Consider the following 55,318-nt stretch of genomic DNA (forward strand, 5'->3'; position numbering starts at 1 on the left):
TTCACTACGCTGCACGAAACCGTCTCGTCCCGACCGGGTAGAGACACCGAACGAAGTGTCCGGAAACCCCGGGGCGGTTCACCGCGGCTGCGCCGCAGAGGCATGCGACCACACCACCGGCCTCCACGCCCACCACACCACCCCATGGGCCCACGGCGGGAACACCGACCTCCGCGACGGCAAGCCCTACTGCGCCCACCACCACGGCCTCGCCCACCACCCCGACTACGCCACCACCCACCTACCCAACGGCAAGGTCAGGTTCCACCGACGAACGTGACAGGGAGCTTTCGCCGCCCGAACCCGCGCTGCGAGGAAGTGAACGCCGCATCGATGTCGTCGACGCTCTCGCCGTCGTCGCCAGACGGTCGTAGGGTCACGGCATGGCTGACGCGCCTGACCACCCGATCGCCTATACGGCGCTCCAGCCCGGCACGCCCGTGCGGACGAGCGACGGCCAGCAGTTCGCCGCGGTCAGGGCGGTCCTGGTCGACGAGAAGGTCTCCGTCTTCGACGGCATCGTCGTCGAGACGGCCGACGGCGCGCGCTTCGTCGACGCCGACCAGATCACCACGATCTACACCAGCCACGTCGACACGACCCTGTCCCCGGACCAGGCAGCCGACCTCCCGCTGCCCGATGGATCGACCCTGATCGACATCAAGCCGAGTCGGTCGATGGCGCACCGCCTGGGCCGCATGTTCGGTCGTCGTGGGCGTTAGACCCGCGGACCCACGTCCGGCGCCACCGGGTCCCGGAACATCAAGGGACGAGCGAGCAGATGGAGCGCACCAGTAGGAAGGACGCCGACCTGTGGTCGGGTCCCCGGCCAAACTGGGCAGGTCCGGCATTCGCGGGGGACGGTCGCACCCTGGAGGCGCGCGACCAGCGGCAGTGCGGACTTTCAGGAGTCGCGGTAGGCGTTTGTTGTCTGGGTGACACTGGCTGGGTGCGACTGCACCACCGGTGGGACGACGACGAGGATCGTCCCGAACCTGATCTGACCGATCCCGCGACAGCCGCGGCGTTCGACCGAGCCGCTCGCGACGTGCGCATCGTCAAGCTGATTCACCTGACGTTGCTCGCCCTCGGGATAGGTCTCCTCGCGATCGCGCTGCTGCTACGTGCGGGCTGACGCCCAATCGCAATGAGCAGCGGCGGCAGGCGGCGAGACCGGGCACATTGCCAGCCCGCACCACGTGCACCGAATCCCAAGCGAGGTCAAGGATGGCAGTGCGAACCACTCGCTCGACCTGGCCGGTGACGAGCGCCTGAGTGAGTGGATGGAAGAGCGGTTGGTGTTGGCGACCTGGGTCAAGCCAGAGCCACGCGACCGATTGCGGCGCGCCGGAAGTGTCATGGCGACCGCGTCGAGGGCGTGGTCGACCAATGCTGCATCGAGCTCCCTCGAGACGGACGGCCAGGGCACGCCAACAGGCGGCTGCTGGACGGTTCCGGTAGGACCGGTGTCCGGCCGGCATGACGCGGCTTGGCCGGTGATGGCGAGGTGTCCGCCTCGCGTCGATGCTCCGCCTGTCGGTGCGGGTTCGACACCTGGAGGCGCGCACGCGGACACCGAATCATGAGAGTCCTGGACCGCGGTGCGGAAACTCCCTGGCATGCCGTTAAGGTAAGGCTGACCTAAGTCACAGTCGATGCACAGGAAGTCCCCCGTGAAGCGCTTCTCCGCCGTACTCGCCCTCGTCCTGGTCGTCGCCGTCGGTGGCGCCGGCTGCTCCGAAGACGACGGGCCGAAGCTCGTGGTCTACAACGCTCAGCACGAGCAGCTCCTGGAGGAGATCGCGCCGAAGTTCGAGGAGAAGACGGGCATCGAGGTCGAGCTCCGCAACGGGTCGGACTCCGAGATGGCGGCACAGCTGATCCAGGAGGGCGATGCCTCGCCCGCGGACGTGTTCCTGACGGAGAACACCCCGGCGATGTCGGCGGTCGAGCGCGAGGGGCTGTTCGCCCCGCTCGAGGAGGCGGCGACCGAGCCGATCCCGGCCGAGTACCGCCCGAGCAGCGGGCTGTGGACCGGCTTCGTGGCCCGCTCGACCGTCCTCGTCTACAACCCGAGCATGATCGGCGAGGACGAGCTGCCGGCCTCGATCATGGACCTCGCCGAGCCGGAGTGGGCCGGCAAGGTGTCGTTCTCCCCGACGGGCGCGGACTTCCAGGCCATCGTCGCCGCGGTCCTGGACCTGAAGGGCGAGGACGCCACCCGCGAGTGGCTCGAGGGCCTGAAGGCCAACGGCAACGTGTACGACGGGAACGACGTCGTGCTCGAGTCCGTCAACTCGGGCGAGGTCGCGACCGGCATCGAGTACCACTACTACTGGTACCGCGACCAGGCCGAGGCGGGCGACAACAGCAACGACAGCGAGCTGTACTACTTCGGCAAGCAGGACCCGGGCGCGTTCGTCAGCATCTCCGGCGCCGGGGTGCTCGAGAACGCCGAACACCCCGACGAGGCGCAGGAGTTCGTCGCCTACCTGACCAGCGAGGAGGGTCAGCAGGCGCTGGCCGACAGCTACGCGCTGGAGTACCCGCTCAACCCGGAGGTCAGCCTGGACCCGCCGGTGAAGCCGTTCGACGAGCTGCAGCCGCCCACCGTCGCCGTCAGTGAGCTCGACGGCGACAAGGTGGTGGAGCTGCTCTCCGACGCGGGGTTCGTGCTCTGAGCGTCCAGGCGGCCGTCCGTCCGGCACCCGAGGCCCGACACCAGCGTCGGGAGGCGGCCCGACCGCCGGTCGTGCTGGTGCTCCTCGGGCTGCTGGTGGCGACCACCAGCCTGCTCCCGCTCGGGTACGTCGTGGTCTCCTCGGCCGAGCTCGGCCCCGCGGAGGCGTGGGACCTGCTGACCCGGCCCCGGTTCGACGACCTGCTGTGGAACACCACCCGGCTGCTGATCGGCGGCGTGGCCCTCAGCGTCGTGCTCGGCGTCGGCTGCGCCTGGCTCGTCGTACGCACCGACCTGCCGCTGGCGGGACTGTGGCACGGCGTGCTCTGCGCGCCGCTCGCGGTGCCGGCGTTCGTCAACGGCTACGGCTGGATCTCCACCACGCATGCGATCCAGTCCTTCTGGGGCGCGGTGCTGGTCGTGAGCCTGTCGTACTACCCCCTGGTCTACCTGCCGACCGTGGCCGCCCTGAGCCGACTGGACTCCGCCGTCGAGGACGTCGCCGCCAGCCTCGGCACGGGCGCGTGGTCGTCCTTCTTCCGCGTCGTGCTGCCGTCGATCAGCCCGGCCGTGGTCGGTGGGGCCCTGCTGGTCGGACTGCACCTCCTCGGCGAGTACGGCGCGCTGCAGCTGCTCAACTACCCGACCCTGACCACCGGGATCCTCGACCAGTACCGGGTCTCCTTCAACGGCCCGGCCGCCACGATGCTGGCGCTGGTGCTCGTCGCCTTCTGCCTCGTCCTGCTCGGCCTCGACGGGCTCGCGCGCGGTCGCCGGCGGCGCGCCCGGATCGGCTCCGGCGTCGCCCGGGCGGCGACCCGCCACCGGCTCGGTCGGGCAACACCGGCCTGGCTCGCGGCGCTGCTGGGCCTCGCGGTGCTGTCCCTCGGCGTACCGCTGCTCAGCCTCGTGCGCTGGCTGGTGCGCGGGAACTCCTCCTCGCTGCCCGACGGCGACCTCGGCGCAGCGCTCACCACGACGCTCGGTCTCGCTGCCGCCGGCGGCGTGCTCGCCACGGTCGCGGCCCTGCCGATCGCCTGGCTCGCGGTGCGGTACCGCGGGCCGCTCGCCACCCTGATCGAGCGGGCGGTCTACCCGGCCAACGCGCTGCCCGGCATCGTCGTCGCGCTCGCGCTGGTGACGATCTCGATCCGCGCCGTGCCCTCGCTCTACCAGACCCTGCCGGTCCTGGTGATCGGCTACGTGATCCTGTTCCTGCCGCGCGCCGCCGTGGGCGTCCGGTCCACGCTCGAGCTGGCCCCGCCGGCCCTCGACGACGTCGCGACCTCACTCGGCTGCTCCCGCCTCGGGGCCGCGCGCCGGGTGACGCTGCCGCTCGTCCTGCCGGGTCTCGCGGCCAGCGTCGCACTCGTCTCGCTGGCCGTCGGCACCGAGCTCACCGCGACCCTGCTGCTCTCCCCGACCGGCACGTCGACGCTGGCCACGGAGTTCTGGTCACGGGCGTCGGCGGTCGAGTACGGCGCGGCCGCTCCCTTCGCCCTCGCCCTGATCGTGCTGTCGGTGCCGGCCACCTGGCTGCTGGGCCGCGCTGCGGTGTCCACGAGCCCCCGGAGGCTGGCATGACCGCGCTGCGCATCACCGGGCTGACCAAGAGCTTCGGCGCGGTCCGCGTGCTCGACGGCGTCGACCTCGAGGTCCCCGGCGGCATCACGGCCGTCCTGGGCGCCTCCGGGTGCGGCAAGACCACGATGCTGCGCCTGGTGGCCGGCTTCCTCGAGCCCGACGCCGGCACCATCCACCTCGGCGACCGGGTCGTCGCCGGCGAGGGCCGACCGGTGCCGCCGCGGCGGCGGAGGATCGGCTACGTGCCGCAGGAGGGCGCGCTGTTCCCGCACCTCGACGTCGCGGCGAACGTCACGTTCGGACTCGCGTCCGGCCGGCGCACCCCGGCCGCCCGGCGGCGCGTGGAGGAGATGCTCGACCTGGTCGAGCTGCCGCGTGCCGCAGCCACCCGACAGCCGCACGAGCTCTCCGGCGGCCAGCAGCAGCGGGTCGCCCTGGCCCGCGCACTCGCGCCGGACCCGGAGGTCGTGCTGCTCGACGAGCCGTTCTCCTCCCTGGACGCCGGCCTGCGCGAGGAGACCGGCCGTGCCGTCGCCCGGGCGCTCCGCGCGAGCGAGGCGACGGCCGTGCTGGTCACCCACGACCAGGGTGAGGCGCTCTCGCTCGCCGACCAGGTCGCCGTCATGGCCGCGGGTCGGTTCCTCCAGGTCGCGACACCCGCCGAGGTCTACCTCGACCCAGTCAGCCCCGCGGTGGCGTCGTTCGTCGGGCACGCCGCGCTGGTGCGCGGCGCCGCCGTCGGGGGTACGGCGACGAGCGCGCTCGGGCCCGTCCCGGTCCGCGGCACCCGCGACGGCCGCGTGCTGCTCGCCGTACGCCCGGAGCAGGTCGTGGTCACCGCCAAGGACGAGCCGGGCTGCCTGACCGCCGAGGTCGTCGAGGTGTCGTTCTTCGGCCACGACGCAACCGTCCGGGCCCGGGTCGTCGGCAGCGACGACCTGGTCGACCTCACCGCACGCGTGCCCGCGAGCGACGTGCCCGAGCCCGGCTCCCAGGTCGGCGTCCGCGTCGTCGGTGAGGTGCTGGCGTTCCCCGCCGATGACGGGCCGGAGGACCGATGAGCACGACCCCGGTCGCCCGGCCCACTCGCCAGCCGACGCCCCGGTCCACGCACTGGCTCCTCGGGGGCGCCCCGGGCGACCCCGCCCTCGTGGACGGCGACCTCGTCGTGACGTACGCCGAGCTCCTCGACCGGGTCGCACGGGAGCGTGAGCGGCTCGGAGCCAGGCACCTCGTGGCGCTCGAGGCGCGGCCGACCGTCGACTTCGTCGTGTCGTACCTCGCCGCCCTGGCCGACGGCCACCCCGTGCTGCTGCTCGCCGACGGCGACCTGGCCCGGCAGGAGCACCTGGTCGCGGAGTACCGGCCCGGCACCGCCGAGGACCTCCACCCCGACCTCGCACTGCTGCTGTCGACGTCCGGCTCCACCGGCTCGCCCAAGCTGGTTCGGCTCTCACGCGCCAACGTCCTCGCCAACGCGCGCAGCATCGCCGACTACCTCGACCTCCGCCCGACCGACGTCGCGATCACCGCGCTGCCGCTGCACTACTGCTACGGCCTCTCGGTGCTGCACAGCCACCTGCTGGTCGGCGCGACGGTCGTCCTCACGGACCTGTCGGTCGCCGACGACTGCTTCTGGGACCTCGCCGTCCGCAGCGGCCTGACCGGCGTCGCCGGAGTGCCGCACACCTTCGCACTGCTCGACGCCATCGACTTCGGCGGACGCGTCCTCCCCCGGCTGCCGTCGCTGCGCTACCTGACCCAGGCCGGCGGCCGGATGGCACCAGACCGGGTGCTCGAGTACGCCGGCCTGCTCCGCCAGCACGGCGTCGACCTGTTCGTGATGTACGGCCAGACCGAGGCGACCGCCCGGATCGCCTACCTCCCGCCCGACCGCGCGCTCGACCACCCGGACGCGATCGGCGTCGCCGTCCCGGGCGGCGCCCTGCGGGTGCAACCGGTGCCGGACGCACCACCCGGGACGGGCGAGCTCGTCTACACCGGGCCGAACGTGATGATGGGCTACGCCCACTCCCGCGCCGACCTGGCCCGCGGCCCCGAGCTGTCCGAGCTCCGCACCGGCGACCTGGCCCGCGTCACCGACGGCGGGCTGTTCCAGGTCGTGGGCCGGCTCGACCGCCAGGCCAAGGTGCTCGGCCACCGCGTCGACCTCGACCGCGTCGAGGCGCTGGCCGCCGACGCCGGCGACGCCGTCCGCCTCATCGCGCGACCCGACTGCCTGTGGGCCTTCGTGGGCGGAGCCCGCGCCCGCGGGCGGGTCCGCGACCGCCTCGCCGCCGCCACCGGGCTGCGCGGTGCAGCGCTGCGCGTGGTCGTGCTGGAGGCCCTCCCCGTGACCGCGTCCGGCAAGCCCGACGACGCCTCCCTGCGGGCGCATGTCGCCTGCGCGGAGTCCCTGCACGTGCCGCCCCCCGACGGTCCGCTCACGGCCGTCGAGGTCCGTGACCTCTACGCCGTCGTCCTCGGCCGTCCGGACGCCTCCCCGAGCGACTCGTTCGTCGGCCTCGGCGGCGACTCGCTGTCGTACGTCGAGGTCTCGACCCGTCTCGGCGAGCGGCTGGGGGCGCTGCCCCCGTCGTGGCCGACGCTGTCCGCGGTCGAGCTCGCCGAGGTCGGCTCACGCGCACGCCCGGCAGCCGAGGTCCGGCGGCGGCGCGGCGTCCCCGTCGACATCGCCGTCGTGCTGCGCACCGTCGCCATCGTGCTGGTCGTCGTCACGCACGCGGACCTGTTCCAGCTCCAGGGCGGCGCCCACGTGCTGCTCGCGGTCGCCGGCTACAACCTCGCGCGCTTCCAGCTCGCGGTGCCCGAGGACCAACAACGCGTGCGCGGGCTGCTCCGGAGCGCGCTAGCGATCGCCGTCCCGGCCGTGCTGTTCGTCGGCGCGCTGGCCGCGGTCGGACACCAGTACGACTGGCCGACCGCGCTCCTCCTCAACGGGCCGCTCGGCAGCGAGCACTGGGACGAGCAGTGGCAGTACTGGTTCATCGAGACCCTGGTGTGGTGCCACCTCGGCCTGGCCGCGCTGCTCGCCGTACCCCTCCTGGCACGCGCCCAGCGCGCAGCGCCCTTCGGCTGGGCGCTCGCGCTCCTCGGGCTCACCCTGGCCGTGCGGTACTGGTGGACGGGTGTCGAGGCCGAGTCGACGGAGCGCTACACGCTCGGCGTCGTCGTCTGGTGCCTGGCGCTCGGTGCCTGCGCGGCGCTCGCCCGGGACCGGAAGCAGCGGCTGCTCGTCGCCGCGCTGGCGATCGTGGCCACGGCCGGGTTCTTCGGTGACGCGCGACGTGAGGCGATCGTCGTCGCCGGAGTCCTGCTGCTGGTCGTCGGCCGCCCGCTCCGGATGCCTGCGTGGACGGCGTCGATCCTCGGAGTCCTGGCCTCGGCATCGTTGTGGATCTACCTCACCCACTGGCAGGTGTACCCACCCCTGGAGGACAGCGGCCACCAGGTCTGGGCGATCCTCGCCTCGCTCGCAGTCGGCGTCCTCGCCTGGCTACTCGTGTCGAGGGCGACTCCTCTCGTCGCTGCGATGTGGCGACCCGGCTTGCGAAAAGACGCGACCGGACGACGTCTCGCGACCACACCCTGACGACACATCGAATGCTCGACGGCCCCATGGACGGCGTGTGACGCGCCCGCGAAACGCACCCGCAGCGGCAGATGCGTACGGCCGCCTCGCGGCGGAGGCACGCACGTCCCCGGGGTGACTCGCGCGGCACTGAACCTGGGATCGGCTGAGACAGCGTGCGTCGAGGCCTAAAGCACCTCGTAGACGCAGTGTGCGTTCACCAAGGCCCGGTAGGGAGTGCCCTGCGGGCCGACGAGGAACAGGATGTTGAGCTCCAGCGAGTCCACATCCAGGACCTCGACCGGCGTGTGCAGTGGCGCGGACAGGTAACGAGAGGCACCCGACTGGTAGTTGATCTTGAGGTAGACCTCGGCATCGCCGTAGTCGGCCAACCCACGACCCTCCATCGTGACGGCGCCACTCCGGTCTGACTCGAGGATCCGGATCGACTGCCCGGAGAGCTGGACGACGTCGTCCTCTTTCAACCATTGCGTCGCGGGCGCCTGCCCTGCCTGATCGACGAACACGTTGAGCCATTGACGTCCCACGGTGCACTCCTTGGTGTCACGACCGGACTGCGACGCAACCGGCCGTTGGGTTTCCACGCTCGCGGCCAGGGCCATGGCCTGATCGTTGCCTCGTCCGCTCCGTCTGTACTCACTCAGAGGACGGCGGACTGGTCGCTGATACCAGGACCGCAGAGTTGGTGCCCTGGCTGCCGCGTGAATCGGCCACGGCGTTGGCGCAACCGACTGCTCCGCGCGGAAGACGTGACCCAGCACGCGCGTCCGCCTGTGACAGGGAACGCGAAGGATTGGCGCGGGGTTCGGAGTTCTCGGTCGGCGCCGTCGTGCGCGGCGCCGGGTAGCCTGCTTCGGGTGGGGGATGCAGACGTTCGGGTCAGCGATCCACGCCATGGCGCGAGCTTTCTGGGATTGCTGTGAACTGGCCCAGGGTGGGTGGACTGCGTGCCTTGGAGCTGGGGACACCGGGCGCACTTCGCGACGAGCTCAACCGTCTCGTGCTCGCCGGCCGCAAGCGGGCGACCGCGGGATTGGTGAGTGAGTATGCCGAGGACGGCGAGCCGCTCGAGCGTGTCGGCGAATGCCTCGCCTTGCTGGACAACGACGGTCGGCAGATCGCGACTGTCGAGGTGACCGAGGTCGAAGTGATGCCCTTCATCGACGTTCCCTGGTCTTTCGCCGAGGCTGAAGGAGAGGGAGACGCGGACCTGGAGGAGTGGAGAGCTGGTCACCGGCGCTACTGGGAGCGCATCGGAAGCCCTGTCACGAGCGAGACATCCGTGGTGTGCCTGAGATTCGTCCTGATGTGACAAGCCGAGTCGACTCCGCTTCCGCCGCCCAACGAGCTGACCGCTCAGCGGCTGATCCGGGTGTCCGTCAGGCGGCGATGTGGCGCGAGCCGCCGACAACAGTCGACTCCTCTCGACAGGCGCCATCCCACCCGCGGGCGGACGGCACCACGGCGCCGCCGGCAGGGCGGGGCCACCCGGTCGCGTGGCCTCAGTGGCGCGACAGGTCGGCGGCGCCGATCAGGCCGGCGCGGTTGCCGAGCCGCGCCTTGCGGATCTCGGGGATCGGGCGGAAGCCGCGGCCGACCAGCTGGGCGCCGAAGGCCTCGCGGGTCGGGCCGAGCAGGAGCTCGTCGGCCTCGCTCACGCCGCCGCCGATGACCACGACCTCGGGGTCGAGGATCTCGGTGAGGGAGGCGATGCCCTCGCCCAGCCACCGGCCGAGCCGGGCGAGCTGCTGGATCGCGCCCTGGTCGCCGTCCCGGGCGGCCTCGGTGATGAGCGGGCCGGTGATCTCGTCCAGGTCGCCGCCGGCGCGGTCGAGCATGCCCTGCGCGATGGCGGCGCCGCTCGCCGCGAGCGCGCGGGCCTCGCTGACGAGGGCCGAGCCGCTGGCGTACTTCTCGAAGCAGCCGTGCTTGCCGCAGCCGCACAGGATCCCGTTGGGTACGACGCGCATGTGGCCGATCTCGGCGCCGACGCCGTTCGCGCCGCGGTAGACCTCGCCGTCGAGCACCAGGCCACCGCCGACGCCGGTGCCGACCGTGACGAGCAGCAGGTCGTCGGCGTCGTGGCCGGCGCCGTACACGAACTCGCCCCACGCGGCGGCGTTGGCGTCGTTCTCGATGACGACGGGCAGCTCGACCCGCTTCTCGAGCTCGCCCTTGAGGTCCTCGTTGCGCCAGGCGAGGTTGGGTGCGAAGAGCACGACGGCCCGGGCCTTGTCGACGTAGCCCGCCGCGCCCACGCCGACGGTCTGGATGTCGTGGCGCGACCGCAGGTCGGTGACGAGGCCGGCGATGGCCTCCTCGATCGCCTCCGCGTCGGTCGCCGGCGACTCGACGCGCACCTCCTCGACGATGACGCCGTCGTCGTCGACCACGCCACCGGCGATCTTGGTGCCGCCGACGTCGATCCCGCAGGCCAGGCTCATCGGTCTTCCCCCTCGGGATCGGTGTGGTCGTCGGGCCAGTCCCCGGCATCCTCGTCGAGGTCGATGTGCTCCACACCGCCCGCCCCACCACTGGTGTGGGCGCTGCGCCCGGCGGCACCGACCAGCCCGGCGATCGCCTGGAGGGCCGAGGTCGCGGCCGTCGCCAGCTGGTCCTTCACCTCCGGGCTCAGCTCGCGTACGGCGTGCACCGTGCGGCAGATCGGGCAGTAGGTGCACTCGGGCGCACCCGGCGCCAGGTGCTCGTCCAGGTCGTGCGTCGCATCCTTCGCCCAGCCCGACAGCGCGCCGAGGAGCTTCGCAGCCTCCTCCGCAACCGTGCCGACGTCCGGCCCATCCGGCTCGTTCCGGTCCCCGCTCACGTCACCTCCCAGCCTCGTTCACGGGGTCCTCGACGAACCGCACCTGCAGTTCCCCCTGCTCCACCCGGGCACCCGCGACGCGGTGGCGCGCCAGCCCGGATGGGAGCGTGAGCAGCCGACGATACGATCCCACGGTCAGCACGAGGTCGTCGCCATTGCGCGCCAGATGGACATCGGTGCGCGAGACCAGCGGCAGCGACAGGCGCAGCACGGCGCCGCCCTCGCGGCGCGTCACCCGGAGCGGGCCCTCGCCCTTCGCCGGCGCCAGCGGGTCGGCGTCGCCGTACACCTCGGCCGCGAGCGCCGCCAGCGCCTCCACCCCGACCGGCTCTCGGTGCCGGTACGCCGAGCGCCACACCGGCAGCCCCGCGAACGACTCCGCGACGCGCTCCAGCACCTCGTCCTGCGCGAGCACCCAGCCGGCCCGCCAGTCGTCGGCGCCGTCGGCCGGGAACACCCGGTTGGCGACCACCCCGTCGACGCGGTAGCCGAAGAGCGAGAGCGTCGTGAAGGATCGGCGCGCCTCGGCGAGCACGACGTTCTCGGGCGTGAGCACGATCCGCACGCTCGCGTCGGGGCCGCTGAGCAGGGCACGGACCTCCTCCAGCTCCGCGTGCAGCCGCTCGAGCGCGTCGAACACGGTGTCGCCGGGCATCGGTACGCCAGCTGCGCGCGTCAGCAGCGGACGCAGCGCCTTGACGACCCGCCGCTCGACGGGCAGCACGCGGTGCATGTACCACCCCAGCGCCTCCGGGAGCGCGAGCAGCCGCAGCGTCTCCGCGGTCGGCGCGCAGTCGACGACGATCACGTCCCAGCCGCCGGAGAGCGCCTGGAGCCGGAGCTCGAGGAGCGCGAGCACCTCCTCGGCGCCGGGGATGACCGTCAGCTCCTCCGCGGCGACCGGGTCGACCTCGGCGGCGTCGAGCACGGACAGCAGGTAGCGCTGGATGTCGGCCCACGACTGCTCGAAGCGCAGCTGGGCGTCGACCTGCTGGACGTAGAGCCCGGTCGCGACCTCGGTGGGCTCGGCGCCGATCGTGCCCGGTGCGCAGCCGTAGGCGTCGGCGAGCGAGTGCGCCGCGTCGGTCGACAGCACGAGCGTCCGCTTGCCCTCGGCAGCGGCCAGCGCCGCCGTACCGGCAGCGATCGTCGACTTGCCGACGCCTCCCTTGCCGGTGAACAGGAGGACTCTCAGAGCGACTCCACGCGCTTCTTGAGGCCCTTCAGCGCCGTGTCGATGAGGATCTTCTCGCCCTTGCGCTTCAGCATGCCGATGAGCGGGATCGAGACGTCGAGCGCCAGGCGGTAGGTCACCTCGGTGCTGCCGTCGCCCCGGTCGGTCAGCGTGTAGGCGCCGTCGAGCGCGCGCAGCATCTTGCCCTCGACGAGCGTCCACGTGACCTCGTCGTAGCCGTCCCACTCGTAGGCGAGCGTGTACTCGTCCTTGATCGGGCTGACGTCCAGCGCGAAGAAGACCTGCTCGGCCCAGCCCTCCGGCCCCTCCTTGACGACGTCGGCGGTGGTGACGCCCTTGGCCCACTCGGGGTACGCCGCGAAGTCGCCGATCACGTTCATGATGTCCGCGGGCGCGGCGTCGATGACGATCGACGAGGTGGTCTGCTCGGCCATCGGGCCCCCTTGCTCCACGGCTTGCTCCACGGCTGGTCTCGACCGAGTGTCTCGACCGGGGCTGCGAGCGTACCGGATCGGCGACCCCCGCGACCCGGCGCGGTAACCTCAGCCGGTGCGCGAGTTCTCCACCCCGATGAGCATCGAGGTCCCGGCCACCGGCAACCTCACCGACGACGTCGTGACCAACGCGCGCGAGGCCGCGTCGATGGTCATGTTCAGCCGCCGATCCGGCGGCCCCGAGAGCCCCTGGGTCGACGTGACCGCCGCCGAGTTCCTCGCCGAGGTCTCCGCGGTGGCCAAGGGACTCATCGCCGCCGGCGTCGAGGTCGGCGACCGCGTCGCGCTGATCTCGAAGACGCGCTACGAGTGGACGCTCGTCGACTACGCGATCTGGTTCGCGGGGGCCGTGACGGTGCCGATCTACGAGACGTCCTCGGCGGAGCAGGTCCGCTGGATCCTCTCCGACTCCGGCGCCCGCGCCGTCGTCGCGGAGACGCCCGACCACCTCGCCCGGGTCGCCGAGTCCCGCGCCGAGCTCGACCAGCTCAACCACGTCTGGTCCCTGACCGACAACGCCGTCGACACCCTGAGCCGGCTCGGCGGCGACATCTCGGACGAGGAGCTCGAGAAGCGGCGCACGGCGGCCACGCCCCTCGACCTGGCGACGCTGATCTACACCTCGGGCACCACCGGCCGCCCCAAGGGCTGCATGCTCACCCACGGCAACTTCATGTTCGAGCTCGGCGTCGCCGTCGACGAGCTCGAGAAGCTCTTCCACGAGGACGACGGGTCCACGCTGCTCTTCCTGCCGCTGGCGCACGTGTTCGCGCGGATCATCCAGATCGGCTGCGTGAAGTCGCGCACCCGGATGGGCCACACCGCCGACATCAAGCAGCTGCTGCCCGACCTGGCGGAGTTCCGCCCGACGTTCATCCTGGCCGTCCCGCGCGTCTTCGAGAAGGTCTTCAACACCGCCTCCCAGCGCGCCACCGCCGACGGCCGCGGCCGGATCTTCGACGCCGCCGCCGAGACCGCGATCGCCTACTCCCGCGGCATCGAGCGCGGCAAGATCCCGTTCCCCGTACGCGCCAAGCACGCCGTCTTCGACCGGCTCGTCTACGGCAAGCTGCGCACGGCCCTCGGCGGCAAGTGCCTGTACGCCGTGTCCGGCGGTGCGCCGCTCGGCGAGCGGCTCGGCCACTTCTACCGCGGCATCGGCCTCGTGGTCCTCGAGGGCTACGGCCTCACCGAGACCACCGCCGCGCTCACCGCCAACCTCCCCGACGCCACCAAGATCGGCACCGTCGGCCGGCCGCTGCCCGGCACCGCCGTGCGCGTCGCCGACGACGGCGAGCTGCTCTTCCGCGGCGGCCAGGTGATGGCCGGCTACTGGCAGAACGACGCGGCGACCGCGGAGGTGCTCGAATCCGACGGCTGGTTCCACACCGGCGACCTCGGCGAGGTCGACGACGAGGGCTTCGTGCGGATCACCGGGCGCAAGAAGGAGATCCTCGTGACCGCGGGCGGCAAGAACGTCGCGCCCGCCGTGCTCGAGGACCGCCTGCGCAGCCACCTGCTCGTCGACCAGTGCATGGTCGTGGGTGACGGCCAGCCGTTCATCGCCGCGCTGGTCACCCTCGACCGCGAGGCGGTCCCGCTGTGGGCCGAGCAGCGCGGCAAGAGCAGCAACGTCGCCGACCTCGTCGACGACTCCGACCTGCGCGCCGAGATCGAGGCCGCCGTCGAGGAGGCCAACAAGGCCGTCTCCAAGGCCGAGGCGATCCGCAAGTTCACGATCCTCGCGGACGAGTGGACCGAGGAGGGCGGGCAGCTCACGCCGAGCCTCAAGCTCAAGCGCAACGTGGTGATGCGCGAGTTCAAGGACGACGTGGCCGCCCTCTACATCGGCTGACTCAGCCCGGATCCAACTGCCTGGCGATCGCGATCCGGGTCAGCCCGGTCGGGTGCGAGCCGAACCAGAACTGCGAGACCCGCGGCGGCGTCGGGTCCGCCAGCGAGCGCAGCGCGAGCTGGCGCTGCACCGCCTCGAACGCCTGCGGGTCACCGGTCGCCTCGATCGCGTCGACGTCGGCGCGGGTCTCGAACTGGCGGCTGATCGTGTTCTGCACGGGCGACGCGAGCAGCGTGGCGATCGCGAACAGCGCGAGCACCAGCGGCACGACGGCCGGATCGCGCATCGTCGGCCGGCCGCGCCCCGCCAGGGCACCGACGACGAGCGCCAGCAGGCCGACGCCGGTCACCGCCCCGGCGGCGCCGAGCAGCGACCCCACGAGCACGTCGTCGTGCCGGGCATGGGCGAGCTCGTGTGCGACCACCGAGAGCACCTCCCGCTGCGGCACGTCCGCGACGAGGTTGTCGTAGAGCACGACCCGCCTGGTGCCCCCGAAGCCCGACACGTAGGCGTTGAGCGTCGTCGTACGCCGTGACGCGTCGGCCACGAGCACGTCGTCGACGGGCACGCCCTCCTGGTCGGCGAGCGCCAGGATGTCGGTGCGCAGGGGGCCGTCGTCGAGCGACTGGAAGTCGTTGAACAGCGGCTCGACCAGCACCGGGTAGACGAACGACCCCAGCAGCACCAGGACTCCGAGCAGTCCGCCGGCGACCGCCGGCCAGGTGCGCGGCCAGCGCCGGGCGCAGCCGACGAGCACCAGCAGCAGGAGTGAGATCGCGACGACCTGCACGGCCTGCGAGCGCACCACGTCGGCGGCGAACCCGCTCCACGCCTGGTTGCTCAACCCGTTGTCGAGCGCCCGCTGCCGCAGCGCGATCGAGAACGGCAGGGTGCACACCCGGCCGATGACCACGACCAGGACGACGGCGAGCACCACGCGGACCCACCACCAGCCGGGCAGCCGCCCGACGAGCCGCTGCCCCCACCGGCTGAAGCCGAGCACGCAGGCGACGACGAGCGAGACGGCGAGGGAGGCCCAGCTCAGCACGCGCGACCACCGGGCGTAGTCCTCACCGCGCGCGATCTCGTCGGGAGTGAAGACCGACAGCGCCGACGCCGGCCCCGGCGTTCCGCCGGGCACGGGCTGCCACGGCACCAGGAGCGCGGCCAGGAGCAGGAAGGCGACGCCGCCGACCACGGCGACGACCACGGCCACCCGGCGGTCAGGAGCGCTCATGCGGCGAGGTCCGTCAGGTAGTCGCGCCACTCCCCGGTGAGTCCCGCGACGGTGAGGCCGGTCGTGGAGGTGAGCGCCGCGTCGACGTCCCGGCCGCGGTCGACGGCCCTGTAGAACGCGACGAGCGCGTCCTCCCCCGCGGTCTCGGCGACCAGCCGGCACGCCAGCCAGGCGCTTTCGTACGTCGCGCCGAGCCGGGGCGTTCGCGCCCCGAACGCCGCGGCGTCGGGCAGCGCGCGCGGCGGGCCGGACCGGCGTACTGACTCGATGATCTGCGCCGCCGAGCGCTCGATCGGCAGGCGGACGTCGCGCAGGGCGACGTAGTCGGCGAACCCCTCGAGCAGCCAGAGCGGCGACTGGCTGTCCCACGCGCCGGTCGCCACGTGGGTGGCCTCGTGCGTCATGACGACCTGCGCGCCGGTGGGGCGGAGCCCGCCGAAGATGTCGGGGTTGACGAAGACGTGCACGGCCGACTGCGGAGCGGCCGAGCCGTCGGCGGCGGTCGTCACCGCGGCGATCTGGTCGTAGTCGCCGTCCGTCGCGAGGAGCGCCTCCTCGAGCGCCGGGGCCGACTCCGGGACCTCGACCACCAGACCGCGGCGCCAGTCCGGCAGCACGCGGCGCACGGCCGGCGCGGAGGCCTCGGCGCGCGCCGCGTAGCGGTCGGCCTCCCCCGCGCCCTCGGCGACGAGCACGAGAGTCGAGGGCGTACGCCGTACGTCGACCGGGCCGGAGAGCCAGACCGGCGAGACCCGACGTACGCCGCCGAAGCCGGCCAGCGCGACCCGGTCGTCGTCGGCGACCAGGTGGGCGGTGACCTCGGCCCGTGCGGAGACCGTGTCGAACCCGCGGAACCGCCAGGTCACGTCGACCGCGGCCGTCCATGCGCCGTCCGAGGTCGGCGCGCCGTCGTCGTCGACGTAGCGCGCCGTGAAGTCGGTGACCCGCAGCGCCTCGGCGTTCGCCACCAGGTTGCCGAGCACGTCCGCGGCGCCGCTGTCCCCCGCGGGCGCGAGATCACGCGCGGCGTCGGCGTCGCGATCGCGCACGGCCTGCTCGAAGGCCGCCAGGGTCGTGGCCGCGTCGGTCGGATCGACGTCCGGCCGGGCGGACTGCGGCGTCGGCGCGACGTAGGTGTCGTCGCGGGTGGCCGCCCAGCCGACGAGGGCGGCGCCGACCAGCAGACACAGCGCAAGGCCGGCCACCCACCAGCGTGGGCGACCGGCCTGGCGTGGCTGATCGGGGGTGGTGCTCACCCGGGCATTCTGCCGTCAGGTGCCAAGAGCTGGATCAGCCGGGACGCACCGCGCCGGTGTACGGCATCGAGTTCACCGCGGAGACGACGACGCCGGTGCCGGGGTTGGCGGCGTGCACGATCATCCCGTTGCCGATGTACATGCCGACGTGGCTGATCGGGCTGTAGTAGAAGACCAGGTCGCCCGGCTGGAGGTCGCTCATCGAGATGTGCGGGCCGGAACCGTACTGCGCGCTCGACGAGTGCGGCAGCCCGACGCCCGCCTGCCCCCACGCCATCATCGTGAGGCCGGAGCAGTCGAAGGCGGACGGGCCGGCAGCGCCGTAGACGTAGGAGTCGCCGACCTGGGACATCGCGTAGGCGATCGCGGCGGCGGCGCGGCCGGAGGCAGGCACGTCGGACGGGACGCGCGAGACACCGCGGGAGAGGATGTCCTCGCGCTCCTCCTCCTCGAGCTCGTCGAGGAGGCTCTGGGCCTCCGCGAGCTTCTTGTCGACGGTCTCCTTCTCGGCGGCCAGCTTCTTCTCGATCTCGGCCACCTGGGCGGCGCGTCGCTCGGTCGCCTCCTGGCGGATGCCGAGCGCCTCCGCCTCCGTGGCGTACTTGTCGAACAGCTGCGTCTGGAGGTCGTTGAACGCCGACATCGTCGAGAGCTGGGCGAGGAAGGACTGCGGGTCGTCGGAGACGACGACCTGGCCGACCGTCGAGAGGCTCTCGCCCTCGTACTGACGCACGATCGAGTCCTGCACCTGGGCGCGGACGTCCTCGAACGCGTCGTCCTGGCGGTCCTGGTCGGCGCGCAGCGACGTGAGGTCGCGCTCGAGGTCCTTCAGCTCCAGGTGCGCGTCGTGGTAGCGCTCCTGGGCCTGCTCGGCCTCGTGGTAGAGCGTGTCGACGCGCTTCTGCACGTCATCGATGTCCGGCTCGGCCTGAGCGGGGGTCGAGGGCATGAATCCGACACAGGCGATCATGGCGCAACCCGACAGGACGGTGACGAGTCGCTTCCGGCTCTTCTGCACGAGCGGGCGGTCTCCTTTGGCACGTCGTACGCCTACCGGGTGAGCTGACGGATTCGGGCACGACATTTGCCCTACACCGGTCCGGTCCCGGCACGAGTGCCGTCGCCCTCCCGGTGATTCACCCCTGGTGACGGGCGGACCCGGCACCGATGGTTCCCCGGCTCCGGGTCCCCGACGGATCGAGAGCCCGGACTCAGCGCGGTGGCCGCCCAGATCCGACTGATCCACGTCCGGCCACCTGAGCGACTGAGGTTAACCATCAACCCCCTCGTCGCCAAACCCTTGATCGGCACAGGCTGGGTATTTTTGACGCGTTTCTGCCCCGAGGGCACCAATCCGGCCCCGAGAACGCCTCAGCTGTCACAGGGATCACACCAGTCACAGGGTCCGGCGTTTCGGGTCACGCCGACTCCACGTGCGGCGTGTCGACGGCCCGGACCAGTCGCAGGGGTGGCACCAGCCCGCCCTCCGCGAGCAGGTCGAGTGCCTCTCGCTCGTCGTCGTCGAACGTCAGCTCGGGTGGCGGGCCGAGCAGGACGGTGACCACGCAGTCGTGGCAGTGCAGCCCGCGGACCTCGCAGGTGTCGCAGTCGATTCTCGTGCTCATGCAGACGACGGTGACAGGGACCACCGACAGTGGGTCGTCAGCGGCTCATGAGCGCGATCAGCGCGTCCGGGTCGACGACCCGGGCCCCGTCGCGGGCGACGTCCTCGGCGACCGCCCGGTCGGCGGTGACGACCACCACGACTCGCCCCGCGGGCTCGACGGCGACCAGGTCGCGGACGACGTCGTCCGCGATCACGCCGCGCGGGCTGTAGAGCACCCGGACGCCGCGCGGTGCGACGACCGGCGGGCGGTGGTCGGTCTCGGCGGCGTCGAAGACCAGCGTGGTGTCGGCGCCGGTTCGTGCCACGAGCGCGGCCAGTCCGCCGGCGAGCCGGTTGCGCTGCGCCTCGAGCGACGAGCTCGGCCAGGCCCGCTTGCTGACGTTGTAGCCGTCGACGACGAGCCGCGACCGGGGCATCGCGAGCAGCTGCTCGAGGAGGGCCGGGTTGCCCGCGTCGAGCGCGCCGGCAGCGCTCGTCGTACGCGACCCGGACGCCGCGACCTCGGCCTCCACGCGGTCGGCCGGCGCGCCCTCGACGGTGGGCAGCGCGAGCTCGCGCCGCAGCCCCGAGGCGGCGTCGATGACCGTGTCGAGCAGCAGCTTCGCCCGCAGCGTGACCTCGTCGCGGTCGGACCGCGCGACCCGACGCGCCTGGGTCTCCTCGGCTTCGCGGCGCTCGACCTCGGCGCGGAGCCGGCGGTTCTCCTTCTCCAGGTTCGTGACGCGGTCCTCGACCTGGCCACGCAGGGTGGTGAGCTCCTCGGTCGCCCGCTCGGCCTGGGCGCGGGCCTCCCGCTCGGCCGCGCGGGCCTCACCGACCTTGCGCCGCAACGAGGTGTGCTCGGCCTTGTGCTCGTCGGCGCGGGCCCGCTGCGCCTCGCGCAGCTCGCGGACGGCCTGCTCGGCCTCGGCCAGGCGGGAGCGCAGCCGGGTGAGCTCGCGCTCGCGATCGTCGCCGGCGCCCTCCGCGACCCGCTCGACGCGGCCGGCGAGCAGCTCGTCCCACCCGTCCGGGCGGACCAGCCACAGGCGGGCAGCCACCGACGCGTCGTCCCCGTCGTCGGGCTCCGGCCGGGCGGCCACCTGCACGCCGACCCGCTCGCGCAGCTCGTCGTCGTCGAGCGCCGCGACGATCGCGCTCGCCCCGAGGCGGGCGCGGCGGGCCGGGGCGAACGACGCGACCCGTCGTACGGCGGCCGGCAGCGACGGCACGTCCGGCAGCACCTCCGCCGTCTGCGCGACGACGCGGGTGCGGACCGGCTCGGGAAGCCCGGCCAGGGCCAGGGGCTCGGGGGTGGACACGACGACTCCGTCAGCTCGTCTCGAGTGGTGTCTCGAGGGGTGCAGCGTCGTGCCGGTCGACGACCTCGATGGCGTCGGAGCGCCCGCACCAGCGGCAGGTGACCTGCTCGACCGACTCGGCGAGCAGCCGAGTCTCCTCGACCCGGTGGTCGCCGGCGAGGTCGAAGTGCCAGAACTCGGTGGTGCGGCGGGTGCTGGTCACGTCGAAGCGGGTCAGGTTGCCGCAGGCGCCGCAGCGCCACCGCTGCCCGGCGTCGGGGATCGTCACGGACATCGCACACCTCCTGCCCCACGAGATCAGCGTGGTGCCCCACCCTACGGTGGGTGCCCCGCGCGCCGCCGCCGGATTGTCGGTGGCCGCATCTAGCGTCGCGGACATGACCACCAGGCAGGCCGCCTCCGGCAGCCGGAGCGATGCGACGGGCTGGGAGGCCCAGCGCAGCTTCGACGAGCTCGGCCGCCCGCTGCGTGACATCACGTTCTGCGTGGTCGACCTCGAGACCACCGGCGGGTCCGCCGAGGGCGGCTCGATGATCACCGAGATCGGCGCGGTGAAGGTGCGCGGCGGCGAGCTCCTCGGCGAGTTCCAGACCCTGGTCAACCCCCGCGCCGAGATCCCGGCGTTCATCGCGGTCCTCACCGGCATCACCAACGGCATGGTCGCCGACGCCCCGTCGATCGAGTCGGCGCTCCCGGCGTTCCTCGAGTTCGCGGCCGGCTGCGTGCTCGTCGCCCACAACGCGCCCTTCGACGTCGGCTTCCTGCGCTACTTCGCCGAGCAGCAGGGCCGGCCGTGGCCGACCTTCGAGGTCCTCGACACGGCGCGCCTGGCCCGCCGGGTGATCACCCGCGACGACGCGCCCAACTGCAAGCTGTCCTCGCTCGCGAAGGTGTTCGGCTCCACGACGACGCCCAACCACCGGGCGCTCCAGGACGCCCGGGCCACCGTCGACGTGCTGCACGGCCTCATGGAGCGCCTCGGCGGGCTCGGCGTGCACACGCTCGAGGAGCTCCAGACGTTCTCGTCGCGGGTCACCACCGCGCAGCGCCGCAAGCGCCACCTCGCCGAGGGCCTCCCCCACGCCCCGGGCGTCTACCTCTTCCGCGACGAGCGCGAGCGGGTGCTCTACGTCGGCACGTCCCGCGACCTGCGCACCCGGGTCCGCTCCTACTTCACCGCCTCGGAGACCCGGTCCCGGATGGGCGAGATGGTCGGCATCGCGAGCGCGGTCGACGGCATCGAGTGCGCGACCTCGCTGGAGGCCGAGGTCCGCGAGCTGCGGCTGATCGCCGAGCACAAGCCTCGCTACAACCGGCGCTCCCGCTTCCCCGAGAAGGTCCACTTCATCAAGCTGACCCGCGAGGCGTGGCCGCGGCTGTCCATGGTGCGCCGCGTGCTCGACGACGACGCCGACTACCTCGGCCCGTTCTCGTCGAAGAAGGCCGCCGAGAAGTGCCTCGCCGCGCTCCACGACACGTTCCCGATCCGGCAGTGCTCCGACCGGCTGCCCAAGGCCGCCACCAAGTCCGCCTGTGTCCTGGCCGAGATGGGCCGGTGCCTGTCCCCGTGCGACGGCAGCGTCGACGAGACGGCGTACGCCGCCGTGGTGCGCCAGCTGCGCGACTCGCTGCTCCGGCGGCCCGACGAGGTGGTCGAGGCGATCAACGCGCGGATGACCGAGCTGGCCGACGACGAGCGGTTCGAGGAGGCGGGCGTGCACCGCGACCGGCTCGCCGCCTTCGTGCGGGCGGCCGCCCGCTCCCAGCGGCTCGCCGCGCTCACGCGGTGCCCCGAAGTGGTCGCGGCGCGCCGCGAGGACGACGGCCGGTGGGCGGTCCACGTGGTTCGCCACGGCCGGCTGGCGGCCGCCGGCGTGATCCCGTCGGGGGCCGACGCCCACGCCTATGTCGCCACGCTGCGGCAGTCCGCCGAGACGGTCCGCCCCGGACCCGGCCCGGTGCCGTCCGCCACCGCCGAGGAGACCGAGAAGGTGCTGCGCTGGCTGGAGTCGCCCGGTATCCGCCTGGTCGACGTCGACGGCGAGTGGACCTGCCCGGTGGCCGGCGCGACCCGCCACCTCGCCGTGCACGACGCGGTCAACCAGTCCCGGCTGTCGCTGGTGCCCTTCGCGGAGCGTCGCGGGCTCACCACGGTCCACCAACCGGCCAGATGAGCGAGGACGCGTCAGCGGACTCGCTGATGGTGGTCGAGCGAGCCGCGCGACCGAGCCTGCGAGGTCGCGACTGGCGTGTCGAGGCCCGGCCCCGGCCGAGTAGTGTCCGTCCCGTGATCACCGCCATCGTCTTCGTCAAGGCCGACGTCGCCCGCATCCCGGAGGTGGCCGAGGCCATCGCCGCGCTCGACGGCGTGAGCGAGGTCTACTCGGTGACCGGCCAGATCGACCTGATCGCGCTGGTGCGCGTGCGCAACCACGACGACGTCGCGTCCGTGGTCGCCGAGCGCCTCAACAAGGTGCCCGGCGTCACCGCCACCGAGACGCACATCGCGTTCCGCACCTACTCACGCCACGACCTCGAGTCGGCGTTCTCGCTCGGCCTGGACTGACGCGTGTCGTGGCTCGACGCCATCGGGTGGGTCGGCAGCGGGCTGCTCGTCTTCTCGCTGCTCCAGGCGCGCGTGCTCCGGTTCCGCGCGCTCAACCTCGTCGCCTGCCTGGTGCTGGTGTTCTTCAACGCGATGATCGGCGTGTGGCCGATGGTCGCGATGAACGTCGTGCTGGCGGGCATCAACATCTACTTCATCGTCCGCCTGCTCGGCGAGCGCCATGACGAGCGGGCGTTCGACGTGCTCGAGGTCGGACCGAACGACGACTACCTCCGCCACGTGCTGCGCGTGCACGGCGCGGACATCCTGAGGTTCCAGCCCGACTTCCTGTGGGACCCCGACCCCGACGCCGACCACGCGTTCATCGTGATGCACGGCGACGAGACCGTCGGCGTGGTGCTGGTGCACCGCGAAGGCGACGTCGCGCAGGTCTGCCTCGACTACGTCACGCCGAAGTACCGCGACTTCACGCCGGGCGAGTTCGTGTGGCGGCGCAGCGGCCTCCTCAACGACCTCGGGGTCCGAACGGTGGCCACGCCCCCCGGCATGGTCGGCGCCTACTACGACCGGGTCGGGTTCCGCCGCTCCGGCGACCAGTTCGTCCTCGACCTCTGACGGTCAACGTGCGCTGGCGGCCACCCAGCGGTCCAGGGTCGCCTTGGCGGCCCCGGAGTCGATCGCCTCGCGGGCCCGGTCGATGGCGGCGGCGAGGGCCTCGGCGGGCTCGGCCGTCGGGTCGTCGTGGACCGCGAGTGCCGCACCGGCGTTGAGCAGTACGGCGTCGCGCACCGCGCCGGCCTCACCCTCGAGCAGGCGGCGTACGACGCCCGCGTTGTGCGCCGCGCCGCCACCGCGCAGCGCCTCGGTGGTGCCGCGCGGGAGGCCGAGGTCGGCCGGGTCGACGACCGACTCGCTCACCTCACCGGCGTGCACGCGCCACACCCGCGAGGTGGTCGTGGTCGTGAGCTCGTCGAGCCCGTCGTCACCACGGAAGACCCACGCGTCGACGCCGCGGCCGGCGAAGACGCCCGCCATCACCGGCGCGAGCCGGACGTCGGCGCAGCCGATCGCCTGGGAGCCGGCGCGGGCCGGGTTGGTGAGCGGGCCGAGCAGGTTGAACGTCGTACCGATGCCGAGCTCGCGCCGGGCCACGGCCGCGTGCCGCATGGCGGGGTGGAAGGTCGCCGCGAAGCAGAACGTGATGCCCGCCTCCTCGGCCACGGCCGCCACCCGCTGCGGCGCGAGGTCGAGCCGGATGCCGAGCTGCTCGAGGACGTCGGCCGAGCCGGACTGCGAGGAGGCCGAGCGGTTGCCGTGCTTGACCACGCGGGCGCCCGCGCCGGCCGCGACGATCGCGGCCATCGTCGAGATGTTGACCGACATCGAGCGATCGCCGCCGGTGCCGACGACGTCGAGCAGGCGGCCCGGGATGCTGAGCGGGGTGGCGACGGCGTACATCGCCTCGACGAGCCCGAGCACCTCCTCGGCCGTCTCACCCTTCGCGCGCAGGGCCACGGCGAAGCCGGCGACCTGCACGGGCGTGGCCTCGCCGGAGAGCATCTCCCGCATCGCCCACGCGGTCTGCTCCGCGCTGAGGTCGGAGCCGGCGACCAGGGCGCCGAGGACCTCCGGCCACCTGGTCACGTCGTGGCGGGCACGTGGGAGCGCAGCAGCGAGACGACCGTCTCTGCGAGCTGGATCGGGTCCAGCGGGTGGGGTACGGCGGCCTCGGCCCGCGACCAGGTGGCCAGCCACGCGTCCTGCGGGCGGCCGGTGAGCACCAGCACCGGCGGGCACTGGTAGATCTCGTCCTTGAGCTGCTTGGCGATGCCCATCCCGCCCGCGGGGACGGCCTCGCCGTCGAGGATCGCGAGGTCGATGCCGCCGGCGTCCATGTTCTGGATCACGACCGGCTCGGTCGCCACCTCGACGTACTCGAGCTCCGGAAGGTCCGGGTGCGGCCGGCGGCCGAGGGCGAGGATGACCTGCTGGCGGGTGTTCACGTCGTCGCTGTAGACCAGCACCCGCAGCGGGGTGGTCCGTGAGGTCGAGTCGGTCACGCCGCGGACTCTACCGCTCGGGGTCGGTCGCGCGAGCGGCTGCCGCCCGTTCGCGCGCCTCGAGCCGGTCGAGGCGCCGATCCTCGCGCTCGGCCTCCTTCATCGACTGGCGGACCCACTGGACGAACAGCACCCCGAAGAGCACGAGCGCGATCAGGTCGCCGGAGCCCCACAGGATGCCGCCGGCGAGGTGCTGGTCGTCGGCCGGGTCGGGCAGCCACGCCCCCATCGGCCCGTCGTGGAGGCCCGCGTAGTGCTCGCCCGCGATGACCTCCTCCTGGCCCATGATCGTGACGCCGAGGAAGGCGTGGAACGGCAGCGTCAGGACGACCAGCAGCATCCGGAACGGGTAGCTCACCTTCCCCGGCACCGGGTCCACGCCGACGATCGGCCAGAAGAAGAGGCAGCCCACCAGCACCAGGTGCAGGTGCATGGTCTCGTGGAGGTACGTCGACTCGAGCGTCGCGGGGTACCAGCCGCTGTAGTAGAGGACCCACGGCGACGTGATGTAGAGCAGCAGCGTCAGCGGCGGGAACGACAGCACCTTGGCGACCCGCGAGTGCAGGACGGCGAGGAGCCACCGGCGCGGCCGGCCGGGGAGCGTGCGGAGCGCCAGCGTCACCGGGGCGCCCAGCGCGAGGGCCATCGGCACCAGCATCGACAGCACCATGTGCTGCACCATGTGCACGCTGATCAGGGTCTCGTCGTACGCCCCCAGCCCGGAGGCGGTCGCGAAGTAGAAGAGACCCATGCCGACCGGCACGAACGCGATGGTCCGGCCGACCGGCCAGCGGTCCCCGCGGCGGCGGAGCGCGACCACTCCCCAGATGTAGAGACCGGCGATCCAGACGGTCAGGATGAACGCGACCGGCTGCAGCGACCACCCGGTGAGGACGGTCCCGAGGGTGAAGCGGGGAAGGTCGGCACCGGCGTCCAGCACGGTCCCGACGGCGGGGATGAGCACGTTGTGAACTTTATGACGGCGAAACGCAGGGGGTCGGGGTGCCCTCCCCGAGCGGTCACGACATAATGACGACCGTGGCGACAGCAACAGCGATTCCGGCCTCCCGTCTGCACGGGCACCACGACCGCCCGAGCATGGTCTCGGTGGGCACGATCATCTGGCTCTCGAGCGAGCTGATGTTCTTCGCGGCCCTGTTCGCGTCGTACTTCACGATCCGGGCCGTCAGTCCCGACCTGTGGGCCGAGAACACCGAGATGCTGAACGTCCCGTTCGCCTCGATCAACACCACGATCCTGGTGCTTTCCTCCCTCACCTGCCAGCTCGGCGTGTTCGCCGCCGAGCGCGGCCAGGTCGGCCGCACCGGGTCGGTGTTCAACGTGAAGGGCTGGGGCCTGCGTGAGTGGTTCATCCTCACGTACGTCATGGGTGCGGTCTTCATCGCCGGCCAGGCCACCGAGTACGCCGCGCTCGTGGCCGAGGGCATGACGATCCAGGACTCGGCCTACGGCACGATGTTCTACCTCACCACCGGCTTCCACGGCCTCCACGTGACCGGCGGACTGATCGCGTTCCTCTTCGTGCTCGGCCGCACCTACGTCGCCCGGAAGTTCACCCACGAGCAGGCGGTCAGCGCCATCGTCGTGTCCTACTACTGGCACTTCGTCGACGTGGTGTGGATCGGGCTCTTCGCCACCATCTACCTCGTCAAGTAGCCCCGAGAAGACCTACCAACGCAAGGACCTGATGTGCGTCTCCTGAATCGATCCGCTGGTCGACTCTCGCGGCACCGCCGTGGCCCGCTGGCGGGCATGCTCGTCATCATCGCGGGCCTGCTGCTGTCCGGTGGCATCTTCACCGCCGTCGTCAACACCACCGCCCAGGCCGACGAGACCGCCTCCAGCGAGGAGCTCGTCGCCCAGGGTCGTGACCTCTTCCTGGTCAGCTGCGCCTTCTGCCACGGCCAGAACGGCGAGGGCGTCAGCACCGAGAACGGCAACCAGCTCGGTCCGTCGCTGGTCGGCGTCGGCGCCGCGGCCGTCGACTTCCAGGTCGCCACCGGCCGCATGCCGATGGCCCAGCCCGGCGCGCAGGCGGAGACGAAGCCCGAGACCTTCAACGAGGAGGAGACCGCCGCGCTCGCGGCGTACGTCGCCACCCTCGGCCCCGGTCCGGCGATCCCGGACGAGTCCGACTACAGCCTCGAGGGCCTCAGCGACGAGGAGCGTCAGGCGGCGATCTCCCGCGGTGGCCAGATCTTCCTCACCAACTGCACCGCCTGCCACAACTTCGAGGGCTCCGGCGGCGCCATGCCGCGCGGCGGCTACGCGCCCGCCCTCCACGAGACCGAGGCCAGGCACATCTACGAGGCGCTGCTGACCGGTCCGCAGAACATGCCGAACTTCGCCAACGGCAACCTCTCGCCGGAGGAGAAGCGCGACGTCATCGCGTACCTCTACTCGCTCCGCGAGATGCCCGACTACGGCGGGTTCGGCCTCGGCGGTCTCGGCCCCGTGCCCGAGGGCATGGCCGCGTGGCTCCTCGGCATCGGCCTCTGCGTGGGAGCCGCGGTCTGGATCGCTGCCCACACGACCCGCTCGAACAAGAAGAAGGTGGACGCGTGAGCCACGTCGACAGCCACGTCGAGCCCGTGGACGACAACCTCCCCGAGCGCGACGACCTCTACACCAACCCGGGCCTCCACGAGCACGAGTGGCGCCCGACCGATGTCGACCCGAAGGCCGAGAAGCGCGCCGAGCGCCAGGTCGCCGCCCTGTTCGGGCTGTCGGCGATCTGCACGGTGCTCTTCATCGTCTCCTACTTCGCGATCGACGCCGATGACACCTTCGGTGGCCTCGGTGCCCAGAACCTCGCCTTCGGCCTGAGCCTGGCCGGTGCGCTGCTCTTCATCGGCATCGGCATCATCCAGTGGGCCCGCAAGCTGATGGCCGACCAGGAGATCGTCGAGTACCGCCACCCGGCCGCCTCCTCCGACGAGGACCGCGCCGCGACGCTCGAGGCGCTCAGCACCGGCCTGGCGGAGTCCGGCATCGGCCGGCGCCCGCTCGTGCGCAACTCGCTGCTCGGCGCGGCCGGCCTGGTCGGCCTCACCGCGATCGTCCCGCTGTGGGATCTCGGCCCGACCAACGCCAAGGTGACGGAGAACCCGCCGTTCCCCGGCTCGGGCCTCGAGAACACCATCTGGGAAGAGGGCATGCGCGTCGTCCGCGACGTCGTGGGCACCCCCATCAAGCCGAGCGACCTCCAGATCGGCGACCTCGTGAACGCCGAGCCCGACGGGCTCTTCCACAGCCCCGAGGACGGCGAGCCGCTCGAGGGCATCGCGCTGCAGGTCGGCAAGTCCAAGGGCGCGGTCGTGCTCGTCCGCATGGAGCCCGACGAGATCATCCCCGGCGCGGGCCGGGAGAACTGGTCCGTCGACGGCATCGTCTGCTACTCGAAGATCTGCACCCACGTCGGCTGCCCGATCTCGCTGTACGAGCGCACCACCCACCACCTGCTCTGCCCCTGCCACCAGTCGACCTTCGATCTGGCCGACTCGGCCAAGGTCGTCTTCGGTCCGGCCGCGCGGCCGCTGCCGCAGCTGCCGCTCGCCGTGGACGGCGAGGGATACTTGATCGCGCAGAGCGACTTCACCGAACCCGTCGGTCCGAGCTTCTGGGAGCGTGGCTGATCATGGACACCAGCAAGGTCGCCAACAGCAACAGGACGACCGCGGCAACGGCTGGCAAGCCCAACCGTGCCGGCGCCGTCGCCACGTGGGCCGACGAGCGTCTCGGCCTCGCCACGCTCGCCAAGAAGAACCTGCGCAAGGTCTTCCCGGACCACTGGTCCTTCATGCTCGGCGAGATCGCGCTGTGGAGCTTCGTCGTCCTGCTGCTCACGGGCGTCTTCCTGACCCTGTGGTTCACGCCGAGCATGGGCGAGGTCCAGTACAACGGCAGCTACGAGCAGCTGCGCGGCATCCACATGTCGGAGGCCTTCGCCTCGAGCCTGCGGATCTCCTTCGACGTACGCGGTGGTCTGCTCATGCGGCAGATGCACCACTGGTCCGCGATGCTCTTCATCGCCGCGATGATGATCCACCTGCTCCGGGTGTTCTTCACCGGCGCGCACCGCAAGCCGCGCGAGCTCAACTGGGTCATCGGCTGCCTGCTGCTGCTCCTGGGCACGCTCGAGGGCTTCACCGGCTACTCGCTCCCCGACGACCTGCTCTCCGGCACCGGCATCCGCGCCGCGGACGGCTTCATCAAGGCCACCCCGGTCGTCGGCACCTACATGTCGTTCCTGCTGTTCGGCGGCGAGTTCCCGGGTGAGTCGATCATCCCGCGCCTCTACATCGTGCACGTGCTGCTGATCCCGGGCCTGCTGCTCGCGCTGATCGCGGCCCACATGCTGCTGCTCGTCTACCACAAGCACACCCAGTGGCCTGGTCCCGGCCGCACCGAGAAGAACGTCGTCGGCTACCCGATGCTCCCGGTGTACGCCGCCAAGGCCGGTGGCTTCTTCTTCATCGTCTTCGGCGTGACCGCCCTCCTCGGCGGCCTGCTGTCGATCAACCCGGTGTGGAAGTACGGCCCCTACGACCCGTCCAAGGTGACCGCCGGCTCCCAGCCGGACTGGTACATGGGCTGGCCGGACGGCGCGCTGCGCATCATGCCCGGAATCGAGACCCACATCTGGGGCGTCACGATCTCGTGGAACGTCATGCTCCCGATCCTCGTGCTGCCGATGCTGATGTTCACGATCCTGCTGCTGCTGCCGTTCCTGGAGGCCTGGATCACGGGCGACAAGCGCGAGCACCACCTGCTCCAGCGCCCGCGCAACGCGCCGACCCGCACGGCCCTCATGGTCGCGCTGATGACGATGTACGGCCTCTTCTGGGCGGCCGGCGGCAACGACATCATCGCCATCAAGCTGCACGCGTCGATCAACCAGATCACGTACTTCCTGCGAGGTGCGGTCGTGATCGGCCCGATCATCGCGTTCATCGTGACCCGCCGGTGGTGCATCTCGCTGCAGCGCAAGGACAACGAGACGCTGCTGCACGGCTACGAGACCGGCATCATCATGCGCTCCCCCGAGGGCGGCTACTCCGAGCGGCACCTGCCGCTGCCCGAGTCGAAGGCGTACACGCTCGCGGCCCGCGACCGCGACCCGGTCATCAACGGCCTCCAGGCCGGCGCGGACGCCAACGGCGTACCCGCTCCGGGCAAGGGCCGCCTGGCCGCGCTCCGGCACCGGATCCGCACGATGTGGTACTCCGACAACGTGCAGAAGCCGACCCGCGAGGAGCTCGAGCACGGCCACCACCACGCCGAGCACGAGCACGAGCTCCAGGAGTCGATGGAGGGCCACGCGGCCGACGGCCACCAGTTCGACGGCCACCACCTCGTGGACGACGAGTCGCTCCGGCACTGACCGGCACCTCACCGAGGCCGCCCACTCCCCCACGGGAGTCGGGCGGCCTCGTTCATTTCCCGGTGCCTCACGTCGGGCGGCGTCGGGCCCGGGACGCCTCAGCGCTGGAGCGCGGCGATGACGTCCTTGCTGTGCGTCAGCGGAACCCGGCTCCCCTCGAGCTCGATGCGGGAGCCCGTCGCCGTGTCGATCAGCTCGAGGATCCGCACGTTCACGCGTTGGTGGACCTCGACGTCGAGACCGTCGCGAGGGACGCGGAACACCAGCGCTCCGGCGTCCCCGTGGCGGGTCGGCGAGTCGAACCCGTAGACGTGCGTCGCGGTCACGCCGACCAGCAGCGTTCCCGGCAGGCCGGTGGCCGCGTCGTGGGCATGTGCTCCCGCGAGCGAGCCCCCGGTCGTCGCGACCGCGTCGCCGAGGCCACCCAGCGACCCGCCGACGCTGTCGCCGATGATCCCGCCGACGAACATGCTGCCGGTGTGCCCGCGCGGCATGAACTGGCCCGCGGCGACCACCGTCTCGGCGTCGCCGAGGCCCCGGAGCGCAGCCTCGATCATCTCGACCATCTGCTCTTCGGCCATGCCCGCCATCGTGACTTCCCGGCGGGCGCTTCCGCTTCCGCCACAGTGGGGATGTCGAGGCGGCCGCCAGCGAGCCCGCTGGCGCGTCCTCGCTCAGCTCAGCGCGGAGCCCTGGCGGTACTCGGCGTAGGAGGCATTCCAGTCGCCATACCCGTTGTCGAGGGTCATCGGCTTGTCGGTGCCGGTGTACTCGACGACGTCGCCGCGGCGGGACATGGCGTAGAGCCAGCCGGCGTTCTCGGTGCTCAGGCCGGTGCAGCCGTGGGAGACGTTGGCGTTGCCCTGCGAGGCGACCGACCATGGGGCGGCGTGGATGAACTCGCCGGAGTAGGTCACCCGCATCGCCCACTTGACGTCGTCGATGTCGTAGAACTCGGGGTTGTCCCGGCCGATGCCGACCGTCTCGGAGTTCATCCGCTTCTCGTCGAACTTCTCGATGATCACCTTCACGCCCGACCGGGTCGTGAAGGCCGGCTGCTCCCCGGTCGTGATCGGGATGGTGCGCAGCAGCCGCCCGTTGCTGAAGACCTTCATCTGGTGGGTCTGGGCGTTGACCTTGTAGATGTTCGCGTCGCCGATGTGGAAGTCGAGCTCGCGGCTCTCCTGGCCGTAGACGCCGTTGCCGGCCGGGATGCTGTTCACGTCGACATCGACGTGGACGTCGGTGCCGGCCTGCCAGTAGGTCTTCGGCCGCCAGTGCGCCTCGTTGTCGCTCAGCCAGTGCCAGGAGCCCGGCTGCGCGGGCGTGGCGGTGACCTTCATGTGCGTCTCGAAGGCCGCCTTGTCGGTGACCGGGACGTCGAAGCTGACGATCACCGGCATGCCGACGCCGACGGTCTCGCCGGCCAGCGGAGCGACGGAGGGGTAGGTCTGCTCGTCGAGGGTGAGGTCCTGGGTCGAGAACTTCACCTTGCGCGTGACCTGCTCGCCGGCCTGGTCCTTCCCGGTCGTCGTCAGCAGGTACGTCGTACCGGGCTCGAGCCGCCCCGTCGCGCGCCAGGTGGCGCCGTCGGGTGCGACCTCGCCCTCGACCTTGCCGGCGGCCGACGTCGCGGCCACGGAGGTGATCGTGCCGCCGGTGGCGGTCACGGAGACGTCGGCGTCCAGGGGGACGTCGGTGGCGGCGCGACCGAGGCTGGAGGTGACCTTGAACGGCGGCACCTCGGGCGTCGGCTCGGCGGACGAGGACTCGCCGTCGTTGACCGCGGAGGCACCCGGTACGTCGTCGGCGTTGCACGCCGACAGGCCGCCTGCGAGCAGCAGCAACGCCACGGCGCCGGACAGGCGCGTGCGACTGACGAACATGGACTCCCCCGGGAACTGGCGGTCTACGAACGCCGTCCAGAGTAACCGGCGGGACGACGTGCGCCGATTCGGCGCGACGTCATCCCCCCGACGAGCTCAGTGAGCGTGGACACCCCGGTAGTACTCGAAGATCCAGCCGGAGAGTGCCAGGGCGCCGATGACCACACCGATGATGAACAGCCACCAGGCACCGATGGCGATGCCGTAGACGCACACGGCGAGCGTCAGGGCGCACCACAGCGGCCACCAGGAGTACGGCGGAAAGAAGCCCAGCTCGCCCGCGCCGTCGGCGATCTCGCCGTCCTTGCGGTCCTCGGGACGCGGGTCCATGCGCTTGGCGTGGAACCCGAGGTAGAGCGTCACCATCGCCGACAGCAGCGTCGTCATCGTGAGCGCGGAGGTGCCGGTCCAGTCGTAGGTGATGAACCAGTACGCCGGGCTGACCAGCACGAAGAAGATCGTGCAGATCGCGAAGATCCAGGCCTCGGACTTCATCAGGCGTTGTCCTCCGGGTTGTCGTTGCGATCGCGCAGCATCTCCTCGCGACCCTCCATGTCGGGAGCGTCAGCGGGGCCGCCGACCCGGGCCATCTCGTTGTCCTCCAGCTCGATCGCGGCCACCTCAGGGTGGTGCAGGTCGAACGCCGGCGACTCCGAGCGGATCCGCGGGATGGAGACGAAGTTGTGGCGCGGCGGCGGGCAGCTGGTGGCCCACTCGAGCGACCGACCCCAGCCCCACGGGTCGTCGACCTGGACCAGCGGGGCCCGGCGCGACACGTAGACGTTGTAGAGGAACGGCAGGGTCGAGGCGCCCAGCAGGAAGGCGAAGATCGTCGAGATCTGGTTCATCTCGGTCCAGCCGTCCTTGGGCAGGTAGTCGGCGTAGCGACGCGGCATGCCCTCGACGCCGATCCAGTGCTGGATCAGGAACGTCCCGTGGAAGCCCACGAACAGCAGCCAGAAGTGCAGCTTGCCGAGGCGCTCGTCGAGCATCCGGCCGGTCATCTTCGGCCACCAGAAGTAGAAGCCCGCGAACATCGCGAACACGACGGTGCCGAAGACGACGTAGTGGAAGTGCGCGACCACGAAGTAGGAGTCGGACACGTGGAAGTCCAGCGGCGGGCTGGCCAGGATGATGCCGGTCAGGCCACCGAAGAGGAACGTCGTGAGGAAGCCGACCGACCACAGCATCGGGGTGTCGAAGGACAGGGATCCGCCCCACATCGTCCCGATCCAGTTGAAGAACTTCACTCCTGTTGGCACGGCGATCAGGAACGTCATGCCGGAGAAGAACGGCAGGTCCACGGCGCCGGTGACGAACATGTGGTGCGCCCACACGGCGACCGAGAGGATCGCGATGCCGAGGGTCGCGCCGACGAGGCCGATGTAGCCGAAGATCGGCTTGCGGCTGAAGACCGGCAGGATCTCGGTCACGATGCCGAAGAACGGCAGCGCGATGATGTAGACCTCGGGGTGCCCGAAGAACCAGAACAGGTGCTGCCACAGGATCGCGCCGCCGTGGGCGGTGTCGAAGACGTGGGCACCGAGCTGGCGGTCGGCCTCGAGCGAGAGCAGCGCGCCGGCGAGCACCGGGAACGCGATCAGCACCAGGAGGCTGGTGACCAGCGTGTTCCAGACGAAGATCGGCATCCGGAACATCGTCATGCCGGGCGCGCGCATGCAGATGATCGTGGTGATGAAGTTGACCGCGCCGAGGATGGTGCCGAGACCGGCCATCCAGAGGCCCATGATCCAGAGGTCACCACCGACACCCGGCGAACGCACGGCGTCCGACAGCGGGGTGTAGGCGAACCAGCCGAAGTCGGCGGCACCCTGCGGGGTGAGGAAGCCGGAGGCCGCGATGATGCCGCCGAACAGGAACAGCCAGTAGCTGAACATGTTCAGGCGCGGGAACGCCACGTCGGGCGACCCGATCTGCAGCGGCATCACGACGTTGCCGAAGCCGAAGAACAGCGGCGTCGCGAACAGCAGCAGCATGATCGTGCCGTGCATGGTGAAGAGCTGGTTGTAGAGCTCGTCGTTGACGACCTGCATGCCCGGGTAGGCGAGCTCGGAGCGGATCAGCATGGCCATCAGGCCGCCGATCAGGAACCACGCGAACGACGTGACGAGGTACATCTTGCCGATCAGCTTGTGATCGGTCGTCGTCAGCATCCGCGCGACCAGCTCGCCGAGCGGTCGGCGCGGCGTCTCGATGGCGCCGGTGGGCTGTGCGGACGTGGCGGTCACTCCGCCCCCTCCTCGGACTCGTCGCCGGACTCGAGTCCGGCCTGGGTGCGGGCAAAGTCGCCGCCGAGCAGCGGCAGCTCCGAGGTCGCGCCTGCGTCCTCGAGGCTCTGCACGAAGGCGTCGTAGTCACCCTCGGACACGACCCGGACGTTGAAGAGCATCCGCGAGTGGTAGACGCCGCAGAGCTCGTAGCACTTGCCGGAGTAGGTACCGATCTCGGTCGGGGTGATCGCGTAGTGGTTCACGCGACCGGGGATGACGTCCATCTTCATGAGGAAGGCGGGGACGCCGAAGTCGTGGATGACGTCGGGCGAGTGCAGGTTGAAGCGCGTGGTCCGGTCGACCGGGAGCACCAGGGTCGGGATGTTCGAGCCGGTGCCGGAGACGTGGGCGTACGACGTGTACGGGAAGACGTCGTCGGCGGCGTCGTCGTTGGCGCTGTCGTCCATCTCGCCGATGCCGTAGTTGAAGGTCCAGGTCCACTGCTGGCCGACGACCTCGATGGTGTTGTCGACCGGGCGGTCGTCGTCGAGGACGAAGTTCTGGGTCTCGACGGTCTTCGCGAAGAAGACGATCACCATGATGACCGGGACGATCGTGTAGAGGATCTCGAGGGGCAGGTTGTAGCGGGTCTGCACCGGGATCTCGTCGTCGCTGCGCCGGCGGTACTTGACGATCGCGTAGAAGATCAGGCCCCACACGACGATGCCGGTGATCCAAGCGGCGATCCACGCGCCCTGCCACAGGCTGAGGATGCGCTCACCCTGCACGGACGCGGGGTCCGGCATCGCGAAGCGCTCCCACTCACCCCTGCTCTCGGCAGAACAGCCGCTCACCACCAGAACGGCGATGCCCACGGCCGCCAAGGCGGTCACGCGACGGACGGTCACCGTCTTCCCGGCAGAACGCCTGGGGAGTTGCAGACCCACGAACGAGCCTCTCTCTCATCGATCACGGATACGTCGAACACTAGCGGAATCGCACCCCGGTCGAGCCGGAGGGGTGCCGGTAGGTTGAAGGTGTGAGAAAAGCCGCGGCGTACCTGGACTCCGCGTCCTCGGAGCCGCTGCATCCAGCCGCCCGCGAAACCCTGGTGGCCGCCTACGACCGGGGGTACGCCGACCCTCGTCGGCTGCACGGCCCGGGTCGCGACGCCCGTCTGCTGCTCGACAACGCGCGCGCCGTCGTGGCCGAGTGCCTGGCCGTCCGGCCCGACGAGGTCACGTTCACGTCGTCGGGCACCGACGCGGTCCATCGGGGGCTGCTGGGACTTCGCCGCAGTGGAGCCGTCGCCCACAGCGCCGTCGAGCACTCATCGGTCGCCCACGCGGCGTCCTGGGCCGGCGATGCCGTCGAGCTGCCCGTCGACACCCTCGGCAGGGTGGACCCGACGGCGGTCCCGCCGGACGCGGGCGTCGTGGCGGTGCAGAGCGCCAACCACGAGGTCGGCACGCTGCAGCCCCTGTCGGCGCTGACGGCGGCCACGCCGCTCTTCGTCGACGCCTGCGCGTCGATGGGCCGGCTCCCGCTCCCGGACCGCTGGGACGCGGTCGCCGGCTCGGCGCACAAGTGGGGCGGGCCCGCGGGCGTCGGCGTGCTCGTCGTGCGCAAGGGCGCCCGCTGGGTCAACCCGTTCCCCGGAGACGACCGCATCGACGAGCGGGCCGGCGGCTTCGAGAACGTGCCGGCCGCGCTCGCCGCGGCCGCCGCGCTCCGGGCAGTCGTCGAGGAGCGGGACGAGCTGAACGCCCGGCAGTTCGCGCTCGTCGACCGGATCCGGGCGGCGGCGGCGCAGGTCCCCGACGTCGAGGTGGTGGGCGACCCGGTCGACCGGCTCCCCCACCTCGTCACCTTCTCCTGCCTGTACGTCGACGGCGAGGCCCTGGTCACCGAGCTCGACAAGAGGGGGTACGGCGTGGCCAGCGGCTCCGCGTGCACCGCCTCGACGCTCACCCCGAGCCGGGTGCTCGAGGCGATGGGCGTGCTCACCCACGGCAACGTGCGCGTCTCGCTCACCCGCGACACCACCGAGGCGGACGTCGACGGCTTCCTCGCCGCGCTCCCCGAGGTCGTCCGCGACATCCGCGCCGAGGCGGGGATGTAGATGGACGGCGCGATGGAGGTCGACCTCGAGCTCGACTGTCGCGGACTGCTCTGCCCGGTGCCGGTCATCCGGCTCGGCAAGAGGTACGCCGAGGTGCCGGTCGGCGGCCTGGTCGGCGTCGTCGCGACCGATGTGGCCGCGCGCACCGACGTGCCCGCCTGGTGCCGCATGCGCGGCCAGGAGTACGTCGGGGAGGACGCCGCCCCGGACGGCACGCCGCGCTACGTCGTGCGCCGGCTCAGCTGACGGAGGCGACGAGGCCCTCGAGGCCGACGTCGGCATCCTCCAGGAGCGCCACGTCGAGAGTCTGCCCGACCAGGGCGCGCAGGTGGTCGGTGCTGTCCCACTCGTTGAGGTGCATGCCGCCGAGGACCCGACCCTCGTCGTGCCACAGCACCACCGCCTGCCGAGCGCCCAGGTCGCCGCGCACCACGACGTGGTCGAGATGCTCGCGCGGCACGTGGCCGACGTACTCCACGCCGAGGTCGTACTGGTCGGTGAAGAAGTACGGCGTGCGGTCGTAGGCCGTCTCCGCGCCGAGCATGTTGCGCGCCGCCGCCCTGCCCTGCTCGATCGCGTTGTCCCAGTGCTCGACGCGCAGCCGCCCGAGCCGCGGGTGGTCGTGCGCGGCGATGTCGCCGGCGGCGTAGACGTCGGGGCGCGAGCTGCGCAGGGTCGCGTCGACGAGCACTCCACCGTCCACGTCCAGGCCGCCCGACCTGGCCAGCCCGAGGCGCGGAATCGCCCCGACTGCCACGAGGACGAGGTCGGCGGGCACCGGACTGGTGCCCTCGAACGTCGTGCCCGGGCGGAGGTCGACGCCGTGCTCGCGGTGCAGGTCGGCGAACGCGGACCCGACCCGCTCCCCCAGGACCCCCAGCAGGGGCTGGGCCTGCGGCTCGACCAGCGTCACCTCGCACCCGGCGTTCCGGGCCGCGGCGGCGACCTCGAGACCGATCCAGCCGCCGCCGACGATGGTGAGCCGGGGCCGCTCGAGCAGGGCCGCCCGCAGCGCCACGGAGTCGTCCCGGGTGCGCAGGTACGCCGCCGGCACGCCCTCCACCTCGAGCCGTCGCGGCTCGGAGCCCGTGGCGAGCAGCAGGCGCTCGAAGCCGACCTCGCCGGACGGCGTCACCACCACGCGGCGGTCGGTGTCGATCCGGCTCACGTCAGCGCCCGTCCGCACGTCGATGTCGCGCCCGGCGTACCACTCGGCGTCGTGCAGCTCGGTCGCCTCGATGTCCTTGTCGCCGAGCAGCACGTCCTTCGAGAGCGGCGGCCGGTCGTAGGGCAGGTGCTCCTCGGCGCCCAGGAGCACCACGTGCCCGTCGTACCCCTGCTCGCGAAGCTCCTCCACGGCGGCGTTGCCCGCGAGCCCCGCACCGACGACGACCATGCTCATGCGTCCAGCCTCCCCGCGGCCCGGTCGCCGGTCAACGCGATCCGAGGATCTTGGCCTGCGACCGACCGCGGGCGAGCAGCGCGAGCGCGACCGCGGCGACCAGGAGGCCGAAGTCGCGGAGCGCGATGTCGTAGTACTCCCCCATGCTGACCAGGTTCACGATGATGCCGGCGAGCCAGGCGGCGACCAGCAGCCCACCCCACTTCGGCGTCACCAGGACGACGAGGCCGGCGACGATCTCGATCGCGCCGACCAGCAGCATCGCGTCGTGCGCGTCGCCCGGGACCAGGTCGTTCACCCAGGGCGCCAGGTAGGCCTCCCAGTCGTCGGTCAGGACGCCGACGAACTTGTCGAGGCCGAACAGGATCGGGGCCGCCACGAAGACGGAGCGCAGCAGCAGGAACGCCAGCTCGGTGTAGTTCGTCGTGTGGTCAGCCGTCGCCTCCGACGGCCGGTGGTGCAGGGCGCTCATGACTCCTCCAATGTCTAAAAACAACTTTCTTAGACGTTAGAACCATGGCACCATTACGTCAAGCATCTTCTCCGCTAGAAGGACGTGACCAGTGGACCTCGGCTCCCGGGCCGCCAGCGTCGGCGCGCTGGCGGACCCCACGCGGCGGGCGCTCTACGAGTACGTCGTGGCGCGACCGGGGCTCGTCGGCCGGGAGGAGGCGGCCCGGGCGCTCGACCTCCCCCTGCACACCGTGAAGTTCCACCTCGACCGCCTGGTCGACGCCGGGCTGCTCACGACGGACTACCAGCGCCTCGGCGGCCGCACGGGGCCGGGTGCGGGCCGACCGAGCAAGCTCTATCGGCGCTCCGAGGAGGAGATCGGGGTCTCGCTGCCGACGCGGACCTACGACCTGGTCGGACACATCCTCGCCGCCGGCGTCGAGCGGGCGTCGTCGGGCGAGTCGCTGGAGACCGCGCTCGACGAGGCCGCGACGGAGTCCGGTCGAGCGATCGGCGCGTCGGCGGACGGGGACGACGTCGAGGAGTTCACCCGCGTGCTCGCCGAGCAGGGCTTCGAGCCGCGGGTCGACGGCGACACCGTGCTGCTCGCCAACTGCCCGTTCGACGCGCTCGCGCGGCAGCACACGGCCCTGGTGTGCGGGCTCAACCGCTCCTTCGTGCAGGGGGTCGCCGACGCGGCCGGCTGCGACGTGCGCGCGCGCCTCGAGCCCGAGCCCGGGCAGTGCTGCGTGAAGGGGCAGATCGGCTGACGGCGGGTCCGCTCAGCCGATCGCGCTGAGGTGCTTCTCGATCTCGCCGGCGGCCTCGCCGCCGTAGGAGTGCTCGACACGGGCGAGGAACTGGGCCGGGGTGAAGGCGTACTCCTGCGTGCCGACCGTCTCGACGACGTACGCCGCGAGCACGCAGCCCACCTGGGCGGCCCGCTCGAGGCCGAGGTCCCAGGCCAGCGCGGCGAGGAAGCCCGCGCGGAAGGCGTCGCCGACGCCGGTCGGCTCGACCGCCGTGACGTCTCGGGCGGCCGGGAGCACGATCGGCTCTGCGTCGCGGCTGGTCACGCGGACGCCGTCCTTGCCGAGCGTGGTCACCTGGACGCCGACCCGGTCGAGGACCTCGTCGGCCGACCAGCCGGTCTTCTGCTCGATCATGTGCGACTCGTACTCGTTGGAGAACAGGATCGCCGCGCCGTCGATGAGGCTGCGGATCAGCTCGCCGTCGCTGAACGCGAGCTGCTGGCTCGGGTCGGCGATGAACGCGTAGCCGCGCTGCCGGCACTCCTCGGTGTGCCGGAGCATGCCGTCGGGGTCGTCGGCGCCGATGAGGACGTAGTCCGGGTGGCCGACGCGGTCGACGACCGGGCCGAGCTCGAGGAGGCGGGCCTCGCTCATCGCGCCCGGGTAGAACGACGCGATCTGGGCGCCGGTCGGGTCGGTGGTGCACACGAAGCGCGCCGTGTGCTGGGTGTCGGAGATCCGCACGTGCGAGCAGTTGACGTTGTGCCGCTCGAGCCACGAGCGGTAGTCCGCGAAGTCCTCACCGGCCGCGCCGACGAGGACCGGCCGCAGGCCGAGCTGGCCGAGGCCGAAGCACATGTTCGCCGCCACGCCACCGCGCCGGATCTCGAGATCCTGGACGAGGAACGAGAGCGAGATCTTGTCCAGCTGCTCCACGACCAGTGAGTCGCGGAACTTGCCCTGGAAGGTCATCAGGTGGTCGGTGGCGATGGAGCCGGCGATCAGCAAAGACACGACACGGAAGACTACCTGTCGGTACCGCTACGGGTACCAATCAGTAGCGCCTACCGTCGACGCATGAGCGAGCGGAGCGAGCGAATCATCCAGGACAGCGCGACCTGTGCCTCATGCGCGCACGGAGCGAAGCGAGTACGCGCATGAGTGGCCAGCGACTCGCCTACGACGACCTCTCGAGCCCCGCCGAGATGAGCGCCGACTGCGCCGCCGTGCAGGCCGCGCTGACCCGCCCGCTGACCGCGGCCGCCCGCGATCTGTCGCGCGAGCAGGCCAAGCGCGGCGAGATCGAGGTCCCCGAGGCGGCCGCCCGCCTCGCGCGGGCGATCTACGGCGACGCCTGAGCCACCCGAACACGGCGAAGCCCCCATCCGACCGGATCGGATGGGGGCTTCGTCGTCAGTTGAGGTTGCTTGCCAGCTCACCGGGTCTCGACACGACGCTTCAGGGCCTTCGCAGGCTCAGTCCCTGTCGGCTTGCTCCTTGCGTTGAGCCTGTCGAAACGACCACCAACATCGAGTCCGCTGGCGCGTCCTCGATCAGTGGAAGGAATCACCGCAGGCGCAGGAGCCCGTCGCGTTGGGGTTGTCGATCGTGAAGCCCTGCTTCTCGATCGAGTCGACGAAGTCGATCATCGCGCCGTTGAGGTAGGGGACGCTCATCCGGTCGACGACGACGGACACGCCGTCGAAGTCGGTGACGACGTCACCGTCGAGGCTGCGCTCGTCGAAGAAGAGCTGGTAACGGAGACCGGAGCACCCGCCGGGCTGCACCGAGATGCGCAGCGACAGGTCGTCACGGCCCTCCTGCTCGAGGAGGCTCTTCACCTTGCCGGCGGCCACCGGGCTCAGGTTGATGGAGTCGGTGCGGCGCTCGGTGGTGGTCTCGACCTGCTCGGTCATGGGCGGTTCTCCCGAAGTCGATGGAAGGGTCTTACTCGCTCAATGGTCGCACACGGACGGTTATTCCGAAGACTCGCGACCCCACGTGCGCGCCACCCGCTCCGCGAGCGCCGCGAGCGCGCCCGCGGGGTCGGCGAAGGCCTGCTGCTCCCCGACGGTGTCCACGAGGGAGTACGCCGACTCGACACCCAGCGCCCGCATCTCCCGAGAGCCGACGTGCACCTGCCCGGCCAGCACCACGCACGGTCGCAGGGCGGTCCCAGCCACCTCGGCCACGCCGTACGGCACCTTGCCGCCGCGGCTGGAGTAGTCGAACGCGCCCTCGCCGGTGAGCACGAGGTCCGCTGCGCGGGCCCGCTCGGACAGTCGCAGCGCGTCCGCGACGACGCCGATGCCCGGCTCGCGGGTGGCGCCGAGGAGCAGCAGCGCAAAGCCGAGCCCGCCCGCGGCGCCGGCTCCCTCGGCGAGCGCGACCTTGCGGTCGGTCGCGGCCGCCAGCTCCTGGAGCCAGCCGTCGAGCACGGGCAGCCGGTCCTCGGGGACGCCCTTCTGCGGGCCGAAGACCTTCGTCGCGCCGAAGAGCCCGGTCAGCGGGTTGTCGACGTCGGAGGCCGCGACCAGCTCCACCGCCACGCTCGGCACGTCGACCCGGGTCACGCCGGCGAGGCCCGCCGCGCCCTGGTCGAGCGGGCGGTCCGCGGTGGCGCCCAGGGCGGCCAGCAGCCCGGCTCCCCCGTCGTTGGTGCCGCTGCCGCCGAGCCCGACGACGATCCGCCCCGCGCCGGCGTCGACGGCCGCGCGCAGCAGCTCGCCCACGCCGTACGTCGTGGCCTCCTCGGGTCGCTCGCCCCCGGTCAGGTGCAGGCCGCACGCCTGCGCGCTCTCGACGTACGCCGTGACCCCGTCGTCGGTGGAGTGCAGCAGCAGCGTCGCCGGCGTCGGCTCACCGTGCGGGCCGCGCACGGTCACCGCGAGCAGGTCGCCACCGAGCGCCGCGTGCAGCACGTCGACGAAGCCCGGACCGCCGTCGGCCATGGGCGCGAGGTCGATCTCGTCGTCCGGCGCCCGCCGGCGCCAGCCGGCGGCGATGGCGTCGGCGGCCTCGACCGCCGTGAGCGTGCCGGCGAACTTGTCGGGGGCCACCAGAATCCGCATGCGCCCATCCTTCCGCACTCGATAGCGTCGCCGGCGATGAGCGACCTCGTGATCCGGCCGATGACCGTCGACGACGTCCCCGCGGCGGAGCGGGTGAGCGACGAGGGCTTCTTCGAGCTCGACACCCGGATGCGCCGCAGCAGCGGCCCCGCGCCGGAGCGTCGCTCCGACGCCCACCGCGCGGTCTGGATCGAGCGGACCCGACACTTCGTGACGACCGACCCGGGCGGCTGCTGGGTCGCCGAGGACGGCGGCGGCATCGTCGGCATGGCGACGTCCTTCCGGCGCGAGACGCTGTGGTGCCTCGCGACGTACGCCGTGCTGCCCGGCCGGCAGGGCCGGGGCATCGGCAAGCCGCTGCTGGCGGCCGCGCTCGACCACGGCCGCGCCTGCACCCGCGGCATGCTGTCGGCGTCCGCCGACACCAAGGCGGTGCGGATCTACCACCAGGTCGGGTTCGACCTGCACCCCCAGATGCACCTCACCGGCACCGTGGACCGGTCGACGCTGCTGGCGGTCGAGAAGGTCCGCGAGGGCAGCGCGGGCGACATCGACCTGATGGACTCGCTCGACCGCGGTACCCGCGGGGCCGGCCACGGGCCCGACCACGAGCTGATGCTGCGGACCTGGCGGCTGCTGGTCTCGGACACCACGACGGGCTCCGGCTACGCCTACCTCGACGAGCGCGGCCGGCTCGCCCTGCTGGCCGCGTCCAACCGGCGTACGGCGAGCCGGCTGCTCTGGGCCGCGCTCGCGGAGGGGCCGGAGCAGACGACCGTGGGGCACGTCACCGGCGCGAACCAGTGGGTCCTCGACGTGTGCGTCGCCGCCGGGCTCGAGCTGCACCAGGAGGGATATCTCGGGCTGCGCGGGATGAAGCCGCCCGCGCCGTACGTTCACAACGGTGCGCTGCTCTGACCCGAGTCCGGACCAAATTAGGATGGCCCCATGACGACCGTGGACCTCCCGCTCCTCCCCCTGGGTCGCGGGACCGACCCCAACAGCGAGCGGGGCGTCGACTGCCCCGGCGACCTGCCCCCGGCGTCCGACCCCGACCTGGTGGCCCGGGCCCGCGCCGCCAAGGACGCGCTCGGCGACAAGGTGTTCGTGCTCGGCCACCACTACCAGCGCGACGAGGTCATCCAGTTCGCCGACGTCACCGGCGACTCGTTCAAGCTCGCGCGCGACGCCGCGGCGCGGCCGGACGCCGAGTACATCGTCTTCTGCGGCGTACACTTCATGGCCGAGTCGGCGGACATCCTGACCGGCCCCGGCCAGCAGGTGGTCCTCCCCGACCTCGCGGCCGGCTGCTCGATGGCCGACATGGCGCGGCTGACCCAGGTCGAGATGGCGTGGGAGGCGATGACCGCCGCGGGCATCGCCGACTCCGTCGTACCGGTCACCTACATGAACTCCTCCGCCGACATCAAGGCGTTCTGCGGCCGCAACGGCGGTGTTGTCTGCACCTCGAGCAACGCCGAGGTGGCTCTCGGGTGGGCGTTCGAGCAGAAGCCCGACGCGAAGGTGCTCTTCCTCCCCGACCAGCACCTCGGCCGCAACACGGCGGTGCTGCAGATGGGCTACACGCTCGACGACTGCGTGGTCTGGGACCCGCACCGCCCCCACGGCGGGCTCACCGACGAGCAGCTGCGCGACGCGAGGATGATCCTCTGGAAGGGCCACTGCTCCGTGCACGGCCGGTTCTCCCCCGACGTCGTCGACGACCTGCGTGCAGAGATCCCGGGCATCAACATCCTGGTGCACCCCGAGTGCCGCCACGAGGTCGTGCTCAAGGCCGACCTGGTCGGCTCGACCGAGTTCATCATCAAGACGATCGAGGCGGCGCCGGCCGGGTCGAGCTGGGCGATCGGCACCGAGCTCAACCTCGTGAAGCGACTCGCGGCCGCGCACCCCGACAAGCGGATCGTCTTCCTCGACAAGACCGTCTGCTACTGCTCGACGATGAACCGCATCGACCTGCCCCACCTCGTCTGGGCGCTGGAGTCGCTGGTCGCCGGCACGGTCGTCAACCGGATCGAGGTCGACCCCGAGACCGAGAAGTGGGCGCTGGTCGCGCTCGAGCGGATGCTGGCGCTGCCGGGCAAGACCGCCAAGGACTGACCCTCGACCCTCAGCCCTCGGGCAGCTCGAACCAGGCGCAGGTCCCGCCGTACGCCGCGTCGGTGAGTCCGATCCGGCCGCCGTGCGCCTCGATGATGCGTCGGCAGGTCGAGAGGCCGATGCCGGAGCCCTCGACCTTCTCGTCGATCCGGGCGAGCGGCTGGAAGACGCGCTCGCGCTGGTCCTCCGGGATGCCAGGGCCGCGGTCGCAGATCTCGATGCGCCAGCGGTCCCGGGTCAGCATGCCGTCGACCTCGATGTACGGCGGCTGCCCGGGCAGGGTGAACTTCGCGGCGTTCGCGACGAGGTTCTGCAGCACGGCTCGCAGCTGCACCGCGTCGCCCGTGACCGTGGGGAGGTCTCCCCGGACCACGGTCGCGTCCCGCAGCGGGACGGCCAGGTCCTCGACGACGTGCCCGAGCATCGCGCCGAGGTCGACCGGACCGCGCTGCAGCTCGCCGCCGACGCGCGCGAACTTCAGCAGGTCGTCGATCAGTGACTGCATGCGGTCGGACCCGCCGATCGCCCGCCGTACCAGGAACCCCATGTCACCGTCGCCGTCGAGCTCCTCGTCGAGCATCTTCAGCGACATCGAGACCGCGGTCAGCGGGTTGCGCAGGTCGTGGCTCACCTGGCCGGCGAACGCCGCGAGCTGCTCGTTGGAGCGCTCGAGCTCGCGGGTCCGCAGCTCCAGCTCCAGCAGGTCGACGACCCGGTCGGCCAGGCCGACGAGCGCGTGCTCCTGCTGGTCGGTGAGGGTGCGCGGCTGCTCGTCGAAGACGCACAGCGTGCCGATCACCACGCCGTCGGGCGTCCGCAGCTGGTGGGTCGCGTAGAACCGCACCTGGCCGATCTCGCCGGTGACGAACGGGTTGTCGGCGAAGCGCGGGTCCCGGCTGGCGTCCGGCACGATGATCGGTGCGATCTCGTCGAGCACCGACGCGCACATCGAGTCCTCCCGGCGGCAGACCGAGGCGTCGAAGCCGTGCGTGGCGATCTGGTGCTGCTCGGTGTCGGTGATCAGGTTGATGGTCGCCATCGGCACCCGGGCGACCTGCGCCGCGATCTCGACCAGGGCCAGCAGGTCGGACCGCGGCGGGTCGACCAGCACGCGGTAGCGCCCGATCTCGGCAACACGACGCTCGTCCTGGACAGCGGTCGTCACGATCGATGGCCCCCCATGGCTCGTCGGGTCGGGGGCAGGCTAGTACGCCGCCTTCCCCTCGACCAGCATCTCAGCGGCTCGGCGCCTGCCCGCCACCGGGGAACCCTCCCGACGGCACCATGACGTTGCCGCCCCCCGGGCCGCCGGACCCGAAGCGGAACGTCGTGGCCTCCTCGTCGCCGGTCGGGAGCGCCTCGGCGAGGTCGGCGAGCACCACCTCGTCGCCCGCGGCCACCCCGTCCTCGATCTCGACCCGGGTGGCGCCGGTGACGCCGGTCGTGACCGGGGTCGGCGTGGCCACGCCGTCGTCGAGCACGAGCACGGTGCCGTCGGAGACCGCCGACGCCGGCACGGTGACGACGTCGGACGCCTGCCCCGTCACGACCGCGACCGAGGCCGTCAGCCCGGTCGCGATGTCGAGGTGCTTGCGCTTCAGCGTGACGGTCACGGCGTACGTCCCTTCGTCGTCCGGGATCGAGCTGACCTGGGTGACGGTGCCGGCGAGCTCCTTCTCGGCTCCCGCGGGCGTCGCCGAGGCGGCCTGGCCGACCTCGAGCTCCTGCACCTGGGTGCTGGTCGCAGCGACCTGGACCGTGGTGGTGCCCTGCGAGACCAGCACGAAGACATCGGTGCCGGCCGCGATCGAGTCGCCCTCGTCAGCGTCGACTGCGACCACCTTGCCGGCGAACGGCGCCTTCACGGTCGCCGTCGCCAGCTCCTGCTGGGCCGCGACGAGGTCTGCCTTCGCCTGGTCGATCGACGCCTGGTCGTGCGCGAGGGTCGCCGCGGTGACCGTGCCACCGGGGGTCGTCACGTCGGCGACGAGCACGATCGCGGCCTCCCCGGAGGTCGACGTGGCCGAGGCCGGGTCCGCAGTGGTCGACCCGGCCGCCGAGAGCGTGGCGACCAGCGCGTCGAGCGCGGCCTGGAGCGCCTGCTGGTCGGTGGAGACCTGCTGCTGGGCGGCCTGCACCGCGGCCAGCGCATCGGCGCACGCCTGGCTCGTGACGTCGACGCAGGCGGCCTGCTGGGCGACCAGCGCCTGCTGCGCCGCGGCCAGCGACGCCGAGACGGTCGACTGGGCATCGACCACGGCCCGCTGCTGCTCGGCCAGCGTCGCGAGCGCGTCGTCGCCCATCCCCCCGTCCTCGTCGGGCTCGACGTCGGGTTCCTGCGTCGGCGAGTCCGACGGTTCCGAGGGGGTCTCCGGGGTCGTCGGTGCCTGGGGAGTCTGCGGGGTCTGGGACGTCCCGGACGCGTCGGGCCCGGACTCCGAGTCCGTCCCCGGGGCCGACTCCGAGACCGCCTCGGTCTGCGCGGCGATGTCGGACTCGAGCTGGGCCCTGGCCGCAGCCAGGGTGGCGCGGGCCTGCTGCACCGCCTTGCGCAGGGACTCGTCGTCGAGGGTGCCCAGGGTCTGCCCGGCCTTCACCCGGTCGCCGGCCCGGACGGACACCGTCTTGACCGTGCCGGACGTGGCGAAGGCGAGGTCGGCCCGCCCGGCCGGCTCGACCGTGCCGCTCAGGTCCAGGGTCTGCTGGACGTCGCCGGTGGCCGCGCGAACCGTGCGGTACGTCGTGTCGTCGGCCTGCGCGGCGTACCCCGCCCAGCCGGCGCCGACGACGGCGAGCGTGGCGACGCCGGCGATCGCGCTGCGCGGGATCCTCACGCGTCACCCCCGGCGGCACCGCGCATCCCGAGGGCGAAGCCGCCGGTGCACTCGCCGTCGACGGGCTGCGACACGCTGATCGTGTCCGCGGTGACCGCGCCGGTGTCGTCGCTCTCGCCGCGGGCGGTGACGCAGGCACCGACCTGCACCGCGCTGGACTTCGCCGCCGCGGTGGTGGTGTAGGTCGTCGCGTCGTCGACGGAGACGTCCACCTCGGTGGTCTCATCGCTCCCCGGGTCGGTCGTGCTCACCGTGAAGCCGTCGGCGGAGACCGCGGTGACCTCGCCGACCGTGCCGAAGCCGCCGGGCCGCCCGCCGCCGGGCATGTCGGACGGCATGTCGGTCGGCAGGTCGGACGGCAGGTCGGTCGGCATCCCCTCGGGCCGCTCGCCGCCGGGGCCGCCGGGGCCACCGGCACCACCGAAGCCGCAGCCGCCGTCGTCCGTCGCCTCGGTCACCCGCACCGTGGCGGCGGTGACCTCGGTCGCGTCCTCGGCGGTCTCGTCACCGGTCGTGACCAGCACGCAGCTGCCGACGGCGACGTCGTCGAGAGTGCCGTCGACCTGCTCGGTGAACGCCGTGTCCTCGGTCCAGGTCACCGCGACCTGGCCGCTCTGCTGGCTCTGCACCTGGGCGGTGGTGCCGGACACCGCGGCGACCTCTCCGGAGGCGCCGGGGAAGCCGCCGCGGGCAGGCATTCCACCGGCGGGGGCGCCCTGGCTCGATCCGGCGTCGGAGCCGGAGTCGGAAGCGGACGAGTCCCCGCCGCAGGCAGCGAGCGTCGCGACGAGCAGCACCGACGAGGCGGTGGCGAGGGTGAGGCGGGTCAGGGTCATGGCAGAGCCTTTCGTGAGGGAGCGGAGGGAGGAGGTTCACTCACTGCGCAGGGCGTCGATGGGCGTCAGGCGGGCGGCGCGGCTCGCCGGGTAGACCCCGAAGCCGACGCCCAGGGCGAGGGAGGTGAGCAGCGCGGCGGTGACCGCGAGCGCCGAGAGGGTGACGGGCTGGTCGATCAGCGGCGGCAGCACCCACGAGCCGACGACGCCGAGCAGCAGACCCACGATCCCGCCGGCCAGGCCGAGCATCGAGGCCTCGACGAGGAACTGTCGACCGATCACCCGCGGTGTCGCGCCGAGCGCCTTCCGCAGGCCGATCTCGCGGATCCGCTCGGTGACGGAGACCAGCATGATGTTCATGACCCCGACGCCGCCGACCAGCAGCGAGATCGCGGCGATGCCGGTGAGCAGCACGGTGAGCGTCTTGTTGGTGGAGTTCGCGGTCTCGACCAGCGACTCCTGCGTCGAGATGCTGAAGTCCGCCTCGGCGGTCGTCACGCCGTGCCGGGTGGCGAGCAGGGACTCGACCTCCTGGTACGCCGCGCTCAGCGTCGCCTGAGACTCCGCCTCGACGTAGATCGTGGAGACCGAGCTGGAAGTCGACCCGGTCAGCGCCTTGGCCGTGCTGATCGGCAGGATCGCCTGGTCGTCCTCCGAGCTGCCGGAGTCCGAGGCACCGCTGGAGTCGAGCACGCCGATCACCGTCAGCTGCTGGCCGGCGACCGTGACGGTCTGCCCGACCGGGCTGCCGACGGAGAAGAGCTCGCTCGCCGTGTCGGGGCCGAGCACGACGACGTTCGCGCCGGAGGCGATCTCGTCGCCGGTGAAGAAGCGGCCGGAGGTCAGCGTCCGCGCCCGGACGTCGAGCCACGAGGTCGTGGTGCCGACCAGCGACGTCGTCCAGTTGGTCTCCCCCGCCGTCACGGAGGCGGAGGACGACGTGGTCGGCGCGACCCGGCGTACGTCGGGAGCGGCGGTGTCGTCGCCGATCGCGGTCGCGTCCTCGAGGGTCAGGGTGGTGGCGGACCCGAAGCCGCCGCGCATCCCGCCGGAGTCGGTGGTGCTGCCCGGGGAGACGATGAGCAGGTTGCTGCCCAGCGCGTCGATCTCGTCGCTGACCTGCTTCTGGGCGCCCTGGCCGAACCCCACGGTGAGGATCACCGACGCGATGCCGATGACGATGCCGAGCATCGTCAGCAGGGAGCGCATCCGGTGCGCGCGGACGGCCTCGGCGCCGGCGCGGAAGGTCTCGATCCAGTTCACGCCAGCGCCCCCGTCCGCGCGGTCGGCGTGTCCGAGACGATCTGTCCGTCGCTGATGACCAGGTTGCGGCCGGCGCGGGCGGCAACGTCCTTCTCGTGCGTGATCAGCACGATGGTGCGGCCGGCGTCGTGGAGCTCGTCCAGGAGGCCCAGCACGTCGGCGGTCGACCGTGAGTCGAGGTTGCCGGTCGGCTCGTCGGCCAGGATCATCGCGGGCTCGGTGACCAGCGCCCGGGCGACGGCCACGCGCTGCTGCTGGCCACCGGAGAGCTCGCCGGGGCGGTTCTCGGTGCGGTCGCCGAGGCCGACGCGCTCGAGCGCGGCGACCGCCCGCTCGCGCCGCAGGTGCCGGGGCACCCCGGCGTACACCAGCGGCAGCTCGACGTTGCGCCAGGCGGGGAGGCTGGCGAGCAGGTTGAACTGCTGGAAGACGAACCCGATGCGGCGGTTGCGCACCTCGGCGAGCTGGGCCTCCGACATCGCCGACACGTCTTCGCCCGCGAGCAGGTAGCTGCCGACGGTCGGGTTGTCGAGGCAGCCGAGGATGTTCATGAGCGTCGACTTGCCCGACCCGGACGGGCCGACGACCGCGACGTACTCGCTCTCGGCGATCGTCGTGTCGATCCCGCACAGCGCCTCGAACTCGAGGCTGCCCGTGCGGTAGGTCTTGCGGATCCCGTCGAGCCGGATGATGGGCGTGCTCACTGGGCCGGGCCCTCCATCATCGTCGGAGGCTCGAAGCCCTCGGGCAGCTGGCCGCCGCCGGGGAAGCCCTGCTGCCCGCCCTCGTCGCCCTCGCCGCCACCACCGGGGAGGCGCTGGAAGCCCGGGATGACGACGGTGTCGCCCTCCGCCAGGCCCGAGAGGACCTCGGTGGTCATGCCGTAGGCCTCGCCGGTCTCGACCTCGACCTTCTGCTCCTCCCCGTCGACGACCTTGGTGGCGTACGTCGTGCCGTCTTCGGTCGTGAGCGCGCGGCTGTTGACGGTGAGGACGTCGTCGCGCTGCTCGACGATGATCGTGGCCGTGGCCGACACCCCGGCGTACAGGTCCTTCTGCTTGCCGGTGACGGCGATCGTCACCGGGAAGACGGCCGCGCCGCTGTCGTTGGTCTGGGCGACCAGGCCGACCTCCTCGACGGTGCCGTACACCGTGTCGGTCACGCCGGTGACGGCGATCTCGGCCTGGAGGCCCTTCTTCAGCGAGTCGACGTCGGCGGCCGCGACGGTCGCGTCCACGACGTACGTGCCGGAGGCGACGATCGAGATCGTGCCGTCGGAGGTGTCCGTGCCGGTGTTGGTGTCCTCGGTGCCGCCGGTCGCGCCGGACCCGACGGTGTCGCCCTTGCCGAGTCCCACCGACGTGACCGTGCCCCTGATGGAGGCGCGCAGGGTGGCGTCCGCGACCGCCTGCCGCGCATCGTTGAGCGCCGCGCGGGCGGAGACGATCGCGGCCTGGTCGCTCGCGAGCTGCACGTCGCTGGCGCCGGCGTCCTCGTCGTCGTCGAGCTGCGCGAGCGCGGCGTCGTACGACGACTGCGCGGCGCGGCGGGTCGCGACCAGCGCGTCGTCGTCGATGACGGCCAGGACGTCGCCCTTGCGGACCTTGTCGCCCTCCGAGACTGCGACGCGGGTGACCGTGCCGGACGCGGCGAACGCCTCGTCGGCGGTCGTGCTCGCGGCCACGGTGCCGTCTGCGGTGACGGTGTCGCGCACCGTCTCGGTGGACACGGTCGCGGTGGTGCTGGATGCGGCCTCGGAGCTGTCGCGGATCAACAGCCAGGCGCCGGTGCTCGCGACCGCGACGAGCACCACGAGGGCACCGGCCAGCAGGATCCGCGAGCGGCGACGGGCGGGCAGTCGCACGGTGGTCCCTCTCGACGTGGGTCGATGCGGGACCGGTCGGTCCCACGGGAAGGACCCTGCCGAGCCGGGCTGTGCCGGTGCTGGGGTCGACCTGTGCGCCGGCTGTGGGACCTACACGCCGGGTGCGCCCCAGACGGCGAGCCAGCGGCCGAGGTCCTGCTCCATCGGGAGCTCGCCGGCGAGGGTGTCGCGCAGCTGGATCTCGAGCAGGTTGTCGCGCTGGCGGTCGGTCGTGCCCGCCTGCGGTGCGAACGGGTAGAACGTGCCCTGCTTGTAGAGGTAGACGAGACCGACCCGCCGGCCGTCGGCGCCCTCGAACGGGATCAGGGAGCACAGCAGCCCGGGCCCGAAGCCCTGCGCCTCCAGGGAGGTGTTGACGGCGTGCAGGTCCGTGCAGAGGTCGGCGATGTCCGGGTCGTCGCGTACGACGAGCCAGGTGAACCCGAACTCGTCCTGGGTGATCTCGACCTCGGGCTGGTCCGGGTCGGCGTTCAGCAGCTCGACGACCTCGGACTGCACCTGCTGGAAGGCGTTGCCGGTCGCCGCCCGGTAGCAGACCGAGCCCGTGCCGGTCGGGCGCAGCCCCAGGCTGGTCTCGAGCGTGATCGCCGCGCTCGGCACGTGGAAGAGCGCGTCGAGCCGGGGTGCCTTGGGTCGGGAGCGGCCGGTGATGGTGTCCCAGAACCCCATCAGGCGGACCGGTCCAGCTCGGCGCGGATCTTCGCGAGCTGCTCGAGCCGCTGCTCGAGCGTCGGGTGCGTGGAGGTCAGGGTGCTCAGGGAGACGCCCTTGACCGCCGGGGCGATGAAGAACGCGTTCATCGCCTGGGAGGCCCGCAGGTCGCGGTCGGGGATCGTGTTCATCTCACCGGTGATCTTCTGGAGGGCCGAGGCGAGGGCCTCGGGCTTCATGGTGAGGTAGGCGCCTGCCCGGTCGGCCGACAGCTCGCGGTAGCGCGAGAGCAGCTTGAGCAGGAAGAAGCTGACGGCGTACGTGATCAGGCTGACGACGAGCACGACCAGCCAGACCGGGAGCCCGTTGTTGTTGTCGCGACGACCGCCGCCGAAGATGGCGCCGTACTGCGCGCCGCGGGTGAGCCCGGCGGCGATGATGCCCGCCGACGAGGCGACGGTCATGACGAGCACGTCGCGGTGGGCGACGTGGGAGAGCTCGTGGGCGAGCACGCCCTCGAGCTCCTCACCGGTCAGGCGCTTGAGGATGCCGGTGGTGACGACCACGGCGGAGTGGCTCGGCGAGCGGCCGGTCGCGAACGCGTTGGGCAGGTCGGTGTCGGCGATGCCGACCCGGGGCTTCGGCATGTCGGCGAGCACGCACAGGCGGTCGATCATCGCGTGCAGCTCCGGCGCCTGCTCCGGCGTGACCTCGCGGGCGCGCATCGCCTTCATGGCGACCTTGTCGGAGTTGTACCACTGGAACCACACGACGCCGAGACCGATGATCGCGATGATCGGCGCGTACTGCGCCGGCATCACGGCGATCACGACCGCGATGAGCGCGACGAAGAGCGCACCGAGCAGGAAGATCACGGTGGTCATCCGGGCGGTCAGCCCCGGATCGCCGACGAATCGCGTGCGTGCCATGGCCCTATTCTCCGGCACCGCGCAAGCGTTGCGCAGGTGGTTACGCAGGTGGTTGCGCAGTCGTCAGGACTGCTCCCCCTCGGCCTTCTTCTCCGGCGCGGCCTCGAGGATGTCGCCGTTGTCGCCGGACTCGATCGCGCTGGGCTGCCCGCCGGTCTTGCCGGCCTTCAGCGCCGCCAGCTCGGCCTCGACGTCGGACCGCGAGCTCAGGGCGTCGAGCTCGCGAGCGATGTCGTCGCCGCTGTTGCTGGCGGTGACGTCGTCGAGCGCACCCGAGGCGATCAGCTCGTCGATGGCGCCGGCGCGGGCCTGCATCTGCGCGGTCTTGTCCTCAGCACGCTGCACGGCCGCCCCGACGTCGCCGAGCTCGTCGCCGATGCCCGACATCGCCTCGTTGATGCGGGTCTGGGCCTCGGCGGCGGTGTACGTCGCCTTGATGGTCTCCTTGCGGGTGCGGAACGCCTCCACCTTCGCCTGCAGGCGCTGCTGCGCGAGGGTGAGCTTCTCCTCCTCGCCCTGGAGCTGGGCGTGCTGGGTCTTGAGGTCGTTGATCTGCGTGGTCAGCCCGGACTTGCGGGTCAGAGCCTCGCGGGCGAGGTCCTCGCGGTCGACCGCGATCGCCTTCTGGGCCTGGTCCTGCAGCTTGTTCGACTGCTGCTCGAGCTGGTTGATCTGCAGCTCGACGCGCTTGCGGCTGGTGGCGACGTCGGCCACGCCGCGGCGTACCTTGGAGAGCAGCTCCTGCTGCTTCTGGTAGCTGTAGTCGAGGGTCTCGCGCGGGTCCTCGGCGCGGTCGAGCGCCTTGCTCGCCTTCGACTTGAAGATCAGGGTGAAGCGCTGCCAGAGTCCCATTGCTGCGTGGTCCCTCTCCATACGGTCCGGTCTCAGGGCAACCCTAGGCCGTCATGGCAAGCATGTGCGACGCCGCCGGTACTCTGGGAGCACGTTTTTTCGTCCGCGCTCCTCACCACCTCCTCACGACACTGAAGGCCCCGCGTTGTTCCGTCGCAGCAAGTCCGAGCCCGCCCCCGAGCCCACCGAGACCAAGGTCGGCGGCAAGGGTCGCCCCACCCCGACCCGCAAGGAGGCGGAGGCCGCGGCCAAGGCGCGGGCGAAGACGCCCCGCACCCGCAAGGAGCAGGCGGCGGCCCAGCGGGTGGCGCGCTCCGAGTCGAGCAAGTCGATCCGGCAGGCCATGCGCGAGGGCGACGAGCGCTACTTCCCCGCGCGCGACAAGGGCCCGGTGAAGCGCTTCATCCGCGACTTCGTCGACGCCCGCTTCTCGCTCATCGAGCTCGTCATCCCGCTGCTGCTGGTCACGATGATCCTCGGCTACTCCGGCAACGTGACGCTTCGCCAGTGGGGCAACACGCTGCTCCTGCTGATCGTGATCGTCGTCGTCTTCGACATGGTCTGGCTGCGGTTCCGGGTACGCCGCCAGCTGCGGGCCCGGTTCCCCGACGCGAGCCTCAAGGGCACGACGTACTACGCGATCACCCGCGCGATGCAGATGAAGTTCATGCGCCTGCCCAAGGCCCGGGTCAAGATCGGGCAGGCGCTGCCCGAGGACTACAACCGCTGACGTCGCTCAGAAGTCCCGGCGCCGCGGCGACTGGGTCTTCGCCGGGTCGCGCTCGACGACCGGACCGACGACGTCGTCGATCGCCTTCATGGTCGCGGGCTCCAGCGTCACGCCCGACGCCTTGACGTTGTCGGTGACCTGCTCCGGGCGGCTGGCGCCGATGATCGCGGCCGAGACGTTGTCGTTCTGGAGCACCCAGGCGACCGCGAGCTGCGCCATGGTCAGGCCCGCCTCGTCGGCGATCGGCTTGAGCAGCTGCACGCGCTCCAGGACGTCGTCGCGCAGCCAGCGGCTGATCATGCCCGCGCCGCCCTTGTCGTCGGTCGCCCGGCTGCCCTCGGGCACCGGCTGGCCCGGGACGTACTTGCCGGTCAGCACGCCCTGCGCGATCGGCGACCACACGATCTGCCCGATGCCGAGCTCCTCGCTGGTCGGGACGACCTCGTCCTCGATGACCCGCCAGAGCATGGAGTACTGCGGCTGGTTGGACACCAGCGGGATCCGCAGCTCGCGCGCCAGCGAGTGCGCCTCGCGGATCTCCTCCGCACGCCACTCGCTCACGCCGATGTAGAGCGCCTTGCCCTGGCGGACGACGTCGGCGAACGCCTCCATCGTCTCCTCCAGCGGCGTCTCGTGGTCGTACCGGTGCGCCTGGTAGAGGTCGACGTAGTCGGTCTGGAGCCGCTCGAGACTCCCGTTGATCGACTCGTGGATGTGCTTGCGCGACAGGCCGTGGTCGTTGTGCTTGCCCGGCCCGGTCGGCCAGTAGACCTTGGTGAAGATCTCCAGGCCCTCGCGCCGCTCTCCCTTGAGCGCATTGCCGAGCACGGTCTCGGCAGCCGTGTTGGCGTAGACGTCCGCGGTGTCGAACGTCGTGATGCCCTCCTCGAGCGCCTGCCGCACGCACGCCGTCGCAGCGTCCTCCTCGACCTGCGACCCGTGGGTGAGCCAGTTGCCGTACGCGATCTCCGAGATCTTGAGTCCACTGCCACCGAGGTTCCGAGTCTTCATGGGTCCGAATCTAGGGCGTGGCTGGTTGGGGTGGCCCGGTGGGCGGGGGCCGCCGTCGGTTTCCCCGGCCCACCGGGGAAACCGGAACTGTTGGGCCGATACTTCGCCCGGGAACGTCAGGGATTGCCCCGACAGTGAGCCGCTGGTTTCTCCGCCGCGCCGCGGGGCACCTTCTCCAGCGTGCTGATCCCCCTGGTCCCCGACCCGCGCGAGCTGTCGCGGGCCGCGCAGCGCGCGACCCAGTTCGTCGACGACCTCGTCGGGCTGGTGCCGCGCGCGGCGGCGCTGCTGGCCTCGGCGGAGGCGCTGGTCGAGCGCGCCCACCACCTCGTCGACCGGATCGAGGAGACGCGCTCCGCGGCGGCCACGGTCGTCACGCGCACCGACGAGACCCGGGCGCGTGCGGACACCGTCCAGGAGCGGGCCGCAGCCACGGTGGAGGACGTCGACGAGGCGGTACGCCGGGCGACAGCGCTGCTCGCGAGCCTCGAGCCGACCCTGGTGCGGCTGCAGCCGACGCTCGAGCGACTCGCGGAGACGACGGATCCGGAGGAGGTCGACGCGATCGTCGGGCTCGTCGACAGCCTGGGCAA

General features: G+C 71.7%; 58 protein-coding genes and 1 riboswitch (1 of these 59 cut by a window edge). Of the genes, 24 read left to right on the forward strand and 34 right to left on the reverse strand.

Features of this window, described 5'->3' with window-relative positions; all coding sequences use genetic code 11:
* Positions 1 to 55 precede the first annotated feature (55 nt).
* The 7 genes from ACFQQI_RS10970 to ACFQQI_RS11000 all read left to right on the forward strand — a co-directional run bounded on the left by ACFQQI_RS10970 (position 56) and on the right by ACFQQI_RS11000 (position 7,877).
* Positions 56 to 280, forward strand: coding sequence for a hypothetical protein (locus ACFQQI_RS10970; RefSeq protein WP_378562334.1), 225 nt, complete (start codon positions 56 to 58; stop codon positions 278 to 280).
* Between the two features lie 103 nt (positions 281 to 383).
* A complete protein-coding gene (locus tag ACFQQI_RS10975; RefSeq protein WP_378562337.1) occupies positions 384 to 722 on the forward strand; it encodes a hypothetical protein in 339 nt (112 codons plus the stop codon).
* A 227-nt stretch (positions 723 to 949) separates the two neighbouring features.
* Complete coding sequence (locus ACFQQI_RS10980) at positions 950 to 1,135, forward strand: hypothetical protein (RefSeq protein ID WP_378562340.1); 186 nt, start codon at positions 950 to 952, stop codon at positions 1,133 to 1,135.
* A 538-nt stretch (positions 1,136 to 1,673) separates the two neighbouring features.
* Positions 1,674 to 2,681 carry an iron ABC transporter substrate-binding protein gene (locus tag ACFQQI_RS10985; RefSeq protein ID WP_378562343.1) on the forward strand — a complete coding sequence of 336 codons (1,008 nt, stop codon included), beginning with the start codon at positions 1,674 to 1,676 and terminating at the stop codon, positions 2,679 to 2,681.
* Between the two features lie 71 nt (positions 2,682 to 2,752).
* On the forward strand, positions 2,753 to 4,264 hold the full coding sequence (locus ACFQQI_RS10990; protein WP_378562346.1) for an ABC transporter permease: 1,512 nt from the start codon (positions 2,753 to 2,755) through the stop codon (positions 4,262 to 4,264).
* Entirely contained in the window at positions 4,261 to 5,325 is a 1,065-nt protein-coding gene (locus tag ACFQQI_RS10995; RefSeq protein WP_378562349.1) for an ABC transporter ATP-binding protein, read from the forward strand. Before ACFQQI_RS10990 ends, ACFQQI_RS10995 begins: the two co-directional genes overlap by 4 nt.
* Positions 5,322 to 7,877 (forward strand): AMP-binding protein, encoded by a 2,556-nt coding sequence (locus tag ACFQQI_RS11000; protein ID WP_378562352.1) that lies wholly within the window; start codon positions 5,322 to 5,324, stop codon positions 7,875 to 7,877. The genes ACFQQI_RS10995 and ACFQQI_RS11000 overlap by 4 nt, the downstream gene beginning before the upstream one ends.
* Before the next feature lie 167 nt (positions 7,878 to 8,044).
* Here the strand turns inward: ACFQQI_RS11000 and ACFQQI_RS11005 are convergent, their stop codons facing one another.
* On the reverse strand, positions 8,045 to 8,479 hold the full coding sequence (locus tag ACFQQI_RS11005) for a hypothetical protein (RefSeq protein ID WP_378562355.1): 435 nt from the start codon (positions 8,477 to 8,479) through the stop codon (positions 8,045 to 8,047).
* A 350-nt stretch (positions 8,480 to 8,829) separates the two neighbouring features.
* Between ACFQQI_RS11005 and ACFQQI_RS11010 the strand changes: the two genes are divergently transcribed.
* A complete protein-coding gene (locus tag ACFQQI_RS11010) occupies positions 8,830 to 9,189 on the forward strand; it encodes an ASCH domain-containing protein (protein ID WP_378562358.1) in 360 nt (119 codons plus the stop codon).
* Between the two features lie 190 nt (positions 9,190 to 9,379).
* Here ACFQQI_RS11010 and ACFQQI_RS11015 read toward each other — a convergent pair whose 3' ends face one another.
* The 4 genes from ACFQQI_RS11015 to ACFQQI_RS11030 are packed head-to-tail and all read right to left on the reverse strand — an operon-like array spanning position 9,380 to position 12,330.
* Positions 9,380 to 10,321 (reverse strand): ROK family glucokinase, encoded by a 942-nt coding sequence (locus tag ACFQQI_RS11015; protein WP_378562361.1) that lies wholly within the window; start codon positions 10,319 to 10,321, stop codon positions 9,380 to 9,382.
* Positions 10,318 to 10,701 (reverse strand): hypothetical protein, encoded by a 384-nt coding sequence (locus ACFQQI_RS11020; RefSeq protein WP_378562364.1) that lies wholly within the window; start codon positions 10,699 to 10,701, stop codon positions 10,318 to 10,320. Before ACFQQI_RS11020 ends, ACFQQI_RS11015 begins: the two co-directional genes overlap by 4 nt.
* A gap of 1 nt (position 10,702) precedes the next feature.
* A complete protein-coding gene (locus tag ACFQQI_RS11025; protein ID WP_378562784.1) occupies positions 10,703 to 11,896 on the reverse strand; it encodes an ArsA family ATPase in 1,194 nt (397 codons plus the stop codon).
* A complete protein-coding gene (locus ACFQQI_RS11030; RefSeq protein ID WP_378562367.1) occupies positions 11,893 to 12,330 on the reverse strand; it encodes an SRPBCC family protein in 438 nt (145 codons plus the stop codon). The genes ACFQQI_RS11025 and ACFQQI_RS11030 overlap by 4 nt, the downstream gene beginning before the upstream one ends.
* A 115-nt stretch (positions 12,331 to 12,445) precedes the next feature.
* Between ACFQQI_RS11030 and ACFQQI_RS11035 the strand changes: the two genes are divergently transcribed.
* Positions 12,446 to 14,245, forward strand: coding sequence for an AMP-dependent synthetase/ligase (locus tag ACFQQI_RS11035; protein WP_378562370.1), 1,800 nt, complete (start codon positions 12,446 to 12,448; stop codon positions 14,243 to 14,245).
* A gap of 1 nt (position 14,246) precedes the next feature.
* Here ACFQQI_RS11035 and ACFQQI_RS11040 read toward each other — a convergent pair whose 3' ends face one another.
* From ACFQQI_RS11040 to ACFQQI_RS11065, 6 genes are all read right to left on the reverse strand, one after another.
* Positions 14,247 to 15,482, reverse strand: coding sequence for a M48 family metallopeptidase (locus ACFQQI_RS11040; protein ID WP_378562373.1), 1,236 nt, complete (start codon positions 15,480 to 15,482; stop codon positions 14,247 to 14,249).
* Entirely contained in the window at positions 15,479 to 16,738 is a 1,260-nt protein-coding gene (locus ACFQQI_RS11045; protein ID WP_378562376.1) for a hypothetical protein, read from the reverse strand. Before ACFQQI_RS11045 ends, ACFQQI_RS11040 begins: the two co-directional genes overlap by 4 nt.
* 34 nt (positions 16,739 to 16,772) lie before the next feature.
* Positions 16,773 to 17,687, reverse strand: coding sequence for an NlpC/P60 family protein (locus ACFQQI_RS11050; protein WP_378562379.1), 915 nt, complete (start codon positions 17,685 to 17,687; stop codon positions 16,773 to 16,775).
* Between the two features lie 82 nt (positions 17,688 to 17,769).
* Positions 17,770 to 17,965, reverse strand: a riboswitch (cyclic di-AMP (ydaO/yuaA leader).
* A gap of 191 nt (positions 17,966 to 18,156) precedes the next feature.
* Positions 18,157 to 18,363 carry a hypothetical protein gene (locus tag ACFQQI_RS11055; RefSeq protein ID WP_378562382.1) on the reverse strand — a complete coding sequence of 69 codons (207 nt, stop codon included), beginning with the start codon at positions 18,361 to 18,363 and terminating at the stop codon, positions 18,157 to 18,159.
* A 37-nt stretch (positions 18,364 to 18,400) separates the two neighbouring features.
* Positions 18,401 to 19,666 (reverse strand): NYN domain-containing protein, encoded by a 1,266-nt coding sequence (locus ACFQQI_RS11060; protein ID WP_378562385.1) that lies wholly within the window; start codon positions 19,664 to 19,666, stop codon positions 18,401 to 18,403.
* A 10-nt stretch (positions 19,667 to 19,676) separates the two neighbouring features.
* Entirely contained in the window at positions 19,677 to 19,940 is a 264-nt protein-coding gene (locus ACFQQI_RS11065; RefSeq protein ID WP_378562388.1) for a hypothetical protein, read from the reverse strand.
* Positions 19,941 to 20,043: 103 nt separating this feature from the next.
* Between ACFQQI_RS11065 and ACFQQI_RS11070 the strand changes: the two genes are divergently transcribed.
* The 3 genes from ACFQQI_RS11070 (at position 20,044) to ACFQQI_RS11080 (ending at position 22,847) form a co-directional block, all read left to right on the forward strand.
* On the forward strand, positions 20,044 to 21,840 hold the full coding sequence (locus ACFQQI_RS11070) for a DEDD exonuclease domain-containing protein (protein ID WP_378562391.1): 1,797 nt from the start codon (positions 20,044 to 20,046) through the stop codon (positions 21,838 to 21,840).
* Positions 21,841 to 21,953: 113 nt separating this feature from the next.
* A complete protein-coding gene (locus ACFQQI_RS11075; protein ID WP_378562394.1) occupies positions 21,954 to 22,232 on the forward strand; it encodes an Lrp/AsnC family transcriptional regulator in 279 nt (92 codons plus the stop codon).
* A 3-nt stretch (positions 22,233 to 22,235) separates the two neighbouring features.
* A complete protein-coding gene (locus ACFQQI_RS11080) occupies positions 22,236 to 22,847 on the forward strand; it encodes a hypothetical protein (protein ID WP_378562397.1) in 612 nt (203 codons plus the stop codon).
* A 3-nt stretch (positions 22,848 to 22,850) separates the two neighbouring features.
* Here the strand turns inward: ACFQQI_RS11080 and trpD are convergent, their stop codons facing one another.
* From trpD to ACFQQI_RS11095, 3 genes are read right to left on the reverse strand one after another with little or no spacing between them, the layout of a single operon-like run.
* Complete coding sequence (gene trpD, locus ACFQQI_RS11085; RefSeq protein ID WP_378562400.1) at positions 22,851 to 23,876, reverse strand: anthranilate phosphoribosyltransferase; 1,026 nt, start codon at positions 23,874 to 23,876, stop codon at positions 22,851 to 22,853.
* Positions 23,873 to 24,292 carry a hypothetical protein gene (locus tag ACFQQI_RS11090; protein WP_378562403.1) on the reverse strand — a complete coding sequence of 140 codons (420 nt, stop codon included), beginning with the start codon at positions 24,290 to 24,292 and terminating at the stop codon, positions 23,873 to 23,875. The genes trpD and ACFQQI_RS11090 overlap by 4 nt, the downstream gene beginning before the upstream one ends.
* 10 nt (positions 24,293 to 24,302) lie before the next feature.
* A complete protein-coding gene (locus ACFQQI_RS11095; RefSeq protein ID WP_378562406.1) occupies positions 24,303 to 25,256 on the reverse strand; it encodes a cytochrome c oxidase assembly protein in 954 nt (317 codons plus the stop codon).
* Positions 25,257 to 25,321: 65 nt separating this feature from the next.
* On the opposite strand from ACFQQI_RS11095, the gene ACFQQI_RS11100 reads away from it, so the two are divergent.
* The 4 genes from ACFQQI_RS11100 to ACFQQI_RS11115 all read left to right on the forward strand — a co-directional run bounded on the left by ACFQQI_RS11100 (position 25,322) and on the right by ACFQQI_RS11115 (position 29,696).
* Positions 25,322 to 25,969, forward strand: a complete 648-nt coding sequence (locus ACFQQI_RS11100; RefSeq protein WP_378562409.1) for a heme-copper oxidase subunit III — start codon at positions 25,322 to 25,324, stop codon at positions 25,967 to 25,969.
* Between the two features lie 96 nt (positions 25,970 to 26,065).
* A complete protein-coding gene (locus ACFQQI_RS11105; protein WP_378562412.1) occupies positions 26,066 to 26,878 on the forward strand; it encodes a c-type cytochrome in 813 nt (270 codons plus the stop codon).
* Entirely contained in the window at positions 26,875 to 27,948 is a 1,074-nt protein-coding gene (locus tag ACFQQI_RS11110; protein ID WP_378562415.1) for a Rieske 2Fe-2S domain-containing protein, read from the forward strand. Before ACFQQI_RS11105 ends, ACFQQI_RS11110 begins: the two co-directional genes overlap by 4 nt.
* Before the next feature lie 2 nt (positions 27,949 to 27,950).
* Positions 27,951 to 29,696, forward strand: coding sequence for a cytochrome bc complex cytochrome b subunit (locus ACFQQI_RS11115; protein ID WP_378562418.1), 1,746 nt, complete (start codon positions 27,951 to 27,953; stop codon positions 29,694 to 29,696).
* 98 nt (positions 29,697 to 29,794) lie between these two features.
* On the opposite strand, the gene ACFQQI_RS11120 is transcribed toward ACFQQI_RS11115, so the two are convergent.
* The 5 genes from ACFQQI_RS11120 to coxB all read right to left on the reverse strand — a co-directional run bounded on the left by ACFQQI_RS11120 (position 29,795) and on the right by coxB (position 34,706).
* On the reverse strand, positions 29,795 to 30,277 hold the full coding sequence (locus tag ACFQQI_RS11120; RefSeq protein WP_378562421.1) for a hypothetical protein: 483 nt from the start codon (positions 30,275 to 30,277) through the stop codon (positions 29,795 to 29,797).
* Between the two features lie 93 nt (positions 30,278 to 30,370).
* Positions 30,371 to 31,582 (reverse strand): Ig-like domain-containing protein, encoded by a 1,212-nt coding sequence (locus ACFQQI_RS11125; protein ID WP_378562424.1) that lies wholly within the window; start codon positions 31,580 to 31,582, stop codon positions 30,371 to 30,373.
* Between the two features lie 96 nt (positions 31,583 to 31,678).
* On the reverse strand, positions 31,679 to 32,077 hold the full coding sequence (locus tag ACFQQI_RS11130) for a cytochrome c oxidase subunit 4 (RefSeq protein ID WP_378562427.1): 399 nt from the start codon (positions 32,075 to 32,077) through the stop codon (positions 31,679 to 31,681).
* Entirely contained in the window at positions 32,077 to 33,831 is a 1,755-nt protein-coding gene (ctaD, locus tag ACFQQI_RS11135) for a cytochrome c oxidase subunit I (RefSeq protein WP_378562430.1), read from the reverse strand. The genes ACFQQI_RS11130 and ctaD overlap by 1 nt, the downstream gene beginning before the upstream one ends.
* The gene (gene coxB / locus ACFQQI_RS11140; RefSeq protein WP_378562433.1) at positions 33,828 to 34,706 is read right to left on the reverse strand and encodes a cytochrome c oxidase subunit II; all 879 of its coding nucleotides are present in this window, start codon (positions 34,704 to 34,706) and stop codon (positions 33,828 to 33,830) included. Before coxB ends, ctaD begins: the two co-directional genes overlap by 4 nt.
* A gap of 146 nt (positions 34,707 to 34,852) precedes the next feature.
* Between coxB and ACFQQI_RS11145 the strand changes: the two genes are divergently transcribed.
* Together ACFQQI_RS11145 and ACFQQI_RS11150 are read left to right on the forward strand one after the other, a co-directional pair.
* Positions 34,853 to 35,935, forward strand: coding sequence for a cysteine desulfurase family protein (locus tag ACFQQI_RS11145; RefSeq protein WP_378562437.1), 1,083 nt, complete (start codon positions 34,853 to 34,855; stop codon positions 35,933 to 35,935).
* Positions 35,936 to 36,181: a sulfurtransferase TusA family protein gene (locus tag ACFQQI_RS11150; RefSeq protein ID WP_378562442.1), complete on the forward strand. Its 246-nt coding sequence runs from the start codon at positions 35,936 to 35,938 to the stop codon at positions 36,179 to 36,181. It begins immediately after the preceding gene.
* Here ACFQQI_RS11150 and ACFQQI_RS11155 read toward each other — a convergent pair.
* Entirely contained in the window at positions 36,174 to 37,337 is a 1,164-nt protein-coding gene (locus ACFQQI_RS11155) for an NAD(P)/FAD-dependent oxidoreductase (protein ID WP_378562447.1), read from the reverse strand. The genes ACFQQI_RS11150 and ACFQQI_RS11155 overlap by 8 nt on opposite strands.
* A gap of 31 nt (positions 37,338 to 37,368) precedes the next feature.
* Positions 37,369 to 37,809, reverse strand: a complete 441-nt coding sequence (locus ACFQQI_RS11160) for a hypothetical protein (RefSeq protein ID WP_378562451.1) — start codon at positions 37,807 to 37,809, stop codon at positions 37,369 to 37,371.
* A 91-nt stretch (positions 37,810 to 37,900) separates the two neighbouring features.
* Here ACFQQI_RS11160 and ACFQQI_RS11165 point away from each other — a divergent pair, with 91 nt between their 5' ends.
* Positions 37,901 to 38,560 carry a helix-turn-helix transcriptional regulator gene (locus ACFQQI_RS11165; protein WP_378562456.1) on the forward strand — a complete coding sequence of 220 codons (660 nt, stop codon included), beginning with the start codon at positions 37,901 to 37,903 and terminating at the stop codon, positions 38,558 to 38,560.
* Between the two features lie 12 nt (positions 38,561 to 38,572).
* Here the strand turns inward: ACFQQI_RS11165 and ACFQQI_RS11170 are convergent, their stop codons facing one another.
* The gene (locus ACFQQI_RS11170) at positions 38,573 to 39,556 is read right to left on the reverse strand and encodes a carbohydrate kinase family protein (RefSeq protein ID WP_378562459.1); all 984 of its coding nucleotides are present in this window, start codon (positions 39,554 to 39,556) and stop codon (positions 38,573 to 38,575) included.
* A gap of 143 nt (positions 39,557 to 39,699) precedes the next feature.
* On the opposite strand from ACFQQI_RS11170, the gene ACFQQI_RS11175 reads away from it, so the two are divergent.
* Entirely contained in the window at positions 39,700 to 39,900 is a 201-nt protein-coding gene (locus tag ACFQQI_RS11175; protein ID WP_378562462.1) for a hypothetical protein, read from the forward strand.
* 195 nt (positions 39,901 to 40,095) lie between these two features.
* On the opposite strand, the gene erpA is transcribed toward ACFQQI_RS11175, so the two are convergent.
* Together erpA and ACFQQI_RS11185 are read right to left on the reverse strand one after the other, a co-directional pair.
* The gene (erpA, locus tag ACFQQI_RS11180) at positions 40,096 to 40,458 is read right to left on the reverse strand and encodes an iron-sulfur cluster insertion protein ErpA (RefSeq protein WP_378562465.1); all 363 of its coding nucleotides are present in this window, start codon (positions 40,456 to 40,458) and stop codon (positions 40,096 to 40,098) included.
* A 60-nt stretch (positions 40,459 to 40,518) separates the two neighbouring features.
* Positions 40,519 to 41,613: a glycerate kinase gene (locus ACFQQI_RS11185; RefSeq protein WP_378562468.1), complete on the reverse strand. Its 1,095-nt coding sequence runs from the start codon at positions 41,611 to 41,613 to the stop codon at positions 40,519 to 40,521.
* 36 nt (positions 41,614 to 41,649) lie between these two features.
* Here ACFQQI_RS11185 and ACFQQI_RS11190 point away from each other — a divergent pair, with 36 nt between their 5' ends.
* Entirely contained in the window at positions 41,650 to 42,531 is an 882-nt protein-coding gene (locus ACFQQI_RS11190) for a GNAT family N-acetyltransferase (RefSeq protein WP_378562471.1), read from the forward strand.
* Positions 42,532 to 42,561: 30 nt separating this feature from the next.
* Positions 42,562 to 43,734 (forward strand): quinolinate synthase NadA, encoded by a 1,173-nt coding sequence (gene nadA / locus ACFQQI_RS11195; protein WP_378562474.1) that lies wholly within the window; start codon positions 42,562 to 42,564, stop codon positions 43,732 to 43,734.
* 10 nt (positions 43,735 to 43,744) lie between these two features.
* Here nadA and ACFQQI_RS11200 read toward each other — a convergent pair whose 3' ends face one another.
* From ACFQQI_RS11200 to ACFQQI_RS11240, 9 genes are all read right to left on the reverse strand, one after another.
* Positions 43,745 to 44,899 (reverse strand): ATP-binding protein, encoded by a 1,155-nt coding sequence (locus ACFQQI_RS11200; RefSeq protein ID WP_378562477.1) that lies wholly within the window; start codon positions 44,897 to 44,899, stop codon positions 43,745 to 43,747.
* Between the two features lie 70 nt (positions 44,900 to 44,969).
* Positions 44,970 to 46,568 (reverse strand): HlyD family efflux transporter periplasmic adaptor subunit, encoded by a 1,599-nt coding sequence (locus ACFQQI_RS11205; protein ID WP_378562480.1) that lies wholly within the window; start codon positions 46,566 to 46,568, stop codon positions 44,970 to 44,972.
* The gene (locus ACFQQI_RS11210) at positions 46,565 to 47,404 is read right to left on the reverse strand and encodes a hypothetical protein (RefSeq protein WP_378562483.1); all 840 of its coding nucleotides are present in this window, start codon (positions 47,402 to 47,404) and stop codon (positions 46,565 to 46,567) included. The genes ACFQQI_RS11205 and ACFQQI_RS11210 overlap by 4 nt, the downstream gene beginning before the upstream one ends.
* Positions 47,405 to 47,440: 36 nt before the next feature.
* A complete protein-coding gene (locus tag ACFQQI_RS11215; RefSeq protein WP_378562486.1) occupies positions 47,441 to 48,667 on the reverse strand; it encodes an ABC transporter permease in 1,227 nt (408 codons plus the stop codon).
* Positions 48,664 to 49,371 (reverse strand): ABC transporter ATP-binding protein, encoded by a 708-nt coding sequence (locus ACFQQI_RS11220; protein ID WP_378562489.1) that lies wholly within the window; start codon positions 49,369 to 49,371, stop codon positions 48,664 to 48,666. Before ACFQQI_RS11220 ends, ACFQQI_RS11215 begins: the two co-directional genes overlap by 4 nt.
* Positions 49,368 to 50,531 carry an efflux RND transporter periplasmic adaptor subunit gene (locus ACFQQI_RS11225; protein WP_378562492.1) on the reverse strand — a complete coding sequence of 388 codons (1,164 nt, stop codon included), beginning with the start codon at positions 50,529 to 50,531 and terminating at the stop codon, positions 49,368 to 49,370. The genes ACFQQI_RS11220 and ACFQQI_RS11225 overlap by 4 nt, the downstream gene beginning before the upstream one ends.
* 111 nt (positions 50,532 to 50,642) lie before the next feature.
* Entirely contained in the window at positions 50,643 to 51,221 is a 579-nt protein-coding gene (locus ACFQQI_RS11230; protein WP_378562495.1) for a hypothetical protein, read from the reverse strand.
* The gene (htpX, locus tag ACFQQI_RS11235) at positions 51,221 to 52,132 is read right to left on the reverse strand and encodes a zinc metalloprotease HtpX (protein ID WP_378562498.1); all 912 of its coding nucleotides are present in this window, start codon (positions 52,130 to 52,132) and stop codon (positions 51,221 to 51,223) included. The genes ACFQQI_RS11230 and htpX overlap by 1 nt, the downstream gene beginning before the upstream one ends.
* A gap of 63 nt (positions 52,133 to 52,195) precedes the next feature.
* Complete coding sequence (locus ACFQQI_RS11240) at positions 52,196 to 52,984, reverse strand: PspA/IM30 family protein (protein ID WP_378562501.1); 789 nt, start codon at positions 52,982 to 52,984, stop codon at positions 52,196 to 52,198.
* Positions 52,985 to 53,129: 145 nt separating this feature from the next.
* On the opposite strand from ACFQQI_RS11240, the gene ACFQQI_RS11245 reads away from it, so the two are divergent.
* Positions 53,130 to 53,714, forward strand: a complete 585-nt coding sequence (locus tag ACFQQI_RS11245; RefSeq protein ID WP_378562504.1) for a DUF3043 domain-containing protein — start codon at positions 53,130 to 53,132, stop codon at positions 53,712 to 53,714.
* A gap of 6 nt (positions 53,715 to 53,720) precedes the next feature.
* Here ACFQQI_RS11245 and ACFQQI_RS11250 read toward each other — a convergent pair whose 3' ends face one another.
* Positions 53,721 to 54,725 carry an aldo/keto reductase family protein gene (locus tag ACFQQI_RS11250; RefSeq protein ID WP_378562507.1) on the reverse strand — a complete coding sequence of 335 codons (1,005 nt, stop codon included), beginning with the start codon at positions 54,723 to 54,725 and terminating at the stop codon, positions 53,721 to 53,723.
* Between the two features lie 180 nt (positions 54,726 to 54,905).
* Here ACFQQI_RS11250 and ACFQQI_RS11255 point away from each other — a divergent pair, with 180 nt between their 5' ends.
* On the forward strand, positions 54,906 to 55,318 hold the 5' portion of the coding sequence (locus ACFQQI_RS11255; protein WP_378562510.1) for a hypothetical protein. The gene runs 133 nt beyond the window's last position; 413 of the gene's 546 nt are visible here — the first part of the coding sequence; it begins with the start codon at positions 54,906 to 54,908; its stop codon lies off the right edge, out of view.

Source organism: Nocardioides sp. GCM10030259, assembly GCF_042666375.1.
Lineage (GTDB): Bacteria > Actinomycetota > Actinomycetes > Propionibacteriales > Nocardioidaceae > Nocardioides.

What these genes read in the sequence shown, in the direction of transcription:
- ACFQQI_RS11115 (WP_378562418.1), top strand. Translation starts at nt 27,951, where the DNA reads ATGGACACCAGCAAGGTCGCCAACAGCAACAGGACGACCGCGGCAACG.
- ACFQQI_RS11015 (WP_378562361.1), bottom strand. Translation starts at nt 10,321, where the DNA reads ATGAGCCTGGCCTGCGGGATCGACGTCGGCGGCACCAAGATCGCCGGT.
- ACFQQI_RS11105 (WP_378562412.1), top strand. Translation starts at nt 26,066, where the DNA reads ATGCTCGTCATCATCGCGGGCCTGCTGCTGTCCGGTGGCATCTTCACC.
- ACFQQI_RS11190 (WP_378562471.1), top strand. Translation starts at nt 41,650, where the DNA reads ATGAGCGACCTCGTGATCCGGCCGATGACCGTCGACGACGTCCCCGCG.
- ACFQQI_RS11130 (WP_378562427.1), bottom strand. Translation starts at nt 32,077, where the DNA reads ATGAAGTCCGAGGCCTGGATCTTCGCGATCTGCACGATCTTCTTCGTG.
- ACFQQI_RS11230 (WP_378562495.1), bottom strand. Translation starts at nt 51,221, where the DNA reads ATGGGGTTCTGGGACACCATCACCGGCCGCTCCCGACCCAAGGCACCC.
- ACFQQI_RS11040 (WP_378562373.1), bottom strand. Translation starts at nt 15,482, where the DNA reads ATGAGCGCTCCTGACCGCCGGGTGGCCGTGGTCGTCGCCGTGGTCGGC.
- ACFQQI_RS10975 (WP_378562337.1), top strand. Translation starts at nt 384, where the DNA reads ATGGCTGACGCGCCTGACCACCCGATCGCCTATACGGCGCTCCAGCCC.
- ACFQQI_RS11070 (WP_378562391.1), top strand. Translation starts at nt 20,044, where the DNA reads ATGACCACCAGGCAGGCCGCCTCCGGCAGCCGGAGCGATGCGACGGGC.
- ACFQQI_RS11030 (WP_378562367.1), bottom strand. Translation starts at nt 12,330, where the DNA reads ATGGCCGAGCAGACCACCTCGTCGATCGTCATCGACGCCGCGCCCGCG.
- ACFQQI_RS11100 (WP_378562409.1), top strand. Translation starts at nt 25,322, where the DNA reads ATGACGACCGTGGCGACAGCAACAGCGATTCCGGCCTCCCGTCTGCAC.
- ACFQQI_RS11050 (WP_378562379.1), bottom strand. Translation starts at nt 17,687, where the DNA reads ATGCCCTCGACCCCCGCTCAGGCCGAGCCGGACATCGATGACGTGCAG.
- ACFQQI_RS11065 (WP_378562388.1), bottom strand. Translation starts at nt 19,940, where the DNA reads ATGTCCGTGACGATCCCCGACGCCGGGCAGCGGTGGCGCTGCGGCGCC.
- nadA (WP_378562474.1), top strand. Translation starts at nt 42,562, where the DNA reads ATGACGACCGTGGACCTCCCGCTCCTCCCCCTGGGTCGCGGGACCGAC.
- ACFQQI_RS11005 (WP_378562355.1), bottom strand. Translation starts at nt 8,479, where the DNA reads ATGGCCCTGGCCGCGAGCGTGGAAACCCAACGGCCGGTTGCGTCGCAG.
- ACFQQI_RS11125 (WP_378562424.1), bottom strand. Translation starts at nt 31,582, where the DNA reads ATGTTCGTCAGTCGCACGCGCCTGTCCGGCGCCGTGGCGTTGCTGCTG.
- ACFQQI_RS11155 (WP_378562447.1), bottom strand. Translation starts at nt 37,337, where the DNA reads ATGAGCATGGTCGTCGTCGGTGCGGGGCTCGCGGGCAACGCCGCCGTG.
- htpX (WP_378562498.1), bottom strand. Translation starts at nt 52,132, where the DNA reads ATGGCACGCACGCGATTCGTCGGCGATCCGGGGCTGACCGCCCGGATG.
- erpA (WP_378562465.1), bottom strand. Translation starts at nt 40,458, where the DNA reads ATGACCGAGCAGGTCGAGACCACCACCGAGCGCCGCACCGACTCCATC.
- ACFQQI_RS11055 (WP_378562382.1), bottom strand. Translation starts at nt 18,363, where the DNA reads ATGAGCACGAGAATCGACTGCGACACCTGCGAGGTCCGCGGGCTGCAC.
- ACFQQI_RS11175 (WP_378562462.1), top strand. Translation starts at nt 39,700, where the DNA reads ATGAGTGGCCAGCGACTCGCCTACGACGACCTCTCGAGCCCCGCCGAG.
- ACFQQI_RS11210 (WP_378562483.1), bottom strand. Translation starts at nt 47,404, where the DNA reads ATGACCCTGACCCGCCTCACCCTCGCCACCGCCTCGTCGGTGCTGCTC.
- ACFQQI_RS11120 (WP_378562421.1), bottom strand. Translation starts at nt 30,277, where the DNA reads ATGGCCGAAGAGCAGATGGTCGAGATGATCGAGGCTGCGCTCCGGGGC.
- ACFQQI_RS11160 (WP_378562451.1), bottom strand. Translation starts at nt 37,809, where the DNA reads ATGAGCGCCCTGCACCACCGGCCGTCGGAGGCGACGGCTGACCACACG.
- ACFQQI_RS11185 (WP_378562468.1), bottom strand. Translation starts at nt 41,613, where the DNA reads ATGCGGATTCTGGTGGCCCCCGACAAGTTCGCCGGCACGCTCACGGCG.
- ACFQQI_RS11000 (WP_378562352.1), top strand. Translation starts at nt 5,322, where the DNA reads ATGAGCACGACCCCGGTCGCCCGGCCCACTCGCCAGCCGACGCCCCGG.
- ACFQQI_RS10995 (WP_378562349.1), top strand. Translation starts at nt 4,261, where the DNA reads ATGACCGCGCTGCGCATCACCGGGCTGACCAAGAGCTTCGGCGCGGTC.
- ACFQQI_RS11150 (WP_378562442.1), top strand. Translation starts at nt 35,936, where the DNA reads ATGGACGGCGCGATGGAGGTCGACCTCGAGCTCGACTGTCGCGGACTG.
- ACFQQI_RS11240 (WP_378562501.1), bottom strand. Translation starts at nt 52,984, where the DNA reads ATGGGACTCTGGCAGCGCTTCACCCTGATCTTCAAGTCGAAGGCGAGC.
- ACFQQI_RS11250 (WP_378562507.1), bottom strand. Translation starts at nt 54,725, where the DNA reads ATGAAGACTCGGAACCTCGGTGGCAGTGGACTCAAGATCTCGGAGATC.